44 protein-coding genes (1 of these 44 cut by a window edge) are annotated in these 57,671 nt (G+C 46.1%); 27 read left to right on the top strand and 17 right to left on the bottom strand.

The window, feature by feature from the left end; translation table 11 throughout:
- From FHS57_RS13630 to FHS57_RS13610, 5 genes are all read right to left on the bottom strand, one after another.
- On the bottom strand, nucleotides 1-761 hold the 5' portion of the coding sequence (locus FHS57_RS13630; RefSeq protein WP_183974480.1) for an HNH endonuclease. It extends 220 nt beyond the left edge of the window; 761 of the gene's 981 nt are visible here — the first part of the coding sequence; it begins with the start codon at nucleotides 759-761; its stop codon lies beyond the left edge, outside the window.
- Nucleotides 762-831: 70 nt separating this feature from the next.
- Nucleotides 832-1,293, bottom strand: a complete 462-nt coding sequence (locus FHS57_RS13625; protein WP_028525936.1) for a thioredoxin family protein — start codon at nucleotides 1,291-1,293, stop codon at nucleotides 832-834.
- A gap of 81 nt (nucleotides 1,294-1,374) precedes the next feature.
- On the bottom strand, nucleotides 1,375-3,114 hold the full coding sequence (locus FHS57_RS13620) for a 3-keto-alpha-glucoside-1,2-lyase-like domain-containing protein (protein WP_183974477.1): 1,740 nt from the start codon (nucleotides 3,112-3,114) through the stop codon (nucleotides 1,375-1,377).
- An 82-nt stretch (nucleotides 3,115-3,196) separates the two neighbouring features.
- Nucleotides 3,197-8,062 carry a PKD-like domain-containing protein gene (locus FHS57_RS13615; protein WP_183974476.1) on the bottom strand — a complete coding sequence of 1,622 codons (4,866 nt, stop codon included), beginning with the start codon at nucleotides 8,060-8,062 and terminating at the stop codon, nucleotides 3,197-3,199.
- An 82-nt stretch (nucleotides 8,063-8,144) separates the two neighbouring features.
- Nucleotides 8,145-11,150 carry a serine hydrolase domain-containing protein gene (locus tag FHS57_RS13610; protein WP_229601342.1) on the bottom strand — a complete coding sequence of 1,002 codons (3,006 nt, stop codon included), beginning with the start codon at nucleotides 11,148-11,150 and terminating at the stop codon, nucleotides 8,145-8,147.
- A 311-nt stretch (nucleotides 11,151-11,461) separates the two neighbouring features.
- Between FHS57_RS13610 and FHS57_RS13605 the strand changes: the two genes are divergently transcribed.
- The 6 genes from FHS57_RS13605 to FHS57_RS13580 all read left to right on the top strand — a co-directional run bounded on the left by FHS57_RS13605 (nucleotide 11,462) and on the right by FHS57_RS13580 (nucleotide 19,298).
- Entirely contained in the window at nucleotides 11,462-14,260 is a 2,799-nt protein-coding gene (locus tag FHS57_RS13605) for a TonB-dependent receptor (RefSeq protein ID WP_229601341.1), read from the top strand.
- 41 nt (nucleotides 14,261-14,301) lie between these two features.
- On the top strand, nucleotides 14,302-16,059 hold the full coding sequence (locus FHS57_RS13600; RefSeq protein ID WP_183974474.1) for a beta-helix domain-containing protein: 1,758 nt from the start codon (nucleotides 14,302-14,304) through the stop codon (nucleotides 16,057-16,059).
- Nucleotides 16,060-16,110: 51 nt separating this feature from the next.
- A complete protein-coding gene (locus tag FHS57_RS13595) occupies nucleotides 16,111-16,692 on the top strand; it encodes a hypothetical protein (protein WP_183974472.1) in 582 nt (193 codons plus the stop codon).
- A 141-nt stretch (nucleotides 16,693-16,833) separates the two neighbouring features.
- Nucleotides 16,834-17,874, top strand: coding sequence for a DUF3500 domain-containing protein (locus tag FHS57_RS13590; protein ID WP_183974470.1), 1,041 nt, complete (start codon nucleotides 16,834-16,836; stop codon nucleotides 17,872-17,874).
- Nucleotides 17,875-17,965: 91 nt separating this feature from the next.
- Nucleotides 17,966-18,379, top strand: coding sequence for a DUF6088 family protein (locus FHS57_RS13585; protein ID WP_183974468.1), 414 nt, complete (start codon nucleotides 17,966-17,968; stop codon nucleotides 18,377-18,379).
- Nucleotides 18,363-19,298: a nucleotidyl transferase AbiEii/AbiGii toxin family protein gene (locus tag FHS57_RS13580; RefSeq protein WP_183974466.1), complete on the top strand. Its 936-nt coding sequence runs from the start codon at nucleotides 18,363-18,365 to the stop codon at nucleotides 19,296-19,298. The genes FHS57_RS13585 and FHS57_RS13580 overlap by 17 nt, the downstream gene beginning before the upstream one ends.
- On the opposite strand, the gene FHS57_RS13575 is transcribed toward FHS57_RS13580, so the two are convergent.
- Nucleotides 19,291-20,709, bottom strand: a complete 1,419-nt coding sequence (locus tag FHS57_RS13575; protein WP_183974464.1) for a S8 family peptidase — start codon at nucleotides 20,707-20,709, stop codon at nucleotides 19,291-19,293. The genes FHS57_RS13580 and FHS57_RS13575 overlap by 8 nt on opposite strands.
- A 163-nt stretch (nucleotides 20,710-20,872) precedes the next feature.
- On the opposite strand from FHS57_RS13575, the gene ribH reads away from it, so the two are divergent.
- The 5 genes from ribH to FHS57_RS13550 all read left to right on the top strand — a co-directional run bounded on the left by ribH (nucleotide 20,873) and on the right by FHS57_RS13550 (nucleotide 23,953).
- On the top strand, nucleotides 20,873-21,352 hold the full coding sequence (gene ribH, locus FHS57_RS13570; RefSeq protein WP_183974462.1) for a 6,7-dimethyl-8-ribityllumazine synthase: 480 nt from the start codon (nucleotides 20,873-20,875) through the stop codon (nucleotides 21,350-21,352).
- A gap of 62 nt (nucleotides 21,353-21,414) precedes the next feature.
- Complete coding sequence (gene hisH / locus FHS57_RS13565) at nucleotides 21,415-22,002, top strand: imidazole glycerol phosphate synthase subunit HisH (RefSeq protein WP_183974460.1); 588 nt, start codon at nucleotides 21,415-21,417, stop codon at nucleotides 22,000-22,002.
- Between the two features lie 70 nt (nucleotides 22,003-22,072).
- Nucleotides 22,073-22,810: a DUF2490 domain-containing protein gene (locus FHS57_RS13560; RefSeq protein WP_183974458.1), complete on the top strand. Its 738-nt coding sequence runs from the start codon at nucleotides 22,073-22,075 to the stop codon at nucleotides 22,808-22,810.
- Nucleotides 22,810-23,307, top strand: a complete 498-nt coding sequence (locus FHS57_RS13555) for a rhodanese-like domain-containing protein (RefSeq protein ID WP_183974456.1) — start codon at nucleotides 22,810-22,812, stop codon at nucleotides 23,305-23,307. The genes FHS57_RS13560 and FHS57_RS13555 overlap by 1 nt, the downstream gene beginning before the upstream one ends.
- Before the next feature lie 67 nt (nucleotides 23,308-23,374).
- Entirely contained in the window at nucleotides 23,375-23,953 is a 579-nt protein-coding gene (locus FHS57_RS13550) for a methyltransferase domain-containing protein (RefSeq protein ID WP_183974454.1), read from the top strand.
- Between the two features lie 73 nt (nucleotides 23,954-24,026).
- Here FHS57_RS13550 and FHS57_RS13545 read toward each other — a convergent pair whose 3' ends face one another.
- The 3 genes from FHS57_RS13545 to FHS57_RS13535 all read right to left on the bottom strand — a co-directional run bounded on the left by FHS57_RS13545 (nucleotide 24,027) and on the right by FHS57_RS13535 (nucleotide 26,861).
- Nucleotides 24,027-24,278 carry a hypothetical protein gene (locus tag FHS57_RS13545; protein ID WP_183974453.1) on the bottom strand — a complete coding sequence of 84 codons (252 nt, stop codon included), beginning with the start codon at nucleotides 24,276-24,278 and terminating at the stop codon, nucleotides 24,027-24,029.
- 347 nt (nucleotides 24,279-24,625) lie between these two features.
- On the bottom strand, nucleotides 24,626-25,339 hold the full coding sequence (locus FHS57_RS13540; protein ID WP_183974452.1) for a hypothetical protein: 714 nt from the start codon (nucleotides 25,337-25,339) through the stop codon (nucleotides 24,626-24,628).
- A gap of 157 nt (nucleotides 25,340-25,496) precedes the next feature.
- Nucleotides 25,497-26,861, bottom strand: coding sequence for a dihydroorotase (locus tag FHS57_RS13535; protein ID WP_183974451.1), 1,365 nt, complete (start codon nucleotides 26,859-26,861; stop codon nucleotides 25,497-25,499).
- Between the two features lie 74 nt (nucleotides 26,862-26,935).
- Between FHS57_RS13535 and FHS57_RS13530 the strand changes: the two genes are divergently transcribed.
- From FHS57_RS13530 to FHS57_RS13485, 10 genes are all read left to right on the top strand, one after another.
- Nucleotides 26,936-29,377 carry a TonB-dependent receptor gene (locus tag FHS57_RS13530; protein WP_183974450.1) on the top strand — a complete coding sequence of 814 codons (2,442 nt, stop codon included), beginning with the start codon at nucleotides 26,936-26,938 and terminating at the stop codon, nucleotides 29,375-29,377.
- 206 nt (nucleotides 29,378-29,583) lie between these two features.
- Nucleotides 29,584-30,516: a DUF4249 domain-containing protein gene (locus FHS57_RS13525; RefSeq protein WP_183974449.1), complete on the top strand. Its 933-nt coding sequence runs from the start codon at nucleotides 29,584-29,586 to the stop codon at nucleotides 30,514-30,516.
- A gap of 137 nt (nucleotides 30,517-30,653) precedes the next feature.
- A complete protein-coding gene (locus FHS57_RS13520; protein ID WP_183974448.1) occupies nucleotides 30,654-31,382 on the top strand; it encodes a hypothetical protein in 729 nt (242 codons plus the stop codon).
- Complete coding sequence (locus FHS57_RS13515) at nucleotides 31,379-34,141, top strand: TonB-dependent receptor (RefSeq protein ID WP_183974447.1); 2,763 nt, start codon at nucleotides 31,379-31,381, stop codon at nucleotides 34,139-34,141. The genes FHS57_RS13520 and FHS57_RS13515 overlap by 4 nt, the downstream gene beginning before the upstream one ends.
- 24 nt (nucleotides 34,142-34,165) lie before the next feature.
- Complete coding sequence (locus FHS57_RS13510) at nucleotides 34,166-35,281, top strand: DUF4249 domain-containing protein (RefSeq protein ID WP_221225628.1); 1,116 nt, start codon at nucleotides 34,166-34,168, stop codon at nucleotides 35,279-35,281.
- 16 nt (nucleotides 35,282-35,297) lie between these two features.
- Nucleotides 35,298-37,664 carry a hypothetical protein gene (locus tag FHS57_RS13505; RefSeq protein ID WP_183974446.1) on the top strand — a complete coding sequence of 789 codons (2,367 nt, stop codon included), beginning with the start codon at nucleotides 35,298-35,300 and terminating at the stop codon, nucleotides 37,662-37,664.
- A 325-nt stretch (nucleotides 37,665-37,989) separates the two neighbouring features.
- Nucleotides 37,990-38,673 carry an RNA polymerase sigma-70 factor gene (locus FHS57_RS13500; protein ID WP_221225627.1) on the top strand — a complete coding sequence of 228 codons (684 nt, stop codon included), beginning with the start codon at nucleotides 37,990-37,992 and terminating at the stop codon, nucleotides 38,671-38,673.
- A gap of 37 nt (nucleotides 38,674-38,710) precedes the next feature.
- The gene (locus tag FHS57_RS13495) at nucleotides 38,711-39,715 is read left to right on the top strand and encodes a FecR domain-containing protein (protein WP_183974444.1); all 1,005 of its coding nucleotides are present in this window, start codon (nucleotides 38,711-38,713) and stop codon (nucleotides 39,713-39,715) included.
- A gap of 36 nt (nucleotides 39,716-39,751) precedes the next feature.
- Nucleotides 39,752-41,659 (top strand): STN and carboxypeptidase regulatory-like domain-containing protein, encoded by a 1,908-nt coding sequence (locus FHS57_RS13490; protein ID WP_183974442.1) that lies wholly within the window; start codon nucleotides 39,752-39,754, stop codon nucleotides 41,657-41,659.
- A gap of 96 nt (nucleotides 41,660-41,755) precedes the next feature.
- Nucleotides 41,756-42,466 carry a porin family protein gene (locus FHS57_RS13485; protein WP_183974440.1) on the top strand — a complete coding sequence of 237 codons (711 nt, stop codon included), beginning with the start codon at nucleotides 41,756-41,758 and terminating at the stop codon, nucleotides 42,464-42,466.
- A 78-nt stretch (nucleotides 42,467-42,544) separates the two neighbouring features.
- On the opposite strand, the gene FHS57_RS13480 is transcribed toward FHS57_RS13485, so the two are convergent.
- Nucleotides 42,545-44,188 (bottom strand): amino acid permease, encoded by a 1,644-nt coding sequence (locus FHS57_RS13480; RefSeq protein ID WP_183974438.1) that lies wholly within the window; start codon nucleotides 44,186-44,188, stop codon nucleotides 42,545-42,547.
- Nucleotides 44,189-44,435: 247 nt separating this feature from the next.
- Between FHS57_RS13480 and FHS57_RS13475 the strand changes: the two genes are divergently transcribed.
- Both FHS57_RS13475 and FHS57_RS13470 read left to right on the top strand, forming a co-directional pair.
- Nucleotides 44,436-44,837 carry a group III truncated hemoglobin gene (locus FHS57_RS13475; protein WP_183974436.1) on the top strand — a complete coding sequence of 134 codons (402 nt, stop codon included), beginning with the start codon at nucleotides 44,436-44,438 and terminating at the stop codon, nucleotides 44,835-44,837.
- 220 nt (nucleotides 44,838-45,057) lie between these two features.
- Nucleotides 45,058-45,369, top strand: coding sequence for an isoamylase early set domain-containing protein (locus FHS57_RS13470; RefSeq protein ID WP_028525962.1), 312 nt, complete (start codon nucleotides 45,058-45,060; stop codon nucleotides 45,367-45,369).
- A 57-nt stretch (nucleotides 45,370-45,426) separates the two neighbouring features.
- Here FHS57_RS13470 and FHS57_RS13465 read toward each other — a convergent pair whose 3' ends face one another.
- Nucleotides 45,427-45,849 (bottom strand): hotdog fold thioesterase, encoded by a 423-nt coding sequence (locus FHS57_RS13465; RefSeq protein ID WP_221225626.1) that lies wholly within the window; start codon nucleotides 45,847-45,849, stop codon nucleotides 45,427-45,429.
- A gap of 80 nt (nucleotides 45,850-45,929) precedes the next feature.
- Here FHS57_RS13465 and FHS57_RS13460 point away from each other — a divergent pair, with 80 nt between their 5' ends.
- Genes FHS57_RS13460 through FHS57_RS13450 form a run of 3 tightly spaced genes read left to right on the top strand, consistent with a single transcriptional unit; the run spans nucleotide 45,930 to nucleotide 48,462 of the window.
- The gene (locus tag FHS57_RS13460) at nucleotides 45,930-46,574 is read left to right on the top strand and encodes a histidine phosphatase family protein (protein WP_183974434.1); all 645 of its coding nucleotides are present in this window, start codon (nucleotides 45,930-45,932) and stop codon (nucleotides 46,572-46,574) included.
- Between the two features lie 7 nt (nucleotides 46,575-46,581).
- A complete protein-coding gene (gene pyrF / locus FHS57_RS13455) occupies nucleotides 46,582-47,481 on the top strand; it encodes an orotidine-5'-phosphate decarboxylase (RefSeq protein ID WP_183974432.1) in 900 nt (299 codons plus the stop codon).
- Nucleotides 47,482-47,484: 3 nt separating this feature from the next.
- The gene (locus FHS57_RS13450) at nucleotides 47,485-48,462 is read left to right on the top strand and encodes a bile acid:sodium symporter family protein (RefSeq protein ID WP_183974430.1); all 978 of its coding nucleotides are present in this window, start codon (nucleotides 47,485-47,487) and stop codon (nucleotides 48,460-48,462) included.
- A gap of 156 nt (nucleotides 48,463-48,618) precedes the next feature.
- Here FHS57_RS13450 and FHS57_RS13445 read toward each other — a convergent pair whose 3' ends face one another.
- The 5 genes from FHS57_RS13445 to cysS form a co-directional block, all read right to left on the bottom strand.
- A complete protein-coding gene (locus FHS57_RS13445; protein ID WP_183974428.1) occupies nucleotides 48,619-50,892 on the bottom strand; it encodes a GH92 family glycosyl hydrolase in 2,274 nt (757 codons plus the stop codon).
- Nucleotides 50,893-50,929: 37 nt separating this feature from the next.
- On the bottom strand, nucleotides 50,930-53,314 hold the full coding sequence (locus FHS57_RS13440) for a T9SS type B sorting domain-containing protein (protein WP_183974426.1): 2,385 nt from the start codon (nucleotides 53,312-53,314) through the stop codon (nucleotides 50,930-50,932).
- 121 nt (nucleotides 53,315-53,435) lie between these two features.
- Nucleotides 53,436-54,209: a Fic family protein gene (locus FHS57_RS13435; RefSeq protein ID WP_183974424.1), complete on the bottom strand. Its 774-nt coding sequence runs from the start codon at nucleotides 54,207-54,209 to the stop codon at nucleotides 53,436-53,438.
- 58 nt (nucleotides 54,210-54,267) lie between these two features.
- Nucleotides 54,268-54,831: a DUF192 domain-containing protein gene (locus tag FHS57_RS13430; protein WP_183974423.1), complete on the bottom strand. Its 564-nt coding sequence runs from the start codon at nucleotides 54,829-54,831 to the stop codon at nucleotides 54,268-54,270.
- A gap of 20 nt (nucleotides 54,832-54,851) precedes the next feature.
- A complete protein-coding gene (gene cysS, locus FHS57_RS13425; RefSeq protein ID WP_183974422.1) occupies nucleotides 54,852-56,387 on the bottom strand; it encodes a cysteine--tRNA ligase in 1,536 nt (511 codons plus the stop codon).
- A 207-nt stretch (nucleotides 56,388-56,594) separates the two neighbouring features.
- Between cysS and udk the strand changes: the two genes are divergently transcribed.
- A complete protein-coding gene (gene udk, locus FHS57_RS13420) occupies nucleotides 56,595-57,212 on the top strand; it encodes a uridine kinase (RefSeq protein WP_122933400.1) in 618 nt (205 codons plus the stop codon).
- 8 nt (nucleotides 57,213-57,220) lie between these two features.
- Here the strand turns inward: udk and FHS57_RS13415 are convergent, their stop codons facing one another.
- Complete coding sequence (locus tag FHS57_RS13415) at nucleotides 57,221-57,442, bottom strand: PspC domain-containing protein (protein ID WP_028525989.1); 222 nt, start codon at nucleotides 57,440-57,442, stop codon at nucleotides 57,221-57,223.
- Between the last annotated feature and the right edge of the window lie 229 nt (nucleotides 57,443-57,671).

The following is a 57,671-nucleotide window of genomic DNA, read 5'->3' as shown; positions in this document are numbered from 1 at the left end:
ATTCCATTGCTCAGGCTGTTGTCAAAACTTTTGGCAAATGGTACAATGTGACAAGCATCTACCATTGTAATCGTAAATAAAGCCGAAACCCGAAGCCCTGATAAACAGCATGATTCGTTGTAAATTTTCACCACTTCTCGCCTAAAAATTGTGCCTCGGTTATACACTTCTACTTGGTAAGTTTCGGCATCAAGCTGTTTTTTAAGGTTCAATAACTTGGTTTTGTAAGAAAACGATGGCTCGTAAACTTCATTTCGCAAATCGTTAAAGTAATTATCTTGTTGATTGTCAATACTTTGAGGATGTTGATTAGAGAAGTACGTTCTTAGAATTGTCTGTTTCAAAATGGAACGACTTTCTGGATTCAGTAGCAAAGCAGCCAGCCTTGGGTCTATTTCAGCATACGCGACAGCCGCGCTCAAATTGCCAAAACTTCGCATTGAACCTGCATTTTCAATCCAAATTTCACAGCCTGCATTTGGTACGAGTTGCCACCATTTGCCTTTTTCTCCCGTCAAATGATAAAAAGGTAAAGCAAAACGTTGGTCATGTTCTGTTGTTACAAGCTGATTCCAGAATACTGAAAAAGAGTGTGTTAACTCAGGAGTAATCAAAATACGATTATCCGTGATTCGCCCTGATTCATATTCGTGGATGATGGCAAGAAGTAAAATGGGCTTGTGTGGTGCTCCTCCTTTTTTTGAGTCACGATGGAGGTGCTCCAAAGCATTTATGAAATAATTTAGGTGCTGATTATCCATGATTTTACCCTAATTACCCACAAAAAAAGCCGTGAAACTCACGGCTTTTTTTGTGGGGCTGAGCCTCAAATTATTTTTTGCCAGTTACTGCTTTGGCAAATTTAATAAGCTCAGGGCCGTCCATGATGGCGCCTAAGTGCGTGGTAACTAATTTGCCGTTGCCATCCACAAAGAAAAGGGTAGGATAGCCTTCGATGGGGTAGCGGTTGGCCAATTGTGGCCCTTCGCCTATTTCCATGTCTTTTTTCACATTGATGAACGTCGCGTTGAAATAATCGCCGACGTCTTTGCGCGTAAACACATTTTTTTGCATCATTTTACAAGGACCACACCAGCTTGCATAGGCATCAAAAAAGATGATTTTCTTCTCTTTTTTAGCCTTTTCGAGCACTTTGGCCCAAGGCAAATCCACAAATTGAATACCATCTGCCTTAGGGGCAGTGGTAGAAGGTGCAGGCGCAGATGGAGTGGTCGCTGCCATGCCTGTAAACAAAACAGCCGCGATGGCGAGAACAAAAATGAAACGTTGCATCGGTTTAGATAATTAGATTGTCAATTCGTTTGAGCATAAAACGCAAATTTCGTGCAAAATGGTTTGGTCAACCCATAAAACTTACCAAATCAATGAATAACGCACGGTACCGTTGAGCGGTAAAAGCAATTCTTGTTGTCCACCCACATTGCGAACCACGGGCTTACTCTTAGGGTCGATTCGTACAAAATAACTTTGTCCGTTTACTTCATAAAGTCCTTTTTCGAGCTGTGAAATGCTATTGCCACTCACCAATCGTACGTAGCCGTTGGGGAGATTTCCGTTGATAGTACGCGTTAAACCGCCATTATCGGGTGTAATTTCGTCGGTAATATCGGCATTGTTGAGGCGATAAGTGGTGGTTGGGACACCGTCGGGCGATAAGCGGTATCCTTTGTAGGTGAGCTGCGAGAGAGAGTCGGGCCAAGCCGCATTCATATCGGTCAGCACGGCCCAATCTACCTGTCCTTTGGTCGTTGTTGTGGTGCCCATTGGGGATAAAATTTGCGGTTCGCCGCGTTCGTACCACATTTCGGTCACGTTGGCAAAAGGCCCTTTCCAGAACTGCAACAAAGAACCCCAATTGAGGTCTAACGTATAATGTACACCTTCGGGCGTGCCTACCGAAAGGCAGTGGGTGCGTTTGTTTTTTTCGCCTTGGCGTTGGATAAACGAACGTACCAACTCAGCCTTGCCTCCCGTTGTGGTTACTTCGATGGTTGGTATGGGCTGTGGTTCGGGCACCGACGACAATACGTGAAGTGGGTATGGACGGACGCCTTGGGTCGAAACCATCATGCCAAGCGCAGGGCGCCGCCAGGTGAATTTGTGGAAATCTAAGCGGAACGGATGCGAACCTTTGGTCAAATGTACGGTTGCGGGGACGTAGTTTTGCTGAAAATCATTCCATTGGTAAGGAAGTACTTGTTTTCCATCTATCGCCAACGACGCATTCGACATATAGACAAGCTGAATCAGGTAGTCGCCTTCTTGGGCTACGTCCATGTTTCCTTCATAAACCAAATAAAAGCTATTGTTGCCCATCCCCCATTCTCTGGTCAGGATAGAGGTTGTGTCTTTTTTGAGAATATTTTCACTTAACAATGCCTTTGGGCGGTCGTTTCCTGCTTTGTAAAGGGTGTAAGTGAGGTTTTTTAGGGTCAACGGGTGTGTATCGTTCAACAATTGATAGTACACATTTTTAAACGCCACATTGCCAGAGGTTACTTCTAACGCAATGCTAGATTGGGCAGAAGGGGCTGCACTCAAAAAAGTATTTTCTTGAATCACTGACCCGTTGAGGGTTAGTTTTTCTATTTGGGCTGCCGACGTTTTGGTCGGTCGTTTAAATTGAACCAATAATTGTTGCCAAAGTCCAGGCGCTTTACTGGCATTTTGAAGCGGCATTAGTCCTGCTATCGACCCACTTGCGCTACCATCCAGTTTGGCATTTTTCCAACTATCGCTCAGCTGGATGTCATAGCCACCTGGAAGTTTCACGACGGCACTTCCTGCGGGTGACAACATAAAATCAAGTTGTAGAACCACATCTCCTGTGCCTAATTCGGTGGTGGCTTTGGCCGAAGAACTGCCGACCAAAATCCCCGTCGCTTTGTCAGCAAGAGCGGTTGTTTTTACAAAATCTTTTTTGTCGGGGTGCATCGTCACCGCCTGTGCCGACTTCCAGCTTCCTGTTAGTTGGAACGCTCCTCCTTCGTGGGTGGGGAGCTGGGTCATGCCATTTTTTTGGGCATGTACTGAAAAAGCAAAACCGACTGCCAAAAGAAGACAGCCGGCTTGATATGCAATGCGTATTTTCATAGTCAAAAGTGCTTCGGCTTACTTGTTTACCTTTTGCAAAGGTACGTTTGTTTCGACAAACAAACTCCGAAGTACTTAAATTCTACTGCACTTTTACGATTTTTCGTCGCGCTATGCGCCCATTTTGTTCTGCATTTAGGAAATAAACCCCTGGGGTAAGCGTCGTAAAGTCAACTTCGTCTCTGCTGGTGGCGGTTTGTTGACGTAACAAAACGCGCCCGTAGCCATCGGTGACGGTAATCGACGCAGGTGCACCTCCTTGGATTTCGATGGTACAACGCGTTTGAACTGGCACAGGATAGACGCTCAACCAATCGTTTGATTGGTTTGGATTGACCGACAACAACGGGTTGACCGTCAAGGTAAGGCGTGAGGTCGCTGGGCCGTTTCCGCAACCGTTGCTAATAGAAACGATGCGATAAAGGTTTGTTTTGGCAGGACGTACGGTAAACTCAAAAGGCGACACAGTGGTTGAAAACGTGGTGTCTTTCTGAGCCAAGCTGTCGCGGTATGTCACGCGCCAAGGATTTTCACCCGTGAAGGCAATCGAAAGTTTGGCGCTTTCATTTTCGTAAATGTTCGATGGTCCCGAGATGGTCGCCGTTGGCAATTCTCGCACTACAATTTGAACAGGGCTTACTTTTCCTTTTACCGTAAAGTTAGAGGCAACTCCAATCACCCGTACAAAGTATGTCCCAGCGGTAGCAGTGGCAGGTACTGTGGCGGTGAGCGGTGTGCTAGAGCCTTCCGTCGAAATCGTTTGGAAGCTTGCGTCGTCGTTTGTCTTCGAGATTTGGACGCGGAATTGGGTATTTGACGGGAAGAAATCCGATGAAAAATACGGTATAGCGAACGTTTGACCCGCACAAACGGTGGTGGCGCTTGGATTACCAACGTCGATGGTAGCTACCCGTACATTGATAGTAGCACTTCCTGCTGGACTACCTTCACCGCAATTGTTGGTGATTTTTGTTACCGTAAAAATGGTAGATTCCAACGGGCTCACGGTGATGTTTGTTGGGTTTTGAGACGACGTAAAGGTTAATCCGTTGGACAATGTGTAAGTCCAAGGGCCTTGGCCCGTAAATGCAATCGACAACGGTGCCGACTGGCCTTGGGTGATGGTGCCTTCGCCGCTAATGGTGGCACTTGGGAGTGGCTGAATGACCACTACAATTTCGGCACGTGGACTCTCACAACCGTTGGTGCCTGTTTGGGTCACATAAAAATTGTAAGTACCTGGCGTTTGTGTCGGTGGAATATTGGGGGTGCTTTGAGGCGTGCCGCCTGTTTTGTTGGTATTGTACCATTTTAAGGCTGTTCCTGTGGCAGACAATGCCTGAGGTGTTGCGTTTTGGCAAGTTACAATCGGTACTTGACTCACCGCTGGCAATGGCGTCGTGCGTACGTTTACCCGAATGTCGGTACGAGGGCCTCGACAGCCATCGCGTAGTTGTAGCACAGAATACGTTCCTTCAAAGCCCGTGTCGGTCGTAATGGTAGGAATAACCCCCGTTTCGCTGCTGTTAGGATAAATCCAAAGCAACGACTCGCCCGTTCCTTGCACTTTAGCATCCAACTGAATGGCTGGGTCAAACTGACAAAGAAGGTATTCTTGCTTTGCCACTTGTGCAATAGTAGGAAGAGGCTTTACGACTACTTGGACTTGGCTACGCTGGCTTTCGCAGGTATATTGATTGGTCTGCGTAACGTAATAGCTTGTTGTGATGGAGTTATCGGTTGAGTTGTTGGTCGATGGGGTAGGGGCTACGCCGCTTCCACTGCCACCCGATGCTTCGGTGTACCATTTGATGTTGCTGCCATTCGCGACCAAAGCAGTGGCGTTGGCGGTTGCACAATACACAACTGGTGACGCAGCGGTGGGATTGGCAGGAGTTGGGTTGACAACGAAAGCGAAAGTGGTTGTTTTTCCAGTACAAAGTGATGTTGCAGGAACAACACTAATGGTGGTTGAAACCACATTCTGCGAGTTATTTAAAGCACTAAATCCAGCGGCGATATTGCCCGTTCCTGCCACGCCAAAACCAACGTTGGTAGGAGTTGACCAAGCAAATGTTGTACTTGGAGTGGCGCTTGTAAACGAGATAGCGTTTCCTTTTTCTCCCGCACAAAGGGTAATATCAGCAATGTTACTAACAACTGGGCTTGGGTTTACTGTAATGATAAACGTCTTGGCCGTTCCTTCGCAGGTATTGGCGGTTGGGATGACGCTTACCGTAGCCGTTGTGGCAGCAGCGATAGGGTTTGCTACTGTATAACTTGTGATAGCGCCCGTGCCTGTTGTTCCAAAACCTACGTTAGCCGTGCTTGTCCAGGCGTAGGTAGTGCCTGAGGTAAGGCTTGTAAAAGAAATAGCGGGGGCTGTTATTGCACCGCAATAGGTCAAATTACTAAGTGTCGTGACAACTGGTGTTGGGTTGGCAGTGACGGTGAAAGTTTTTACTGGGCCCGTACAGGTAGCGGTTTTTGCCGTAACACTCACGGTCGAAATGATAGGTGCTACGCCCGCATTGGCTACCGTAAAAGCGGCAATGTTTCCCGAACCCGACGTTCCAAAACCAACATTGGCCGATGATGTCCACGTGTAGGTACTTCCCGAAGTAGGACTCGTAAAAGCAATGGCGGCGCCTGGGGCAGTGTTACAGTAGGCCACATTGTTTACGGTCGTCACTTTAGGCGACGGGTTTACGGTAATGGTAAATGTTTTAGAGGCTCCTACGCAGGTATTGGCTGTAGGCGTAACGGTGATGGTGCCCAAAACGACAGAGGCGCTATCCAACGTTGTAAAAGCCGCAATATTTCCCGTGCCCGCCGTCCCGAAACCTACGTTGGAGCTACTTGACCAAGCGTACGTAGTTCCCGATGTGGAACTGGTAAATGAAATCGCACTGGCACTTGCATTGCCACAATAAACGGCATTCGCAACTGTACCAACAACGGGCGTAGGGTTGACAGTGATGGTAAAAGTTGACGCTGGGCCAGTACATGTTCCTGTACTTGGGGTGACAGTGATGGTACTGATAACGGGGTTTGAGGTAGCGTTGGTAGCGGTATAAGCAGGAATATTGCCCGTTCCCGAAACCCCAAAACCAATGTTTACTGAACTTGACCAAGTGTAGGTCGTTCCTGCAACAGGGCTAGAAAACGTGATGGCTGAAGCCGAAGCCGCATTACAATAGACGGCGTTGGAAATGGCGTTGACCGTTGGGGCAGGATTGACAGTAACAGTAAATGTTTTGGATGCCCCTGGACAGTTTCCAATGCTAGGCGTAACCGTAACGGTTGCAACGACGGGAGTAGTGCTAGAATTGGTGGTTGTGTAAGAAGGGATGTTGCCTGTTCCTGACGTGCCAAAGCCCACGTTTGCCGTGCTTGTCCAACTGTACGTAGTACCTGCCACGGGGCTAGAAAAGTTAATTCCTGCTACTGGAATTCCACCGCAAAAAGCGGCATTAGCAACGGTATTGACGCTGGTCGTAGGATTGACAGTCACGCTAAAAGACGTACTGTTTCCTGTGCATCCTCCCACCGAAGGTGTTACCGTAACGGTAGCAACTTGAATACCTGCTCCCGCATTGATTGCCGTAAAAGCGGGGATATTTCCAGTGCCTGAGGTGCCAAAACCGACGTTTACTGAGCTGGTCCATGCAAATGTCGTACCCGCCGAGAAGCTTGTCAATGCGATGGCAGGGTTGCTGGTACCATTGCAAGTAACCACATTTGAAAGGGTGTTGGCTGTAGGCTTATGTTTAACGGTGACAGAAAACGTCGTTGGATTGCCCGCACAACCGCCCACGCGCGGCGTAACTGTAATGGTTGCGGTTACGTCAGCATTGCTATTGTTGTTGGCAATAAACGCAGGGATGTTCCCCGTGCCTGAAGTACCAAAGCCAATGTTAGCCGAAGATGTCCATTCAAACGTCGCCCCTGCTGACGAACTGGTAAAGTTGATGGAAGGGGCTGAGGTATCGTCGCAATAAGAAAGATTGGAAACGGAATTGACGGTGGCATTGGTTGGGTTGACGGTCACGTTAAATGACTGCGCTGGGCCTGGGCATCCGTTGAGATTGGGCGTGACGGTGACGGTCGAAGTCACCGAAGAAGTGCCTGGGTTGGTAGCCGTGAAAGCAGGGATAGAACCCGAACCTGAGTTTCCAAATCCTACGTTTGCCGAACTGGTCCAGGTGAAGGTAGTACCAGCCGTTGGGCTGCTAAAATTAATCGCTGCATTGGCCGTGCCATTACAAACATTGACGTTTCCCACGGCGTTGACCGTTGCGACGGGGCGAATGGTCACATCAAAACTAGAAGCAAGTCCTACGCAGCCATTAACCGACGGGACAACGGTCACATTGGCAGTGACGTTTGACGTTCCATTGTTGACGGCGGTAAAGTTAGGGATATTTCCCGAACCAGATGTGCCAAAGCCAATGTTGGTGGAACTCGTCCAAAAGAACGTTGCACCAGCACTAGAGCTGCTAAAAGAAATACCACTTACACCTGCTCCACTACAAGCAGTTACATTGCTGACGGGATTGACAGTGGCAACGGGGTTGACCGTAAATGACGCACTACCTGCCGAAACAGTCAGCCCTGAAGTGACGCGTATTTTGTAGCCTGAGCCTGCACTTGTACCCACGGGGATATTGGCCGAAATTGGGCTAGCGTTGCCCGAGCCAATGACGTTGGGAGTAGCAGGGAAGACCCCCGCAGCGTCCGATAGCTGTACCGAAAAAGTAGGAGTTCCTGCAAAGCCTGTTGCACTAAACGACACCCGTACTCCTTGGCCAGCGCAATAGCCACCCGCAGGGATGACACCCGACGTACTGGTGACTATAACGGAGCTAATACTTTGAGCTGCACTCTCAAAAATTACCCCACAAACCAGCAAAGCGGCGCAGCTTAGAAAAAGTAGTTTTTTGAACATAATCCGTTAATGTATTGATTTTGATAAAAACGCTTAAAATTACCTCTTTATTGATACATCATCACTTTTCAAAGAATGAGATTTATTTTCCGTCTTTGAGAATGGCCTGATAAACGATTTCGTGGACTCTTCGACGGATTCGTTTTCGGTTGATTTCATTGTTTTCGGCATTGGGATGCACGCGGTTTGACAACATCACAAACACCAGTTCTTCTTTAGGGTCAACCCACACCATGGTGCCCGTAAAACCCGAATGCCCAAACGAATTGGAGGAAGCAGTCGCCGCTACAAAATTGCTCTCCCCGTTGGTGGGAGCTTTGTCCCAGCCCAACCCACGGTGATGGGCCGAGTCATACATTTTTGAAAACAAGGGTAGGGTTTCTTCTTGAAAATACCGACGGTCGCCGTAGTGCCCTTTTTGTAGGTTCATCTGCATCAAAATGGCTAAGTCGTAGGCTGTGCTGAACAAACCCGCATGGCCCGCAACTCCGCCATAAACTGCGGCCATTTGGTCATGAACTGTGCCCCGAAGCAACTGATTTCGGTACGAAAAGTCGTTTTCAGTAGGTGCAATCTGACTTTCTGGAAAACGCCCCAAAGGCAAATAGGTCGTCGTCATCATTCCGAGTGGTTCGTAGAAATTTTGACTCAAAAACTCATCTAACGGCTGATTGGTGATTCGTTCTACCACTTTTTGTAGCACCAAAATTCCCAAATCACTATACACAAACGAATGCTTCCCATTGACTTCTTTGCGCATCGGTGACTGGATGATGCCTTTCCAAACCGAATCGCGTAGGGCGGGTTTGGCAAAAAGCTTGGGGGCAATTTGCATCGAATACACGCTGTCTCGAATTGAGCTGTAATACTCGGTCATCAGCCCACCGCCGCCTGTTTTGGTACGCTCCCAAAGTTTGGGATAAAATGACACCAAGCCCGAACGGTGCAGTAGTAAGTCCTCGATGGTAATTGCTGCTTTGTTTGTTCCTACGAGTTCAGGCAAATAGTGTGCCGCTTTTTGTTTTAAGTCCAAAACACCTTCTTCGTGTAGGTACATCACGGCTTGGAGCGTTGCGGCTACCTTGGTCACCGACGCCACGTCGTAGAGGGTTTCGTTGGTGACTTTTTCGGTGAGGTTATCGTAAGTCAAGGTGCCGTAGCTCCGCTGAAACACCACGCGTCCTTTGCGCGCCACTACTACTTCGCAGCCAGGGAAAATGCGCGCCTGAATCGAGCGCTCGACGAGGGTGTCGATTTTGTTCAAAACCTCAGCACTCATACCGACTTGTTCGGGATAGCCGATTTGTAGGCGGTTGAGTGGCTTGGTGATGATACCCGTTCCTAACTCATACGTGTTTTCAATGGAAACAGGCAATTTGCCTTTGAATGGCAACGCCCCAAAAATTTGCTCCGCAGCCACTACTTCAAGGTCAGGGAGGTTTTCGTAAGCACATACTACTGCAGACGTAGCGGGCAGTTGCTTCAAGGCGTAAGGGGTGGCAAAAATGCTCACAATCACCTTGGCTTTTTGTTGCAAGCGGTTGAGGAGTTCAATCGTAGCGGGAGTAATGGTAAAAGGACGATTAAAATTGCGTCGGGTATCGTGCAAACTAACCATCACCACGTTGGCATTGGCCGCTTGCGCCACCAAACCTTCTATCTCTTGGTTGGTGGTAGGTTTGTCGGCATACACAATATGCTTGAACGGGGCATATTTGCTCAAGGTTTGTTGGAACAGATTGATACCCCCGCCGCCGATGGCAATCGAGGCAAAACTACATGTATCGAGCGATGAAAGTGGCAGGAGTTGGTTATCGTTTCGTACCAAAGTGACGGCTTGTTCGCACAAATCACGCGTGAGGGCTTTTACTTCGGGGGCCTGTAGCGATGCGTTGAGAGCGACAACAGGAATTGGCTTGGTGAGGTGCAAGCCTGTCCAATACTTTGCCCGTAATATTTTTCGTACTTTTTCGTCGATGACGTCCATCGGAATCGTCCCTCGCGATACACTTTCTTTGATACGCCGCACCGACTCAATCACGCTTTCGGGATATAGTAGTACATCATTTCCTGCTACCAATGCTTTTATGTTAGCTTCAACGGGCGTTCGGCCACGCACTACACCTTTCATGTTCATGGCATCAGTGAAGACCAATCCCTGAAAGCCCATTTGTTTTTTGAGCAAATCGGTTACTATTTTTTCGGAAAGAGAAGAGGCAAGGTGAGGACGATTGTCAAGAACGGGGACGTATAAATGCCCCGTGATAATTCCCGTAAGGCTGTCGGCAATCAGTTTTTGAAAAGGATATAAGTCGGTTTGGGTCAGGTGGTCGGTCGAGTGTGAAAGCACAGGTAAGGTAAAGTGGGAGTCGGTGCCCGTATCGCCATGGCCAGGGAAGTGTTTGGCAGTGGCGATCACCCGTTGGTGTTGAAGCCCTTTCATATACGCAGCCGCTTTGGCGGTTACATTGTCACGGTCTTCTCCAAACGAGCGTAGTCCAATCACAGGGTTCCGAGGGTTTGAGTTGATGTCGGCCACGGGTGCAAAATTGACTTGGATACCCGCCAATTGGCACTGATGCCCAATCATCCGCCCCATTTTATAAATGTATTGATTGTCCTGAATGGCGCCGAGGGTCATTTGTTTGGGGAAATCGTCGATGCTGTCAAGGCGCATTCCCAGTCCCCATTCGCCGTCGATGCCTACCATCAAGGGTACTTTTGAAAGCGCCTGATAACGGTTTACGAGTTTTGCTTGCCGCGAAGGGCCTCCTTTAAAAAAAATGAGCCCGCCGATATGATGATTTTTGATGAGGTTGTCCACGTGCCGATAGTAGGTTTCATTACGGTCTGAGTAAGTGGCAATCATAAAAACCTGCCCGATTTTTTCTTCGAGGGTCATTTTGCTAAAGACACTATCTGCCCAGCGATTTGCTTCAAAAACCGCTTTAGAGGGAGCATTGTCTTCTTTTAGCGCCCATTGCGTAGGCTTTCCATCTGCCTCTTTGTGATAAGAGCCCACCAGCCCCATCGCAACGCCCACACTTATGATAACTCCTGCAATAGAATTCGTCCAAAAAATCTTCATTTCACTGATTTAAAAATAGCGACAAAGTTACTAAAACCTCTCCACAAAAATTGTACAAAACCGATATTCTGGTACAATTTAACCTGAACTGTTTATTATTTATAAACTAAATTTAACTAACGAGTCATTTCTTGAAACAGGGTGAATTATAGGTACTTATCCGTTTATTTTTCAAATATAACCTAGCCGTAATACTGGGTTAACATTGACTTAATATTGCACTTCTACCTTTGCAGCGCAATCCTGATAAAGGATTTATGACACCAAATTGAATCAAATATTACAACTCCCAAATGTTGACCATTCAAAAAATGTTACGACAATTTACTGCCTTATTGGCGATGCTTCTGCTGAGTTTTGCCACTTTTGCCCAAACAGGAACACTTCGCGGAACAATCACCGATGCCAAAACAAAAGAAACGCTTATTGGTGCAACCGTCAGAATCGTAGGTACCCAACTAGGGTCAACTACCGACGTTAATGGGTTTTTCTCAATGGCCAAAGTTCCTGTAGGCGCTTACACGGTAGAAGTTACGTATGTTTCATACCGCACCGAAAATATTCCAAACGTAAAAGTAGAAGCCGAAAAAATCACTGAAATCAACACGGCGCTTTTGGAAGCAGCTGCTACCCTTGCCGAAGTAAAAGTAGTAGCGACCCGCCAAACCAACACCGAAGTGTCGGTCATTAGCGAAATTAAAGCTTCTCAAAACATCGTTAGCGGGATTTCTTCACAGCAAATCACCCGCTCCCTCGACCGCGACGCTGCGCAAGTAGTAAAACGCGTGCCAGGGATTACGATTGTAGGTGATCGTTTCATCACCATTCGTGGTCTTAACTCTCGTTATAACAACGTGATGCTGCACAATGCCTTCACGCCTTCCATGGAAACCGACGTGAAAGCATTCTCTTTTGACGTTATTCCTAGTGGTCAAATCGACCGCCTGCTTATTTATAAGACACCTTCGGCGGATCTTCCTGGCGAATTTGCGGGTGGAATTGTTAAAATTTATACCAAAAGCATTCCTGATCAAAATAGCGTTACCCTTGATTACAGCTTAGGTATTCGTCAAGGAACAACTTTTGGAGATTTTAAAGAATCGAAGCAAGGGGCTAATTACTGGACAAGCTTTAACAATGGGTATTTAGATCTCCCCAGCAACTTCCCGAAAGACATTCGTGCCGTGAGCAACAACCCTGCACTTGTTGAGTTAGCGGGTCGCTCGTTGCGCAATGAGTGGGTTCCTGTTGCTTCTACCGCGACTCCTGACCAACGTGTTTCTCTCACTGGAAACTTCAAAATGAAACTTGGCAAGGTTCAAATTGGCAACATTACGACTGTTAATTACAGCGAAACGCGCCTTTTGACGACCAACCAACGTAATGATTATAACATCGGCGCCAACGATGTGACTGAAACATTGTTTGAGTATAACGATAAAGCTTACGCTCGTAACAACCGCGTGGGCGTATTACACAACTGGGCGTTTCGTTTCAACAACAACCACAGTATTGAGTTTAAGAACTTGTTCAACCAAATCAGCAACGGCCGTTATGTGTTTCGTTCTGGACAAGATATTGCACAAAACTATCGCCCTAACAACCATTCGTTTGACCAAGTATATCGTGGTATTTACTCAGGTCAGTTGACAGGTAAGCACAAATTTAACAACGACAAAACAGTCATTGATTGGGTGGCAGGTTACAACAATTCCTACCGCGACCAGCCCGACTATAAGCGCTATCGTTCGGACGTAGTGGATGCTGCGACCAACAAGACCGAAATCTACATTCCAATCGGACAAGCACAGGCTTATTTTTTGGGACGTTTTAGTTCTAAAATGAACGAGAGCGGAATCACAGGCGCTGCCAACCTTACCCAAAAGGTAAGTGCTGGTGAAAAAGAAATCGAACTTAAATTTGGTGGATTTTACGAAATTAAAGACCGTACTTTCAAAGCCCGTAACCTTGGCTATGTACGTGGTGGAAACTTCAATCCTGCTTTAGCAAGTAGTGATATCAACACCTTGTTCCAAAATGTTCGTAACGACGGCGGTATTCGCATCGACGAACAAACCAACCCCAACGACTCCTACACGTCTAACAATACACTTATTGCAGGATATGGCTTGGTCAACATTCCATTTACGAAAAAATTCAATGCCATCGTAGGAGTCCGAATCGAAAATAACCGCCAGCAAATGAACAGTGCGTATTTGGGAGGAGCAGCGGCAAAGGTGGATAACAAAATCACGAGCGTATTGCCTTCTGCAAACCTTACGTACAACTTCACAGAAAAGACCCTTTTAAGAGCGGCATACGGGGTAACCGTAAACCGTCCTGAGTTCCGCGAATTGGCGCCATTCTCGTTCTTTGATTTTGATTTCAACGTGGTATATGAAGGAAATCCAAACCTTAAAATCGCGACTATTCAAAACATGGATTTGCGCTGGGAACATTATCCTACGCCTTCTGAATTAGTGAGTGTGGCGGCCTTCTACAAGTATTTTGACACGCCTATTGAATCAACAGTTGATTTGGGTTCAACAGGATTAGGTTCAAAAACTTTTATCACCAACAATGCCGCAAGTGCCTACAGCACGGGTATTGAAATCGAAATCAAAAAGGGGTTAGGAAATGTTCTTCCAGGCTCACGTATTTTTGAAAAAACAAGCCTATTGTTTAATACTGCCTTGATTCACAGCCGTGTTAGCCTTGGCGATCGTGGTATCGGGCAATCGGACAACCGCCCGCTTCAAGGACAATCGCCTTATATCATCAACGTTGGTATCAACTACAACGATACCAAGAAAGACCTCCAAATCAACTTGCTCTACAACGTGATTGGCCGTCGTATCATAGCGGTTGGTTTTGAAGCGTATCCAGACTTGTACGAGATGCCTCGTAACATTGTTGACCTCACTTTCTCAAAAGGACTTGGTCAGCGTTGGACACTCAAAGGAGGCGTGCAAGATTTGTTGAATCAGCCTTGGCGCATCATGCAAGACTCTAACAAAGACAACAAATTTGAGTCTAGCAAAGACTTCTTCGTTCAAAAATACCGCACCGGCCAGTTGGTAAGCCTCGGCTTTTCATACCGCCTTTTGTAATTCATAAATCAATTAGTTAGTAACACAAAACAAACAAACCGATGAACTTTCGTCGTCTAGCTCACACAGTCCTCACACTTGGAGTGCTGTCAATGGCATTGATTTTCAATGCTTGTAAAAAAGAAGAAGAGATCGGCCCAGCACCAGTAATTACTCCTGGTAGCGTTCTCACTGGAGTAGCAGGTTCGGTTGCCAAAATCACTGCTACCATCAACGCCCCTGAAGGTCTTCAGACCCTAACAGTGTTGAAAAACGGTCAAGCATTTGATAGTAAGGTATATACAGCAGGACAAACAGCTGAGAGCTATACCAAAGATTATACAATAGAAAATTTGCCAGTAGGCGCAAGTGTTGTATTTACATTCCAAGCGACAGATACTAAAAACCAAACTTCTACAGTAGCCACTCAGGTAGTAACTGTTTCGGCGGTGCCTGCCAAAACAGTAGTAGAAGTAAGAGGAGTACTTACGGGTAATGTATCTTGGACAAAAGATAAGGTTTATAAACTTATCGGTTTTGTACGGGTAGGTGCTGATACAACAGAAACATTCTCTTCAACAGCTGCCACTGGTACATTGACGATTGAGGCGGGAACAACCATCATTGGCGACCGTGCTTCAAAAGCAACGTTGATTATCCAACGCGGAAGCAAAATTATTGCTAATGGTACTGCTGATGCTCCAATCGTTTTCACCTCTGAGCGTGCCGCAGGTCAGCGCGAGTCGGGTGACTGGGGTGGTTTGGTAATTTGCGGAAGAGCCGTAAACAACCAATCAACGGGCGATAAAGGTATTCAATTGGAAGGTAGCTACAAAGGCTGGCATGGTGGTTCAAACGACGCTGATAATTCAGGTTCTTTGAAGTACGTTCGTGTAGAATACGCTGGGGTACCTATCAACCCTAACCAAGAAGTAAACTCTTTCACTTTTGGTTCGGTAGGTAACGGAACTACTATGGAGTATTTACAGGCTTCTTACGGTTTGGACGATTCATTTGAGTGGTTTGGTGGAACTGTAAACGGAAAATATTTGGTCGCTTACCGTGGTCTTGATGATGATTTCGATATGGACTTCGGATACCGTGGTAACCTTCAGTTTATCATTGGTATGCGTGGTGCAACTTTGGCTGACCAATCTGGTTCAAATGGTTTTGAAGTTGACAACGACGGTCAAGGAACTGCTGCCACTCCGTTTACTTCTGCGACTATCTCAAACGCATCATTGATTGGGCCAAAAGAAACCAATGCGACGTCTATCAGTCCTCAGTTCCAAAATGGTATGCACTTGCGTCGTAACAACAAGCTTAAAATATACAACACGGTTGTGACAGGTTATCCTAACGGTATTTATATTGATGGAACAAACACGCAAGCTAATGCGAATGCAGGCGAGTTAATACTTAACCGCGTCATTGTAGCAGGTGTTGCAGGTTGGGGAACAGGTGGTTTCGGAGAAGGAACAACAGTAGCTCCAAACGGTTTTGCAGTACGTGATGTAAACACAGCATCTCCTGTGGCAGCTATTACCATTGGTTCGTCAAAACCATCTGAGTGGTTTGCTGCTCAGTCTGGTAACAAAATTCTTGCTACTTACGCAGGTCTTGGTCTTAGCCAATCAGTATTCCAAGCCGTAACGCCAACGTTTACTTTGAGCAACGGTGGTACACTTGCTACGGGTGGTACTGTGCCATCAGGTTCATTCTTTACGGCAGCTAGCTTCATTGGGGCATTTGGCTCAGAAGATTGGACTGCGAAGTGGTCAAATTTTAGCCCAAACACAACTGACTATTCTAAACAGTAATAATTGCTGATTATCTTTCGGGGAGTCTTTAAAAGCAGACTCTCCGAAACTATGAAAACACATTTTTCAACCGCGTTCTTTCTCTTTTTTGTTGCTTTAAGCGCCCCGTTTTTTGGGGGTTGTAAAAAAGACCCGTACCAAGCCAAAACGTACTTTTCGCAGGCCGAACAAGATACTTTATTGGCCAATATCATTACTTACACGAGTCAGTACGCCCGTGGAGCGACCAATGCCACCCGCTTCGATGCCAAGTTTCGTAAGGAGTATGTCGGTCGGTTGCCGCAGTATAAGCTGGTCAATTATTTCGTTGCGCCCGACTCCACGCACTATTTCTTTATCACTCGCCCCGTAGGCAGTGGGATGTTTCGGCGAGGCATAGGAGGGAAGTTTAAATTAGGGGCAAAGTTGATGCCTACCGAGTACGAAGAGCTTTGGTGTACACCTCATTTTAAGGAGGAAAAAGTGGTACTTGAACGAGGCGGATTTTTGTTCAAAGCAATGACAAAAGAAGGAAATATCGACAAATACTTGACCATGAAAATGTACGTTGAGTGGCCCGACTCCACCCTCAAGTACGATAAAGATAGTCACGAATGGGTACCTAGAAACAGTCTAGCCATTCCGTTGAAATAAATTCATATTGGTGTCAGATTATAAGAAAAGCCAGAGGCAAATGCTTCTGGTTTTTTTATGTGGTCGCTCTTTGCAGAGTCAATGATATTCATGAATAGAGTAGAAAATTTTAACAAATTGATTTTCAGTCTAAAAAAAACTATGAAATCTGTTTTTGTTTTTCTCTTTTTACTCGTTGGCGGGATTCATTCCTATGTTTTCGGTCAGCCGTCGCTTGGCCAGCAGATGCGTACCTCCGCTGAGGCGTTTCTTAACAGTTTGTCGGACGAGCAGAAGAACGAAGCGAATCTGGCGTTTGATTCGGACTGGCGTTATGACTGGAACTATACCCCGCGCTCGCGTAAGGGGCTTCCCCTCAAAAAGATGAACGAAGTTCAGCGAAAAGCCGCCATGCAATTGCTGGAAGTGGCTTTGAGCGACGTGGGAAAAGCAAAAGTAAACGACATCATCGCATTGGAATACGTACTGCGTCAAGTAGAAAAACGCCCCGAAAACGACACCTACCGCGATCCTGAAAATTACGCCTTTTTGGTATTTGGTACGCCCTCAACCAAACAGCCTTGGGGATGGAGTGTAGAAGGACACCATATCTCGCTGCATGTTACCCTCGTGGGGGAGGCCATTGAGTTTTTACCCAGCTTTTTTGGGAGCAACCCTGCTCTTGTATTGCCTGGTTTTATCCAAGAAGGAAAACAAGTACTGAAAGAAGAAGCCGACGCTGCGTTTGCCCTTTTACATTCGTTGACCCCCGCACAACTTGCCAAAGTGGTGTTGTCCGACAAAGCACCGAGCGATATTGTCTCGACCAACACAAGGCGAGTCATGCTCGAAAAACGCGAAGGGTTAGTTTGGGGTGACATGACCGCCGCCCAGCAGGACCTTTTTAAGAAGTTACTTCAAGTATATTTTCAACGTTACCACGTCACGCTCAAAAACCAAGCCCTCAAGAAACTCAACCAAGCTGATTTAACGTCCATTTCCTTTTGTTGGATGGGCGACCAAGAGCCCGTCAGAGGGACAGGGCGAGGGCATTATTACCGCATTCACGGGCCTACGTTTTTGATAGAATACGACAACACCCAAAACAACGCCAACCACGTTCATACTGTGGTTCGCGATTTAACCAACGACTGGGGCGAAGACCTCCTCAAAGCCCACTACGAAGCAGGCCATCGGAAGTGAGGAGGAGTGTGAATTGGAAGGAACAAAAAATGTCGTATTTTTGTATCAAAAAAGTGTCGTATTTTTGTTTATATAAAGCACTAGTATTCAAATGAATAAGCGAGATTCACTAGAATCTAAAATCTCTAAAAGAATTGCACGAAAGAAGTTGAATGTTTTCTTGCGTGACGATTTTTTGGATTTGGGTGGATATGACCAAATAGGACGAGTGTTAAAGCATCTAGTTACGAAAGGAAAACTCATTAGGCTTGGGTATGGATTATATGCCAAAGCAAAAATTTCCGCTCTTAACGGTGAAACCGTTCCTACCGCTCCTTTGTCTAAATTGGGAAAAGAAGCACTGAGCCGATTAAATGTTCAAACAACGCCTACCAAAGCTGAAATTGCCTATCAGGAAGGACGCTCAACTCAAGTGCCTACAGGAAGGATGATAGGAGTGAAAGGAAGAGTTAGCCGTAAAATAGGCTATAAAGGAGCCTATATAGCCTATGAACGCACCACTTGATAAGTTTTTACTTGAGGAAGTTGCCCTTTTAAAGTCAGGTATCGACGAGGCTTTTATTGAAAAAGACTGGTTTGTAACTAAAGTCATCAAAACCATTGCAGAAAACCCCTATTTCGATTTTTTGATTGTTTTTACAGGAGGAACGGCTCTCTCCAAAGCCCATAAATTAATTGAACGTTTTTCGGAAGACATTGACTTTAGAGTCATTGCTCCTGACATGGTTAACCAGGGCGTTTCTGTAATTAGAAAATCATTGTCAGGATTTAAACACTACCTAGCCGAATTACTTCAACAAGAATTTGAAGTTTTACAAATAAATGCGCGAGATAACAATAGGTATATAAAAATCCACCTAGCTTACCCGACGGTCTGTCAGCCTTCTGCTGCACTGCGACCTCATATCAAACTTGAATTTGTCCTTTCTGAGCTTCTACTTCCATCCGTAAATTTACCCGTTTCCTCGATTATTCATGAAGTAGCTGGAAGACCTCCAGAAGTTAGCAAAATTGCTTGTATCAACCCCGTAGAAAATGCGGCAGACAAATTAAGTGCACTTGTTTGGCGCGTATCGTCAAGAGTTAGAGGAGAAAACGATAAACAGCCTGAAATTGTGAGGCATTTGCATGACTTAGCCAAGCTAAAAAAGCCTATTTTAGCTCACAATCAATTTTCAGAATTAGCCAAAATAACCATAGAGCGTGACACCAATCGCGCAGCAGAAATACAAGGGTTGACGATGTCGGAAAAGTTATACTTAATGATACGAATCATAGAAACAGATGCACAGTACTTTCGAGAATACGAGACTTACGTTAAGGCAATGGTTTACGGTGATAGTGTTACAGTCCCGACATTTACGGAAGCCGTAGCTAGTTTAAAAGCAATTTTAAGCAAAATTGTTGGCTTTTCACCTATTTAACAATCCTAGCCGTAACAGGCACACATTTTTGAGTAGTGCATTCGCTCGCAAGCGCGTCGGCTTTTTTGAAATTAGGAATACCATATCCCAACAAATAGTCGGGTGACTGGGCTTGCGTACCCGATTGTTTGAGGTAGTTCATTACCTGAACGTTGGTCAGGTTGGGATGCGCTTGCCAAAAACCCGCGGCCATCCCTGCCAATAAAGGTGCCGCAAACGATGTGCCTTGACTGTACGCATAACTACCGCTAGGCGTAGCCACGACCACAAAACTCCCCTGTGCGGCTACATCGGGCTTGACTCGCCCATCGGCGGAGGGCCCAATGGAGCTAAAACTCGTCCGAATCCCCGCAGGATTGACCGCGCCTACTGCCAGCACTGAATCACCGTCGGCGGGAGCAGTGATGTATTGCCAAGGCGAATTGCCCGAGTTTCCTGCCGAAACAACCACCAAAATGCCCGCTTGCGCGGCCAAATCAGCACCACGGGTAGAGAGCGCCACGTCGCCGTTCATTTGGGAATAGGTGTAATTTTGGGCAGGGTTGTCAAACTCACTGTAGCCCAACGAAGAATTGATGACGTCCACCCCAAGGCTGTCGGCATACTCTGCGCCAAACACCCAATAGGCTTCTTCTATCTTAGTTTCGGTGGCATCGTCTTCGGTGCGGAGAAGTACGTACGATGCTTTGTAGGCCGTTCCAATGAGCGTATCGGGCATGTAGCTTGCCATGCACGAAAGCACGTTGGTGCCGTGGCTGTGGTCGTCATAGACATCGGTTTCGTTATCCACAAAATCAAAAGTCGAAAGCACCCGATTTTCGTTAAACAACGGTTGCAAACTTGGGTGTAGGTTGGCATTCTGAAACCCACCATCGAGCACGCCAATGAGCATTCCTTCGCCCCGATACCCCGCCGAGTGCATACTATCGGCACACAGCATTTTTACTTGATTTTCCGAAAAACCGTATCCTTCGGTCGTGGTCGTCCCCCATTTGTCCGTTTTATTGTTAGAACGATTTTCGGCTGATACCCGCGCGTTGCGAATGTCGCCGTTGCCTTCTATGCCTTTGACAAAAGGCAATGCCAAAATTTGCGAAAGTGTGGTGCTGTTGGTTTCAACAAGTACCCCATTGAGCCAACGCGTTTTGTACAATACTGTTGCTCCTAAATTTTTGATGGATTGAATGTACGAAGCATTTGGAGGAAAATCGCGTTCGGAAACGGCAATGTGTTGCCGCTGACGGCGAGCAATGGCCCGCGCCGATAAGTAGTGCTGTGGATTGGCCGTGGAATACGACGTTCCTGCTTTGTCTTTGAAATAAACCAAGTAACGATTTTGGCTTTGGCCTATTTCCAATGCCATCATCCATACACCGACTACTAATAAAACTTTGCTGAAAAGGTTGCTCATCGTTTATCGTTATTCACCTTTTAGCTCTGAGCAAAGATGATGCTAAACTATACAAATCTTGGAGGCGGGCCTGATAAAAAATGGAATGTTGACGCTAATACCCTAATTTTGCGGAGGGATCGGTTTTTCTTTCCCCCAAACATCGTAAACGACCAACTCACCCATGTCATCTGCTGATAAAAATCTGAGCGTTTTTACCACCGACGGTCTGCCTGACATCACCCACAAAAAATTTGTGATTGTAGTAGCCGAGTGGAATTCGGACGTAACCGAAGCTTTGTTTCAAGGAGCCTACAAAACGCTTGTTGACCACGGAGCGCAAACGCAAAATATCCTTCGTGCCAACGTTCCAGGAAGTTTTGAGCTTAGTTTTGGCTCACAAGTATATGCCCAAAAAGCCGACGTGGACGCCGTGATTGCCATTGGCTGCGTGATTCAGGGAGAAACCAAGCACAACGACTACATCAACCACGCTGTAGCGCATGGCCTCACCGATGTGGCCTTGAAGTACAACAAGCCCGTTATTTTTGGCGTCCTTACACCCAATACCCTCCAGCAAGCCCTCGACCGCGCGGGAGGTATCCACGGCAACAAAGGCGACGAAGCAGCCATTACAGCCATCAAAATGCTGAGTTTACAATAAATAAAAAGTTATACGCATAAAGTAAGCCCTCTAACTCCCAGGGGCTAGGGGTGAGGTTAACCATGAAAACTGTCATTATCAAATATAACGCGGGCAATGTGCAGTCGGTGATGTATGCCCTCGACCGCATCGGGGCCGCTTACGAGTGGACCGACGACCCCGAAACCATTTTGGCGGCTGATAAAGTGATTTTTCCAGGTGTAGGTGAAGCCAGTACGGCCATGGCCTATTTGAGAGAACACCAACTCGATCAGCTCATCCCGACCCTGCGCCAACCCGTTTTGGGTACTTGCGTGGGGATGCAACTCATGTGTCGCTATTCGGAAGAAAACGACACCACTTGCATGGGGATTTTTGACGTGGACGTGCTGCGTTTTCCGCGCGTATCGGGTTTTAAAGTGCCCCAAACGGGCTGGAACGATATTTATGAGTTGAATAACCCACTTTGTGCAGGACTCAACGAACACGACTACGTGTATTACAACCACGGGTACTATGCCCCGCTTTGTGACCAAACGGCCGCCAAAACCAATTACATTTTGGAGTATTCGGCCATGTTGCAAAAAGACAATTTCTTCGCCGCTCAGTTTCACTCCGAAATCAGCGGAAATGTAGGGCAACGGATTTTTGAAAATTTCCTGAAATTATAATTAGAGATGTGTCGCTTGTTGCTTATCAGAGCGACACATTTCCCTACGACTCAAACTCACTTTTATTTCCTTGCGCTCTTTTCTACTGCTTTTAGTTGGCATTAGCCTCTCTCTCGATGGGCTTTCGCAAGAGGCTCATTACCCGCACTTTACCCTGTGGTCGCGGATTCAGTTAGCCAAAGAACCTAGTCCCAACTGGAAATTCTCGGGGACGTTGCTTTGGCGGCGACAAAACAATTACTCCGTTAGTCCTCATAATCCGCTCGCGAACCCGCTCATGGTGGGCGGACAAGCACTGGTCACGTACCGCAATACGCCTAATACCTTCTGGATACACCTTGCCCAAATCAGTTACATGAAAACCAATCAATTGTTGGGCAAAACCGAAGACTTCAATGCACCTGCTGGGCAAGAAATTAGGTATGCTGGTGGAATTGAATTTAACCAAGAAAAAGAGGGCTCTAAGTTTACGTTCAGGGAGCGATTCATGCAGGAAATCCGCTTTTTTAAAGCCAACGACTACCGCCCAGTAGGCAGGGTACGAGCCCGCGCCACTGCTCGGTACGAACTGACCCCTTTTGTGAGCCTGAATGGCGTCACTGAAATTCTTTTCCACGACCCGCCATTGCTTCCCAATCAGAAACCTTTACGTTTTCATCAGTTTTGGTTGGGAGGAAGCTTTTTGTGGAGCTTGAGCGAACGAGTTAGCCTCGAAACAGGTTATACCTTCATTCATGCTCGTCGGGCTACCATCATTGAGTTTGACGAACAAAATATTCTGAATCTTCACTTAGCCGTTGATATTTGATGCGTGCTTTTGCCTTCTTTTTGCTCATGTTTTCGTGGTTGAAACCCAACGCCCAAACCAATAGCCGTGCCTATAAAGTAATGCTCGAAGGCATGTATAAACATACGGTGCCTACGGTGAGTTGTACCGATTTAAAAAAGGAACTCAAAAACGTTGTGTTGCTTGATACCCGCGCCAAAAACGAATACGACGTAAGCCACCTTCCTGAAGCGCGTTGGGTGGGCTACGATGAATTTAACTCAAAATCCGTGGCTGATTTGCCGAAAAATACGCCGATTGTGGTCTATTGTACGGTGGGTGTTCGTAGTGAGCGGGTAGGCGAAAAACTCAAAGCCGCAGGTTTTCAGAACGTTCGTAACTTGTACGGGAGCATTTTTGAGTGGGTAAACCAGGGCAATACCGTCGTGGATAACCAAGGAAAACCTACCCAAAAAGTACATGCCTATTCTCGGACGTGGGGAATTTGGCTCAACAAAGGAGAGAAGGTGTATGAGTGAGTTTTAGAACGATGAGACATTAGTTATAAGAGATGAGTTATGAGATATAAGACCGATTGAAAATACGATGGGCGATTTTTTGGACAAAAACTACTGGGACGAACGCTATTTGCAGCACCAAACGGGCTGGGACATTGGCTACGTGTCGCCACCTTTGAAACAGTTTTTTGATACTCTTACCGACAAACACCTCCGTATTCTTATTCCTGGGGGTGGAAATAGCTACGAGGCAGCGTACTTGCTCGAACAAGGATTTGACAATGTAACGGTGGTGGATATTTCGGAAGTGGTATGCCAACGTTTGGTAGATGACTACCAGAAAAAAGGGCTACAAGTCGTTTGTGCCGATTTTTTTGAACATTCGGGTGTGTATGACCTCATTGTGGAGCAAACCTTTTTCTGCGCCATTTCTCCTTCATTGCGAAGTAAGTATGTCCAAAAAATGATGGAATTGTTGTCGGAAGATGGACTACTTGCGGGACTTTTGTTCAACCGCGCCTTTGAAGGCGGGCCACCTTTTGGCGGAAATGTGGCAGAGTATCAAGCCCTTTTCGATAAGGCTGGTTTTAAGGTTACCTTCGATTTGGCTCCTGCTTCTATTCCACCGCGGGCAGGAAGTGAAGTGTTTTTTATAGCAAAAAGATAGACGCCACCCACAAAGAGCAGCGTCTATCCGCTATCCTAAACCCTAACTACATTAAAAAATTGGATACAAATGATTAATCGGCAAGAGTCGTTAAGAAACGAACGATTTTAGTAACCGTCGAAACTGCTTGACGAGTGCCTTCGGCACCGTTCTGCGCTTGCTGCGTCACTTCTTTCAAAAGCGAACGCTGTGGTACCACGTCCTTCTTTACTTGACTTGCCTCTTGCATGGCTTTGCGGGTAGCAAAAACATTGTGTGGGCGGCCAATTGAAAAGGCTGAAGAACTTAACAAACACAGAACGGCGGCGAAGGTAATGGCTTTCATGACTGTATGAGTTTTGATGGTGATTTTAATGGTTGATTTGTCTTCTGGCTGAATGTTGAAACAAAGATATATGTTTTGTCTGGTATTATGCAATACAAAGTACCTTGTTTTTTGTTTGATTCGTGTTAAGCGGCAAATTTTAAGGACGAATGGCAAGTCATTTTTCTTGTACTGAAATAATTCCTTTCATCCAATAACCGTTGCCCTTAGCGGCGTCGATTATATGATGCAAAGGTGGTACGAAAGGTTGCATCACACCAAAAAAAATTGACAAACTGGCTCTTCTGCCCGATGAATCGGGTAAAATGCTGGGTGAAACGAAAAAGGGAATTGTTGAGGCGAATAGATTAGGGTTCTCTTAGGTACATGGTTTTTCTTTCCCCCAGCACCGTCAATATATCGTTGTTGATGTTGTAACGTCCTTCTTTTGATTCAAGGACAAATGCTCCCGATATAAAAATGGCAGAATAGAGACACTCATTTACGATGTACCACCTAAGTTCGAGGGGAAAAGAATCCTTTTCTGAACCTAGATTCATACCTTCTATTCGCATCTCTCCCTCTTTAAAGAAGTGTTTTTTAGTGTGGCTACGCGGCAGTTCATTTTTATAATCAGTTTCAGAGATAACCTTCCATGTTCCCACCAAATCGGTATCTAGTTTGGGTTTTTCAAAATACGCCTCTAAATGGAAGGTAGTATCGTTGTTTTTACGTTCTAACCTGAGCGAGACAGTTGTTTCTTGAAAAGGGGGTGTGTTGTTTAAAAAAACGATAGTTGCGTCCAATTTATCGCTCTTCAGTGTTCCTGTCAGAGGGGAGGTGCCTAGCGTTTTATGGTGTAAACGTGCTTTTAACTCCCCGTTTATTAACGTCCCCTCTAAACCATGATTGCTGTAATAACTGGTGTAAAACGTACCTGTGACTTTCTCCTTAAAAACGTTGAGTGACAACACACATGGCTGTTCCATGAATGTACCTTCATATAAGCCTACTAGATTCTGTTGGGCGTAGGCAGAGGTAAACAACGAGAAATAGCCAAGAATGAAATGGAATAATCGCATTGTGGGAGGTTGATAACTGCTGAATAATCAGTAGCGTACTATAATTATAAAAACCAGATAAGTCATATAAGAGATTATAAGATGGTTTAAAACGGTCAACTTATATGCCCTTATATGTCTTATATGGTTGCAATATGTTTGATGTAGTTGCAAAAAACTACCGCTCAAACCGCAAGCGCTTTCCCTTTGCTGATTCGTCAAAAACGCCATTGGCATACACCAAATGCCCCGATACGAGTGTGTGCGTTACGCGGGAGTGAAGCGTTGTCCCTTCCAAAGGCGACCAACCGCACTTGAAAAGAATATTTTCTTTAGAAACTGTCGTCGTGTCGTTCAAGTCCACCAACACCAAATCGGCCCAATACCCTTCGCGGATGTACCCACGGCGGTCTATGGCAAACACGTCGGCTACGGCATGGCTCATTTTCTCAACTACGCGCTCGATTGAAATTTTACCCTGCTGGACAAACTCCAACATCATGTTGAGCGAATGTTGTACCAACGGCAAGCCCGACGGTGCCTCCCAGTAGCCTTTCGATTTTTCGTCCCAGGTGTGCGGTGCATGGTCAGTGGCGATGACGTCGATGCGGTTGTCGAGGACTGCTTGTAAAATCTGAGCTTTGTGATGCGCTGCCTTAATCGCGGGGTTACATTTTATCTGCGTTCCCAAACGGCGGTAATCCTCCGAGTCGAACCAAAGATGGTGCACACAGGCCTCCGACGTAATCCGTTTTTTGCGTTTTTCGGACATCGCCACGGTCGAGTCACCATAGGCACCTACCTCAAACAAGATCGTTTCGTCGCCCGTCGAAATGTGAAGTATATGGAGGCGCGTTCCGTGTTTTTTGGCCAATTCTACCGCCATCGACGATGATTTGTAGCAGGCTTCTTCGTTGCGTACCAGTGCGTGAATGTCGTACGGAACGTCGTTGCCGTACTGTTCTCTAAACATCGCCGTGCGTTGTTTTACCGTAGGCTCATCTTCGCAGTGGGTCGCAATCAAGCAAGGGGCATTGGCAAATAGCTTTTCGAGTACTTCGGGCGCATCTACGAGCATGTTGCCCGTGGAGGAGCCCATGAAAATTTTTATCCCACACACATCGGGACAAATGGTCTTCATTACTTCGTCGTAGTTGTCGTTGGAAGCCCCCATAAAAAACGAATAGTTGGCCAACGACGTGTTTGACGCAATTTGGTATTTGTCTTCTAACAGCCCTTGTGTCAGTGCATTAGGAACGGTGTTAGGCATTTCCATAAAAGAAGTTGTTCCGCCTGCTACCGCTGCTTTGGCCTCGGTATAAATCGATGCCTTGTGCGTAAGGCCAGGCTCTCTGAAATGCACTTGGTCGTCGATAACCCCTGGAAGCAAGTACTTTCCTTGGGCATCAATCAGTTGCGAGGCAGACAAATGGCTCAGATTTGCCCCGATTTGTTCGATAAAACCGTCTTTGATAAAGACATCTTGTGTGGTGATTTTACCCTCGTTGACGAGACGTGCATTGGTAATTAGAAGAGTAGTCATACTATATAACAAAAAAGCTCGTTAAATAAATTGAAGTCAAACTTAGCACTCATTCACTAAACAGCCATCACCTTATGCGTTTATTTTTATGGGCTTGCCTGCTCTCTCTATCTACGTATGCGCAACAACGTTACACCATCAGCGGCTACGTCCGCGAAAGTGGCAGTCAAGAACAACTCATCGGCGTTAATGTCTATCTGCCTGGAACGATCACAGGAACGACCTCCAACACCTACGGTTTCTACTCGCTTACGCTACCCGCAGCCGATTCTGTTACTTTGGCATTTTCATTTGTGGGCTACGGCACCGAAATCCGTACTGTTAAGCTGCAAAAAAACCTTGAACTCAACATTTCGCTCGAAGCCCTTGGAAGGCAGCTCAACGAAGTGGTGGTTTCGGGCAAACGCGAAGCAGACAAAGTAAGCCAAACACCCCAAATGAGCCGTATCGACATTCCTGTCCAGCAAATCAAAAAAATCCCTGCTTTTCTGGGCGAAAAAGACGTGTTGCGGGTTATTCAACTGATGCCAGGGGTTCAAAAAGGGTCGGAGGGACAAACGGGCATTTACGTGCGCGGCGGTGGGCCTGACCAAAACTTGATTATTCTGGACGACGCGCCCGTTTACAACGTCAGCCACTTATTTGGGTTCTTTTCGGTCTTTAACGGCGATGCCCTCAAAAGTGTCGAACTGACCAAAGGCGGATTTCCTGCCCGTTTTGGCGGACGACTTTCGTCGGTATTGGAACTGAACATGAAAGAGGGGAACAAAGAAAAACTCCACGGCGAAGGAGGAGGAGGTCTGATTGCTAGCCGTTTGACGCTCGAAGGGCCACTCAAGTTTCGAAAATCAAGCCCTGCCAAATCTTCTTTTTTAATCTCTGGACGGCGCACCTACCTTGATTTATTAGCCCGACCGCTCATTGCTGCTCAAAGCAATGGCACTAGCACAGGAGGTTATTATTTCTATGACCTCAATGCCAAGTTGAATTATGATTTTGGACAAAAGAATAAACTCTACGCCAGCGGGTATTTTGGGAAGGATCGTTTTTTCTTCCGCGATAAAGGTACTTCTTCGACCAGCGAAGGTGGGCTCAACTGGGGAAATGCCACGGGAACGTTGCGTTGGAATCACCTTTTCAACGAAAAACTATTCTCCAACGCCTCGTTGATTTTTAGTAATTATCAGTTTCAAATTTATGCCAAAGACAGCCAAACCAACGCTACTACGACCAACCAGTACGAACTTCGTTATACGTCGGGGGTAAGAGATTGGGGGTTAAAATACGACGTTGATTATTTCCCAAATCCGCAACATGCCCTTCGATTTGGAGCCTCGACCACCTTGCACCGTTTTACTCCTAGTGCGGTGGTGGTAAAAGATTCAGACATCGACCGTTTTTCAAAAGAAATAGAGGCCATCGACAACGTAGAATCGGGCGTGTATGTCGAAGATACCTGGAAACCTACCCCGTGGTTCAAGATGAATGCGGGCTTGCGGTTGAGTTATTTTAAGGCCGAAAACCAGCACTACCTCCGCCCTGAACCACGCATTTCAACGGCTTTTATGCTGCGTCCCGATCTATCGTTTAAGGCATCGTATGCGCGCATGAATCAATATATCCATTTATTGTCAAACACAGGCATCGGCCTTCCTACTGATTTGTGGGTGCCTTCGACGGATAAAATTGCCCCGCAGCAGTCGAGCCAAGTTGCCGCAGGTTTTGCCAAAGATTTTGAAAAGCAAGGGCTCGCGCTGACCATAGAAGGGTACTACAAAAACATGAACAACATTGTCAATTACAAGGAAGGCTCTAGCTTTTTGCTGATTGACGACCCCTCGAGTGCTGACAAAGTGCGCTGGGACGAAAACATTACCAGCGGACGCGGCTGGTCGTACGGAGCTGAAGTGTTGTTACAGAAAAAAACAGGAAAGTTTTCGGGCTGGATTGGCTATACTTTGTCGTGGACCCAATGGCAATTTGCAGAACTTAATTTTGGACAAAAATTCTTCCCACGTTACGACCGCCGCCACGATTTATCAGTGGTAGGGATTTACGAAATCAGTCCTCGCATTACGCTTTCAGGAACGTGGGTCTATGGTACAGGCAATGCCCTTACGTTGCCGCAGAGCAATTATACGGCCTACCACCATAACACCACCCCTCAAGTTCAATACACACAAACGGGTAGTGGTACCTTCGCTCCCGTTATCTCCAATCCGCCTTTTAGCTACGGGCGCACCGTCAATGACTATGGTCCTAAGAATAGTTTCCGAGCTGAGCCTTACCATCGTTTTGATTTGAGTTTGCAGTTTCATAAGAAGAAAAAATACCACGAACGTACTTGGGAGTTGAGCATATATAACCTGTATAATCGACGAAATCCGTTTTTTTACAACCTCACGTCGCGGCCTGTCTTTGATGCCAACGGGCGTCCTGTAGGTACCCAAACCGCCCTCCAACGCATTTCGATTTTCCCGATTGTGCCGACGTTGAGTTATAACTTTAAATTTTAAACCTAGGTCAGACGACAGTCAGACCGTAAAAATTCCAGACGACAAAAATCAGGTTGTATATCATTTGAGGTCTGACTATCGTCTGACCTCGTAATAACTAAACTCAGGTCAGACGACAGTCAGACCGTAAAAATTCGAGACGACAAAAATCAGGTTGTATATCATTTGAGGTCTGACTATCGTCTGACCTCGTAACAACAAAAAACATGAAACATATACATATTTTCGGACTCATCCTTTTTGCGCTTGGTTTCTATTCGTGCGAAACCCTTGTGAATGACGTGGACCCCGACCGTTTGCCGCGTACTGACAGAAAATTGGTGGTACACGGGTACTTGTCACCTCAAGATACACTCATTGCCATAAAAGTTTATTACAGTACCCAAGTCGTCGGAAACGACCCTTACCTTACTGGTAACGGGCTTCCGATTCCTTTGGCCAATGCCAGTGTCACCCTTTCGACCCAAGGAAAGAGTGCCAAACTTTCGTTTAACAGCGAATTAAATGCCTATACCATTAAACCCAGCGAATTTCCAATTTTAGAAGGGCAAACCTACACGCTGAAGGTGGAACGAGACGACCAAGTGGCGGAGTCTTCGTGTACCGTCCCTCGGGCGGTGGCTATTCAGCAAGTACTGCAAGATTCGGTAGAGCGTAGCACTTCCAACCCTGCTATTACTCCTCCAAAAGATTACTTATATACGTTGGTTTGGAAAGACCTTGTAGGACAAAAAAACTACTATCGCGTAGCGGGCTATGTCTATCTAACCCAGCGCACCCAAACAAGTCAAGGTAAGTTTATCGACAATCCCAATTTTAGCAACCTAAGTTTTCGAGACAATAATCGTTCCCGTGAGTTTCTCGACGACCAAGACGCAGATGGTGCACAGATTACCTCTGGTTCGGGTCGGTTTTTTAATTATTATTCTTCGATAAACACTAATTCGCCTTTTACCCTTCATTTTGTGGAAGTATCGCTCATTCATTGCGAAAAAACGTACTACGATTACCACCAAGCCATTCAGAATTTTGACCGTGACAACCCTTTTGCCGAGCCGTCGCTGATTCCTTCCAACATCAAAAATGGTTTGGGGTGTTTTGCGGCGTATAATCGTAGTTCCGTTGTCATAAAGAAATAAGTATTGAGAAGTTGCAACACCCACACAAGCGGCTGCGTAAAAGTAGCTGATATTGTGGGTGTTTGCTTTACAGTAATTATCCCATAAAATCGTCTTTTAAGTTCGGTATTATTTTGCACTTCTTTTATTCACACTACATGAGCAAACTTTTCCTTTCGTTTTTCTTGGTTTCTCAATTAGCGCTTACAGTACTGGGGCAAACTGCCAAAGTCGCCGATACTTCTCCGCAAAAGCCTATTACAGAGACTCTTTATCAAAATGCAACGGAGCTTTCGCAGCACCTCTACAATGGTCAGCGGTACCATATTTACGATAGTCGTTCAAAAGATCACCAGTTTTTTCAGGTAGAAGATTGGCGGCCAGGAAGCTTTGACTACGATGGGCAGCATTTTGAAAATATCCCAATCATGTATGACATCGTCAAAGATTTGGTGGTTATTTATTACCAAGGGCGCTCAGGCTTGATTCAGCTACAGAGCGAACGGGTCAGTCGGTTTTCATATATTGATCACCACTTTGTGCGAATCGAGCAGAATAAAGCGCTTGGGACGACCGTACCAACGGGTTTTTATGACTTTCTGTACGATGGCAAAACCAAGGTAGTAGCCCGCTGGACTAAGCAACGGCAAGAGCAAATTGAGAGCAACAGAGTGAATGTCTATTTTTTGCCAAAAACCTTTTTTTACATTCAAAAAGAAGGGGAATTTCATCTTGTTACGTCAAAAAAATCGGCATTGGCCTTGTTTGGAGAACATAAAAAAGAACTTAAAAAACACCTCCGCGACAAGCGTATTAAGTTCCGCAAAAACCGCGAAGAAGCCCTCATTACAATTGCTAAACACTATGACCAACTTGTCCACCCATGAAAAAACAGCTACTTATTTTCTTCTTGCTCAGTGTCTTTAGTAGTGTGACATGGGCGCAAAACAAAACCGAAAAACGAATCAGTATTACGCTCACCGAAGGTACTTTTGAGCAGTTTGTGAAAGAGGCGGAAAGCCAAACAGGCTGCTTTTTTTACTACGAAAAAGGGCTAATTGATAGCCTAAAAATTACCATTAAAGCTCAAAATCAGTCGCTGACGAGTGCGTTGTTGCAGGTGTTCAATGGCACCGATTTTAAGTTTTCTATTGACGAGCAGCAACGTGTTTTTGTTACCTCCGATCAGGCCATCATCACGGCGCTTCCTTCCAACCTCTTTGAAGGTGACGACACTCCTGCTGATCAGAATCAATACGTGGCTCCTACCACCGACGAGTCGGACAAACTGCTATCGACTGCGGAAAGTAAGACGTATAACATTGGTCCTCAACGTCAGCGTATTATGGAAGGCAAGTCGGCTATTTCGGGGTATGTGCGAAATGCAGTCACGGGAGAGCCCGTCATCGGTGCAGCCGTCTATATTGAGTCGCCGTCGATTGGAGTTACGACCGATGCCCTTGGCTTCTTTGCGCTCAAGATTCCGAATGGCAAACATACCCTCAAAATCAAGAGCGTTGGGATGCGTGACACCTACCGCCGTATTGTACTTTATGGAGATGGAAAACTGGACATTCAAACCCAAGAGAGCGTAACAGCTTTGAAGGAAGTATCGGTCGTAGCAGGAAAAGATGTCAACATTGCAGGGACACAAATGGGGCAAATGAAACTGAGCATCAAAACGATGAAACAAGTCCCTACGGCGTTTGGCGAAACGGATTTGCTTCGGGCTGTATTGACGCTTCCAGGGGTGAAGTCGGCCAGTGAAAGTAGCGTTGGGCTCAACGTACGGGGAGGTTCTACCGACCAAAACTTGATTTTGCTCAACGATGCAGTGATTTATAACCCGTCGCACTTATTTGGATTTTTCTCCGCTTTTAACCCCGATGCCATCAAAGAAATTGAGCTTTACAAAAGCACGATTCCTGCACGATATGGCGGGCGTTTGTCGTCGGTACTCGAAATCAATGGCCGAGATGGCAACAAGAAAAAGTTTGTTGGTTCGGGTGGAATTGGGCTTTTGACGGGGCGCTTGTCCGTCGAAGGGCCTATTATCAAAGACAAAACGTCGTTTTTGGTGGGTGGTCGTTCGACTTATTCTAATTGGCTTTTTAGACGTTTGGATAACAATGCTTTCAACAAAAGTACCGCCAATTTTTATGACGTAAACCTCCAATTGAGCCACGAAGTCAACCAGAAAAACAGCTTGACGCTTTCGGGCTATTTTAGCAATGATAAATTTAAACTCTTTGGTGATACCGCCTACGCTTACCGAAATCAAGTCGGGTCGTTTAAATGGAAACATACCTTCAACTCCAAGCTGTACGGCACTTTTACGGGTGCATTGAGCAAGTATAATTATTCGGTGGGCACCTCGCGCGTTCCTATCAATGCGTTTGACCTTACCTTCGACATTCAGCAAAGCAATGCCAAGCTTGACTTTACGTATTTTCTCCACCCAAAACACACGCTTGATTTTGGGGTAAGTAGCATTTTGTACAAACTTTCGCCTGGGACTATCACGCCTGCGGGAGAAAAATCACTCATTCTTCCTGATGTTTTAGAACAAGAACAAGGGGTAGAAAGTGCCATTTACATTGAAGATCGTTATGACGTTAACTCGCGACTTTCGTTGAGTGCGGGTCTGCGTTTTTCTACCTATTCGTTTTTGGGCCCTAAGACAATCAATAATTATACGGCAGGGTTTCCCATTGAAAAAATCTACCTAGATGGCACTACCGAATACGGAAAAGGCAAAAATATTCGTAGCTATCAAGGACCCGAATACCGCATTTCGGGTCGCTATCGGCTAACAGATAATACGTCGGTTAAAGCAAGTTATAACACGACTCGCCAGTATATTCACTTGTTGAGCAATACAATGGTCATGTCACCAACCGATATTTGGAAACTCAGCGATCCCTACATTAAGCCGCAGTTGGGCAGTCAGTGGGCGGTAGGGGTTTATCGAAATCTTCGTGGCAATAAGCTAGAGTTGTCGGTTGAAGCATACTACAAAACCATCCAACATTTCTTGGATTACAAAGGCGGAGACTCGTTAATTATGAACCACCACATCGAAGCGGCGGTCATTTCGACAACGGGGAAAGCGTATGGAGTGGAGTTGATGGCCAAAAAATTGACGGGAAAACTGAACGGCTGGGTGAGCTACACCTACGCCCGTACTCTACTGCGGGCCGACGACCGTACGTCGCCAGAAGCACCTAACAACGGAGATTATTATCCAAGTAACTACGATAAGCCCCACGATTTTACGCTTGTCAGCAACTACAAGTTTTCGCACCGTTTTAGTTTGTCGTTCAATTTTACCTACAGCAGCGGACGACCTTACACGCCGCCTATTGGAAAATACATATTGGAAGGAGTGCAGCGTATTTATTATGCCGAACGAAACCAATACCGAATCCCTGATTATTATCGGGTGGATTTTTCGATGAACGTAGAAGGGAACCACAAAGTCAAAAAGTTAGCGCATAGTTCGTGGACATTTGCGGTGTACAACTTGCTTGGTCGGAAGAATCCTTCGTCGGTGTATTTCCGTTCGCAAAATGGCATCATTCAGGGTTATATGCTGTCGATTTTTGGGCGACCTATTCCTACCGTTACGTACAACTTTAGGTTCTAACCTCTTCATTTTCACACTAATTACATGAAAAAAATACTTTTGTTTATCGTTATAATGGCGGGACTTTGGGCGCTTGAGGGGTGCGTGGTGCCTTTCTCACCTCCTGAGGTCTCAACGCCTGGCCGCTTTTTGGTTATAGATGGTTTTCTAAACACCAACGGAATCGACAGCAGTAGCATTATGTTAACTTATACCCAAGTAGTTTCTAATAAAAATACTTTTGGAACGGAGCTAAGAGCACGGGTGACTGTGGAGGGGAATAAAGGAACTACTTATACTTTTACCGAAATCGGGAAGGGGTTGTATCGGCTTCCAGCCCAAAAAGTTAATCCTTCAGAGCAGTTTCGGATTCGTATCAAAACCACTGCCAACAAAGAGTACCTATCGGAGTATGTAGAGGTGAAACAAACGCCCCCGATTGATAGCATAACCTATAAAGTTGCTTCTGATAGGAGCTCAGTTCAGGTGTTGGTCAATACCCACGACCCCCTCAATAAAACCCGCTATTACCGTTGGCGTTTTGAAGAAACTTGGGAGTATCACGCTCCTTTGATATCGGTCTATGAAATCAAGAATAAAGCCATTGTAGATCGTACTTCGCTGATCAATGTTTGTTGGCAAACGGCTCGTCCTTCGACGATTTTGTTGGCATCAACCGCCAAACTATCGCAGGACGTTATCAGTGATTTTCCTGTAACAACCATCACGGCTGCTTCCAACAAACTCCGAGTGAGGTATAGCATTTTGGTAAAACAAATCGGGTTGACAGAAGACGGGTTTGCGTACTGGAATTCACTTTCAAAGACGACCGAAAAAACAGGAAGCCTTTTTGACCCACAGCCGTCGCAAGTGACAGGAAATATCAAAAATACGAGCAATCCTCAGGAATTGGTATTTGGGCATTTTAGTGCCGTTTCGCCCCAAGAAAAACGCTTCTTTGTCCCTGTGACGCTCGGCTTCCCCGTTTTCTGTCCACCGTCGGATACCCTGAGCGCTGCTGATGCCCTCAAATGGACAGATATTATTGTGAGTCAATACTACCCCGAAGGTGCCCGCTTTCCTGATTATATTGTTGGTACTTCCGAATGTGCCGATTGTCGAACCCAAGGTGGTACGCTCGTTCGTCCTAGTTTTTGGTAATAACCCTCCTTATGCTATGAAATCCCGTTTTCTACTAACGCTATATTCTACTTTTTTGCTTGGGGTAGCCGCAGGAGTGGCCCAAAACCCGACGCAGCAACTGACCAATTACCGTCAGCAAGTACCGCAAGAAAAACTCTTCATTCACCTCGACCGACCGTTGTATTTGGTGGGTGAAATGATTTGGTTTAAGGCGCATTGTGTCGATGCGGCCTTGCATACACCATTGGACATGAGCAAAGTGGCTTATTTGGAGGTGTTGGACAAAGACCAAAATCCTGTGTTACAAACCAAAATCACCCTCGACGGTGGCAAAGGCGTGGGTTCGGTGTTTATTCCGCCGTTTTTGGCCAGCGGCAACTACCTAGTGCGTGGCTATACGCAATGGATGAAAAATTTTAGCTCGGAATTTTATTTCCAAAGCCCCATCACCATCGCAAATCCGTTTAGCAAACCAGCCGCCGCCACCACAGCAAAAACAACAACGTCTTACGATTTGCAGTTGTTTCCCGAAGGTGGTCATTTGGTGCAAGGACTCGAAAGCAAAGTGGCGTTTAGGGCTGTGGGCGAAGATGGAAAAGGAATCGCATTTCGGGGACGGGTTGTCAATCAACAAAACGATACCGTCGCTCGTTTTGAGCCGCATAAATTTGGCATGGGCACTTTTGGATTTGCTCCCCAAACAGGGCAGTCGTACCGTGTTTTGTTGCAAGATGCTCAAAAACAATGGTTCGTTTATAAATTTCCTGATGTGTTGGCACAAGGCTATGCCATGCAAGTGAGCGAGTCAACGGCCAATACGCTTGATGTCATTGTTCGAGCCCAAGGGAAAGAAGGTGCGGTATCTTTGCTGGCACATACCAAAGGAATCGCTAAACATGCCGCTCAGGCTACTTTCCAGAACGGTCAGGCGCGTTTTAGCCTCAATAAAAACGTGCTTGGTGATGGCACTTCGACTTTGACAATTTTTGATAATAATCAAACGCCAGTTGCTGAACGCTTGTACTTTAAGCGTCCAAAAGAGTCGTTGACGGTTGCGGCCCAAGCGAGCAAAAGCCAGTACAACGTTCGCGAAAAAGTAGAACTAGACCTTGGAACGCAGATAGGCGCTGCCGCGACCGCCGCCGATTTGTCGGTATCGGTATTTTTGGTGGATTCGCTGCCCGCACCTTCGCCTGTGTTTATCGACAGTTATTTAGGGTTAAGCTCCGACCTCAAAGGGAATGTTGAATCGCCCCATTATTATTTTCAAAACGATGATGAGGTGGCGTTGGATAACCTGATGCTGACCCACGGTTGGCGACGTTTTACTTGGGATGACGTTAGGCAGACCAAACCAAAATTTGCCTTTCCTCCCGAAATGACGGGGCATTTTATTACGGGAAAAGTGGTGGATGCCAAAACGGGCGCGGCTGTTCCCGACATTGATACGTATTTGGCCGCTCCAAGCAAACGTCCTCAATTGTTTGTTTCGACGAGCGATTCTTTGGGGCGTATTTTGTTTGAATTAAAACACTTTTTGGGGGCAAAAGAGGTCATTGTTCAGACCAATACCCGCAAAGACAGCACCTATCGCATCGAAATCAATAGCCCGTACTCCGACAAAACATCTTCGTATGTGTTGCCTAAATTCCATTTTGATGCTTCGTGGAAAAACGATTTGCTAACCCGCAGTATCAACATGCAAACCCGTAATTCGTTTTTGCCCAAATCGGCCCAACAAATGATGACTACCGAGGCTGATACGTTGGCCTTTTTTGGAAAACCTGATGAAAGATACCAATTGGATGCCTACACGCGCTTTCCTACGCTGGAAGAGGTTATGCGGGAATACGTGCCAGGGGTGGCTGTTCGCCGCCGACAAGGGAAGTTTATTTATCGAGTGTATGACAAACTGCAATCAAATGTCCCATTTGAGGAAGAGCCGCTTGTGATGGTGGACGGCGTTCCGATGTTTGATACCGACAAAGTGCTGACGTTTGATCCGCTCAAAATCAAAACGTTACAGGTGATTGACGGCCTTTATTACCTTGGCCCGGTTTCGTTTCCTGGCATTGTGAGTTATTCTACTTACAAAGGTGATTTGGCGGGTTTCCCTATTGATCCACGCGCGTTGGTGCTTTCGTACGAAGGTGTGCAGGGAAAGCGGGAGTTTTATGCACCGCGTTACGATGCGGCCGAGCAGCTTAAAAGTCGTGTTCCCGATTTTCGTAACCACCTGTACTGGAATCCGCAGGTAATGACGACAAGCAACAAACAAACCCTCAATTTTTATACCTCAGACCAAGTAGGTACGTACCGAGTTGTGGTACAGGGCCTGACCGACAAAGGCGTTGCAGGTAGCAAAACATTTACGTTTGAGGTCAAAAAATCGTCTTTGTAAAATATGTTGCATTATCCTACCTTATTTTATACATGTAAGACCAATTTTATTGAACCCGAAGATTTTTTATCCGTGTGAATCAGTTCAATCTGTGTCATCAGTGTGCTAAAATCGTCGATAATAGAACACGGATGTTCATAGATTTGACACGGCTTTTATGGATTTAAAAAATCTTCGGGTGTAGTAAGACCAATTTTAGCTTCTATAGAATATTCTTGTATTATACATAGTTCTACACTTATTGTTAAGCTTTCTAAACCTTCTTTTTAAAAATATTTCTTCGACTCATAGGGGGAAGGCAATCACTGAGTTGTCATAGGAGCAAATGAGTGCTTTATCCGTCGTTTTCGACAACTTGTCACAAAAAGAAACGGTACGTTGGCCGCAAAATCGTACTTTTGCGACAAAACGAAGGGAATCCTATTACGTGCAATTGTCGGACACACAAATACTTATAGCCATCAGGGAAGGCGACGAACGGGTTTTCGAACAAGTGTTTCGGAAATACTACGGAGGGCTATGCACCTACGGGCGGTCGATTTTGCGTGATGAGGAAGAAGCGGAGGAGATTGTTCAAAACGTGTTTGTGGGTATTTGGGAAAAACGGGCGGAATTGGAAATTACACAGTCGCTCAAGTCGTATTTGTATCGGGCAGTGCATAACCATTGCCTCAACCGCATCAAACACCAAAAAGTGCGCGACGAACACCAGCAATACACGCTTTATTCGCAAGAAGAAGCGTACGAATCGGTGAGTCAGACGGTGTATAAAAACGAACTCGAAAGCGAACTTGCCAAGGCGATTGGGAAGTTGCCCGAACAATGCCGGGTGATTTTTAAGTTAAGTCGTTTTGAAGAATTGCGTTACCAAGAAATCGCGGATCAATTAGGCTTGTCGGTTAAGACCGTTGAAAATCAGATTGGAAAAGCGCTCAAAATATTACGCGCCGAATTGGCAGACTTCCTGCCCGTGGTAGCGATTATCTATTGGTTGACCAAAAACCTTTGAGGTTTACGAAAATTTAGTGCATGACAAAAATTTACCCATGAGTGCAAACGAATCCATTTCGGACGATTTACTGGCGCGGTACGTGGCGGGAACTACCACCCCCGACGAACAAGCGCAGGTAAAAGCATGGCTGGCCCAATCGACCGACCATGCGCAGGAATTGGCGCGTTTTGAGCGGGTGTGGGAGGCTTCGACGCAGGTAGGCCCTCCTGCCATGGAGGTGGACGTAGAGGCTGCTTGGAGTAAGGTAAATAAGCGAATAGCTGCTAAGAATGAGCAAGTTGAGCCGAAAGTGTTGCCGTTGCGAAAGTCCTCTTTTGCTGCATGGCGCGTAGCAGCAAGTGTGCTGGTCGTGCTCGGTTTAGGCTGGCTGGGGTATCGTTGGATGACCCCGATAGAAAAAGCCGAAATCGCTGTGGTGAAGACCCAAAAAAATACGTTAGAGCAAACCCTGCCCGACGGAACAAAGGTGTTTTTAAACGAAAATTCAACCCTGACTGCCGCCGCTGATTTTAACGAAGAAACGCGCACGGTCACGTTGAAAGGGGAAGCGTATTTTGACGTCAAACGCGATGAAACGCGGCCTTTTATCATCAATGCCAACGGTACTGAAGTACGGGTGTTGGGGACATCGTTCAACGTAAAAGCGTACGATAACCACGTTCGAGTGGCGGTCACGAGCGGGAAAGTGCAGTTTTCGACCCCAAAACAGAAAGTAGTGTTGGTGAAAGACGAAGCCGCCGCTACTTCCGAAGCCGATACCATCATCAAACTACCTGCGTTGAATTTCAACGAAATGGCCTATCGAACGCGGGTGTTTGTGTTTGAAAAAACCAATTTGAGCGACGTCGTTGCGTCGCTGCGCGAAGGCTACCACGCCGATATTCGCCTCGGCAGTCGTCGGTTAGAAAACTGCCTGTTGACGGCGCGTTTTGAAAAAGAAAGTTTAGATACCACGCTTTCCGTCATTGCCGAAACCCTGAACCTACGGGTCGTTCGGCGCGGAAATTCCATCTTATTGGATGGAAGCGGATGTGAATAATGTGCTTCACAATCAACTGTTTACCAACTAACAGCCATGAAAATTTGCTTACAAACCATTGGGTTTTGTCTCGTTACTCTTTTCTGTTTTGCCCAAAAATCGGTATTAGATAAACCCGTTACGGTACGCGTTGCCAACGAACGACTGGAAGAAACGCTCAAACTAATTGGGGACAAAAACGGGTTTAGTTTTTCGTACAATCCCAGCGATTTTGACGTCAATCGCCGCGTATCCTTAAACGCCTCGGGCAAGGCCGTTCGCCAAGTACTCGACGAGATTTTTAAAGGAACAGCTACCTACAAAGAGCGCCGCAACCACGTCATTCTTCAGAAAGTTACCCCCACCAACGAGCCTCCGAAAGAGGTATTTATTAACGGGTATATTTTTGACCAAGAAACGGGTGAACGCATTGCCCAAGCGAGTATTTACGAAAAACGAACGCTGGTTTCTGCCGTGTCTAATTCGATGGGCTATTATCGGTTAAAATTGCCAGCGGCTCTGCCCAACCCTCGCTTGGAAGTGCGGAAAGAGAAATACCTCGGAACGAGTATGCCCATCAACAATCAATTTTCGTTGGACATTGGCTTGATTCACACGAAGATAGATGGGAAAACGGAGCCCATTCGTCCGCAAACACTTCCCTCGACAACAGTAGCGCGGAAAGATACCTTCAAAGTAAAAGTACCCGTGGCACCGCTGCCTGTGTTTGTGGCTTCGGCAGATACCAACGATGTCCCCGCCAAAAAACGAGAGTTGAGATTAGATAAAGTACAAGAAACGTTTGTGGACGCTTTTACCACGGCCAAGCAAGCCGTTCACATCAAAAACGTGGACGATACGCTTTATCGCCCCTTTCAAGTGTCGTTTTTGCCGTTTATTGGAACCAACCACGTGTTGAGCGGGCACGTTATTAATGCGCTGTCTTTCAATGTGATAGCGGGTTATTCGCTGGGAGTTAATGCCTTGGAGTTTGGTGGACTGGCCAATTTGGTGCGTTGGGATGTGCACGGAGCACAATTCTCAGGTTTTGTCAACCTCGTTGGGCGCAACGTTTATGGCTTACAAGTGTCGGGTTTTGGCAATGCTGCGTTTAGAAATGTGGAAGGGATGCAGTTTTCTGGTTTTGCTAACCTGACGGGCGGGCACCACAGTGGGATTCAGGTGGCAGGTTTTGCCAACTTAACGGGACGTAGTTTTAGCAACGGCCTCCAAACGGCGGGCTTTGCCAGCGTGACGCTGGGGAGTTTACAGGGGGCTCAAGTAAGTGGTTTTGCCAACGTAGTGCTTGGAAACACGCGCGGGATGCAACTCAGCGGCTTTGGAAACGTCGCACTTCGCCGCTTGAGAGGAGCACAAATCAGTCCGTATTTCAACTATGCAGGTATTCACGAAAAAGGACTCCAATTAGGCTTATTCAACTATGCCGATTCCTCGGGAGCGATTCCGATTGGACTTTTTAGCTACGTTCGCCGCAATGGCTACCGTCGTTTTGAAATCAGCAGCGACGAACTCAACTATGCTAACCTAACTTTCAAAACGGGCGTACGCGGTTTTTACAACATCGTGACGCTAGGAGGTAGTTTTGGGATGGCCAACAAACCCCTCTATACTTTTGGCTACGGCATCGGAAGTTCGGTGTATTTTGGCCGTGGTTGGGCAGGAAACTTGGACCTAACCGCCAACAAAATCATGGAAGCGACGAACCGATTTGATTCTTCAAACGGAATGTTTTATCGGCTGAGTCTGGGATTGGAAAAAAAACTCTCACGACAGCTGGCGTTGTTTGCGGCAGGTACCTGGACGGCACTCACGGCGGAGCCTGGTTACATCAAGGCTGACTTATCGCGTCTGTATCAGCCACTTCCAGCGACCACACTTCGTACGGGACTTGACCTGACCAATTGGCTCGGTTTTCAGGCGGGAATTCGGATTTGTAATCGTTAACAATCATTAACGACGCGCGCCGTTACTTGCCAAAATACGGAGCGTCAAAAGGTCGTTAATCAAGAAATAATCGTTGACAAAACCATCTTCAGTGCCATGAAAAATTTCGCTTTTATTCGTTCAAATGTTGCTTTTATAGTAGGATTGATGTTCCTCGCCGTGACTACCCAAGCGCAAGTGTCTATTGGGGCGCGTGGCGGAGCATCATTGGCCAAAACCACAGGAAACGGTGGTTTCGTTGAAAACTTTACAGGGAATCTTAATTACATCGTGAGCGGAAACGGCGGGGTATTTTTGCAAGTGCCCATCTCAGGCGGTTTGTCGTTCCGTCCCGAAATTGCCTATACCCAAAGCGGCGCAGGTATTTCTTCCAACGATTTATTGGATTTGGTAGGCGTGAACCTTCCTTTGGGTGGGTCGCTCAAACAGCGCCTTACGTACATTCAAGCGCCGTTGTTGTTGCAGTACGAGTTTGGAGATGCAGGTAATCGGGTAAAGCCCTATGTGGTAGCGGGGCCTACGTTTAGCTATCTTGCCGACGGTAAAATCGTAAGCCGCGCCGATTTGATTCTTTTCCGTACGCAGCCCAACCGCACAAGCATCGGCTTGGGAGGTTTCAACCGCTTTGAAGTAGGCGGGGCAGGAGGCGTAGGACTGAGCTTCGACTTGGGAGGTGCCAAACTTTTTGTAGAAGGTCGTTACCAACGTGGTTTTACGCGGGTATATGATACTCCGATAGTACAAGTGCCCGTTCACAATCAAAGCTTTACAGCCTTGGCAGGATTTTCAATTCCGTTGGGAAGATAGTCATTGGTTTTAAGAAGCTATATAACAAAAAGACCGCTCATCAAGAGCGGTCTTTTTGTTATATAGTAAAGCAAAAGTTTATTTCTTAAACGCGTTTGCTATGTATAAAAGCCCATGTATGAGCGCAAAACCCAAAGAGAAATAGAACAAGCCAGTATCTTCGCCGTTTGTTTGTCCGTGGTGAACAAACGCAATGATACCCAAAGCGGCTGCCAAAACCAATCCAGAAATACTGACAACTTTTAAATCATCGGTTAATTTATTTTTACCAGGAGATAGTTTACTGTTGCTAATGCCGTACCACAAATAGACATCGAATCCGATAATCATCCACACAATCAAACGAATCCATGTATCTAAAGGTAGAAACGCCATCATAAAGAAGCAAGTAGCTACTCCCAAAATAGGGATAAGCGGTACAAGTGGTGTTTTAAAAGCCCGAGGTGCATCTGGCATTTGCTTACGCATAACGATGATACCGATACATACCAAAATGAATGCAAAGAGTGTTCCGATACTTGTCATTTCTCCAACTACACGGGCAGGGATGAAAGCCGCAAATAAGCTCACAAAAAGCATGAACATCAAGTTGCTTTTTACAGGAGTTTGGAATTTAGGGTGAACTGCTGAGAACACTCTAGGCAACAAACCGTCTTTGCTCATGCTAAAGAAAACGCGGGTTTGCCCCATAAGCATCACCAAAATAACAGAGGCATAACCTGCCAAAATAGCGACGATAATGGCACGGTTTAACCAAGGATAATCAGGAACAAGCACCCCAGCGGCGTTGGGAGTACCCATGCTTTCAATCGCGACAGCAACGGGAGCAATTCCGTCTTGTCCTTTGAATGAAGTATAGCTAGTTACGCCCGTCATAACGTGGGCAAACAAAATATACAAAATCGTACAAATGGCCAAAGACGCAAGAATACCAATTGGCATGTCTCTTTTTGGGTTTTTGGCTTCTTGGGCAGCTGTACTTACGGCATCAAAACCAATGTAAGCAAAAAATACGATGGCCGCTGCTCGGATGATACCACTAAAACCGTATTCGCCGAAAGTTCCTGTATTGTCAGGAATGTAAGGTGTGTAGTTCGATTCGTTGATGTACTTCCATCCTAAAATGATAAAGACAATAACAACCGCTACTTTTAAGGCTACAATAATACCATTGACAAGGGCACTTTCTTGCGTACCTTTCATGAGCAAAAGACTCATCAGTACAACGATAAAAACCGCAGGTAGGTTAATCATTCCACCATCCCAAGGGCCTACCGTAAGGGCAACGGGTAAGTGGACATCAAAGCCTTCCAGAAACTTTATTAGATAACGACTCCAGCTAATACTAACCGTAGCAGCACCGACGGCATATTCTAACACCAAGTCCCAGCCGATGATCCAAGCAACAAATTCACCTAGCGTGGCATAGGAGTAAGTGTAAGCACTACCAGCTACGGGAATCATGGAAGCAAATTCGGCGTAGCACAAGCCTGCAAAAGCACAGCCAAGTGCGGCTACAATAAATGAAATGGTGATGGCTGGACCTGCTTGGTTGGCGGCAGCGCCCCCAGTAATTGAAAATAATCCAGCTCCAATGATGGCACCTATACCTAAGGCTACCAAGCTACCAGCTCCCAAGGTTCGTTTTAGCTGATTGCCCTCACCCGAGGACTCTGAGAGGAGTTGGTCTAAGGGTTTTTTAATCCAAAGTTGCTTCGCCATTCTGTCTGTAGTTAGAAGTTTTTTAATACTAAGATTAGGTTTGTTATTGAAATGTGGTTGAAAAATACGCCCTTATTGGTTTGTTACCAAATAAAGAGGTTGAAAACTTATTTTTATACCAAATAATCATCTACTCAAAAGGATTGATAATGAAATAGTTACTATCAATAATACAAGCAATATCTGACTTCAGTCATTCTCTACTACATATAGTGCACCTATCTTGATGCAATTTTGTTTAAAACGTATGCGAAAACAACTTGAAAACCGAGCTGATGTAGAACTGTTAGTGAATAGTTTCTACCAAAAAATACGAGAAGATGCCGAGCTTGGCCCTATCTTCGATGAGGTTGCACAGGTGTCGTGGGAATTGCATTTGCCCAAAATGTATGATTTTTGGGAAGGTATTCTCTTCGGAACACTCAATTACAACGGCCGACCTATGCCGCCACACTTCCGCCTGACGACCAAATACACCCTCACGCCTGAGCACTTTGACCGATGGCTGGCGATTTTTTTTCAAAATGTCGATGAGCTTTTTGAAGGAGAAAAAGCCGACGATGTCAAGTACCGAGCGTACAGTATTGCCACCATTATGAACACCCGCGTACAGCAGGTCAATGAGCAAGTTCGCGTCGAAAACCCGTGAAGCAACTTACCCCCAAGTCGTAAGGTTGAGTGTGAATAGTGTCCGATATACTAAATAGTTTATTCGTTTTTGGTAAATTATTTTTGGTGTTTTTTGTAATGATGAACTATTTTATTGTATTATATTAACAATATGTTAATGTAACTAACTGTATATCATTGACTTGATTTGGATTTATTTTATATCTTTGCCCCTGCGAACTAAATAACCAAATAACGCTATGGCAATTGCAAAACAAGTATTGAAAAGCAAACCTGTTTGTAAAGTAACGTTCTCTCTTTCAGCTGACGAAGTCGCTGGTGCAAAAGATGTTGCTCTATTGGGAGAGTTTAATGGTTGGGCTACCGAGGCCGCTACAAAATTGAAGAAACAAAAAGATGGTTCATATAAGGCTATTGTAGAGTTGGAAACTGGAAAAGAATATGCTTTCCGTTATTTGCTCGATGGCACTACATGGACCAACGATGAAACTGCCGACAAGTTCGTTCCAACGGGCGTATCTTACGACGAGAACTCAGTAGTGGTTCTTTAATCGGTACTACAATTTTGAACAAACCCCTCCAAGCGTCCGTTTGGAGGGGTTTGTTGTTTATGGAGTTGAAAGAATGGCCATTGTTAGGCGACTAATGCAGACGAGCTTGCCGTCTTCGGTTGTGATGCGGATTTCCCACACGTGGGTGGTACGGCCGATGTGAATCGGGGTGGCTTTGCCATACACCCAGCCGCTTTTGACGCCGCGTATGTGGTTGGCGTTGATGTCGAGCCCAACGGCATACTGATGGGCTGATTCGGGTAAGATAAGGTACGAGGCGATGCTGCCAACGGTTTCGGCCAATACCACCGACGCCCCGCCGTGAAGAATCCCAAAGGGTTGGTGCGTGCGGTGGTCAACGGGCATTCGAGCAATGACGTAATCGTCGCCTACTTCTACGTATTCGATGCCCAAATGCCCTGCAATTGTATTATTATCTAACTGTTTGATGCGTTCGAGCGCATTAAGTTTGTTGAACATAGCTAAAAGGGGTATTTTTGTCGTGTCGTCAAAACTAGGCGATTTCATTCGATTTTAAACGGATTTTACGTAGATTTTACATGTCTTCTAAAGTTATTTACCTCATCCGCCACGGTGAAACCGACTACAACCGACGAGGAGTTGTGCAGGGAAGCGGAATAGATGCTGAACTCAACGAACTCGGCCACGCCCAAGCCCACGCGTTTTACCAAACTTATCAAGACGTCACGTTTGATAAAATTTATACCTCTAACCTCATCCGCACCAAGCAAAGCGTCAAAGGTTTTTTGGAAAAAGGACTGCCCCACGAAGCCTACGAAGGACTCAACGAGATTAGTTGGGGAGTGAGAGAAGGGCGTACGCCCAACAGCATGGACAACGATTACTACCGTTGGCTGATTGAGAGTTGGCAAAAAGGTGAAGTAGAGCTGCAAGCCGAAGGGGGCGAAAGTCCCGTGGACGTGCAAAGTCGCCAATTGCCAGTTATCGACTTGATTCTCTCTCGCCCCGAAGAAAAAACGGTACTTGTTGCTATGCACGGTCGCGCCATGCGGGTGTTGTTGGCGACCATTTTTAAGCGCCCTTTGCACGAAATGGACGAATATTTGCATACCAACTTGGGCTTGTATCTCCTGCATTACGATTACGCTACGGGCTCGTTTTCGATTCAAAAACACAACGATATAGCTCATTTAGAGCAAGTTCCTCCGCATTTATTAGCCTAACCAAGCAATGACCAGAAACCAACTGATTGAACAGATAAAGCGAAAAAAGTCTTTTTTGTGTGTAGGACTCGACCCCGACCTCAAAAAGCTACCAAAGCATTTGTTGAAAGAACCAGATGCGATTTTTGAGTTTAACAAACGCCTTATCGACGCAACCGCACCGTATGCCGTGGCGTATAAACCCAACATTGCGTTTTACGAAGCCCTTGGCCCGCGCGGATGGAACAGTTTGCAGCGTACGTTGGCCTATATTCCCAAAGACTGCTTCACGATTGCCGATGCCAAACGCGGCGATATCGGAAACACGTCTTCGCTGTACGCCCAAGCTTTTTTTGATAAAAACTCATCGGGAATGTCCTTTGACAGCATCACGGTTGCGCCTTACATGGGCCGTGACTCAGTCATGCCTTTCTTGGAGTTTAAAGACAAATGGGTGATTTTGCTGGCCTTAACCTCCAACGAAGGAAGCGCCGATTTTCAAACCCACTTGCTCAACCCCCAATTGTCGCGCAACGATGACGATGAGTTGGGGTTGGCCAATAGTCAAATTGTCGTAGAAAATCAGAACGAGTACGTGTTTGAGCGTGTACTGCGCGTGTCGCAAGAGTGGGGAGGAGCCGATCGCCTTATGTACGTAGTAGGTGCTACCAAAGCCCCGATGCTCAAGCAAGTGCGAAAAATTGCGCCTGACCACTTTTTGTTGATTCCTGGCGTAGGTGCGCAAGGGGGAAGCATGGAAGAAGTGTGCAAGTATGGCATGAACAAAGACTGCGGATTGCTCGTTAACGCCGCACGAAGCATTATTTACGCCTCATCGGGGACGGATTTTGAGCAAAAAGCCGCCGAAGAAGCCCAGCGAATGCAGCAAGAAATGGAAGCACAACTGAAGGCGTTTGGGATTATTTAACCTATGATACAGTTACTCGCCAAAGTAGGCATCAACGGTTTTTTCTTTTGCCTGCTGGCAATGATTGGACTGGCCTACGTTTTTCCTAGTTTGGGGCTTGAACAAAGCCCCTTGCATTTACCACAAATCGCCGAATACGGAGTATCGGTGATTTTCTTTTTTTACGGCCTAAAACTAAGCCCCGAAAAACTAAAAAAAGGACTGAGTAACTGGAAACTGCACTTGCTGATACAGCTGACGACGTTCGTTTTTTTTCCGTTGGTCATTATCGGATTAGGCAAGGTGTTGCCGATTGATACCACGTCGCTGCTTTGGACGGGGGTATTTTACTTGGCGGCATTGCCATCGACTGTTTCGTCGTCGGTGGTGATGGTGGCGATTGCGGGCGGTAACCTTCCAGCAGCGATTTTCAACGCCAGTATTTCGAGCATCATTGGTATTTTTATTACACCTCTCTGGATGAGCAGGGTCCTGGAGCAACAAGACGCTAATTTCGACGTAACGCACGTGATTTTGCGGTTGTGTTTGGAAGTATTATTGCCCGTGGTTGTGGGTTATTTGCTCCACAAAAAACTAGGAAAATGGACCGAACGCTACAACAATGCCCTTCGTCTTTTTGATCAAAGCATCATTTTGCTGATTGTCTATACATCGTTTTGTGAATCGTTTGCGGGCAATATGTTTAGCAATCAGTCCGCGTCGGAGCTTTTTCAGTTGGGAGTGGGGATGCTGACGTTTTTCTTATTCATGTTTGGTGTGATGAACCTCATCAGTTATGCCCTCAACTTCAACCGACCCGACCGAATCACGGTCTTGTTTTGCGGTTCTAAGAAGTCGCTTGTACAAGGTGCTGTGATGGGAAAAGTTCTTTTTCCAACGCCCGAGTTGTTGGGAGTGGCTTTGCTACCTTTGATGATATACCACGCTTTGCAACTCATGGTGGGGAGTATGATAGCGCAGCGGATGGGGGAAGGGAAATAACTGTAGTGCCTAAATGACAGATGATTATGGCAGCCACTACAGGTTGAACTCATTAAAAGAAAAAGCCAGTCATTGAAATTAGCTTCGGAGAAGCATAACCTTTGTAGATCTACAAAGGTTATGCTTCTCCGAAGCTAATAATAAAATTTTTCTACCCTACTTCCTAGAAAACGAATACGGAAAACTGCTCACTTCTGTGCCACGGCTTTGATTAGGTGTGGGCGACATCGTAAAGTTCAAACTTCCGCCTTGTTGTAAGGCATGGTGCTCCACGAAGTTCTGCGTATGGGGTTTGCCATTAAAGACCAACTGCTTCACATAAACGTTTTTGTCGCTGTTTTCGGGGGCGTTAATGGTGAGTTTTTTGCCGTTTTCAAACGTCATCGTCGCGCGTTTGAACAATGGGCTTCCCACTACGTACTGCGTGGTGCCTGGGCATACAGGATAAAAACCTAAGGCACTGAATACGTACCAAGCCGAAGTTTGGCCGTTGTCTTCGTCGCCACAGTAGCCGTCGGGGGTAGGTTGGTAAAGTTTATCCATGATTTGGCGAATCCAATACTGCGATTTCCACGGTTGTCCTGCGTAGTTGTACAAATACGGCATGTGCTGAATCGGTTGGTTGCCGTGGGCGTACTGACCCATGTTCATGATTTGCATTTCGCGGATTTCGTGAATCACAAACCCATAGTACGACTCGTCAAAAACGGGTGGTAAGATAAATACACTGTCTAGTTTTTGGGCAAAAGCTTCGCGCCCTCCCATCAACGAGGCCAAGCCATCCACATCGTGGAAAACCGACCACGTATAATGCCAGCTATTGCCTTCGGTAAAAGCATCGCCCCATTTGAACGGATTGAACGGTTTTTGGAAATCACCTGCTTTGTTTTTGCCGCGCATCAATTTGGTTTCGGGGTCAAACAAATTGCGGAAGTTCTGGTTGCGTTTGGTAAAAAGGGCGATTTCGCTTTCGGGGCGCTTGAGCGATTTAGCCAATTGTAAAATACAAAAATCGGCGTAGGCGTATTCGAGCGTACGGGCGGCATTTTCGTTGATTTTGACGTCGTAAGGCACGTATCCAAGTTCGTTGTAATACTCGTGTCCAAAGCGTCCGACGGAACTTACCGCACCTGCGTGGTCGGTGTTTTTAAGAACGGCTTCGTAGAGGGTATTGATGTCGTATCCGCGAATCCCTTTGATGTACGAATCGGCAATCAACGAGGCCGAGTTAGAACCAATCATACAGTCGCGGTGGCCTGGGCTGGCCCATTCGGGTAAGAAGCCACTTTCTTTGTAGGCATTGACCAAACCTTCCATGATTTGGGCGTTGAGCGTCGGGTACATCAGCGTGAAAAACGGAATGGCCGAACGGAAAGTATCCCAAAAGCCATTGTCGGTAAACATATAGCCAGGCAAAACTTGGCCGTTGTAAGGGCTGTAGTGGACAACCTGATTTTGGGCGTTTAGCTCATAAAATTTTCGCGGGAAAAGCAAGGCGCGGTAAAGGCACGAGTAAAAGGTGCGGATTTGCGCGTCGGTGCCGCCTTCTACGGCCAAGCGGCCGAGTTCTTGATTCCAGATTTTCTGGCCTTTTTGCAGGGTGGCGTCGAAGGTATCGTTGCCCAATTCGCGGGTGAGGTTGAGCGCGGCTTGTTCGGCACTAATAAACGACGACGAAACTTTGATCGTCACTACTTCGCCTTTTTTGGTTTTAAACCCAATGACTCCACCTGCGTGGTCGGCTTTCATTTCGAGGGTGTTTTTTGACAACGTTTTGTCGGACCATGTGGCTGAGTAGGTAAACGGTTTGTCGAAACGCAATTCGAAGTAATTCTTAAAATTGGGAGGAACACCGCCGCTGTTTTGGGTGCTGTACCCAATGATTTTTTGTTGTTCAGGAATAATCTTGATGTACGAACCCTTGGCAAAGGCATCAATAACAACAAAAGCGCTGTCGGTTTTGGGGAACGTCAACCGAAACTGCGACGCGCGTTCCGTGGGCGTGATTTCTACCTGCGTGTCGTGGTCGGCCAGATAGACGCTGTAATAATGAGGTTTTACTACTTCCGCTTTGTGCGAAAACCAGCTTTGGCGGGCTTCTTCGGTAAATTTGAGTTTTCCCGTCACGGGCATGATAGAAAACATTCCGTAGTCGTTGATCCACGGGCTGGGTTGGTGGGTTTGCTTAAAACCCCGAATTTTATTGGCGGTGTACATGTACATCCAGCCGTCGCCGTTTTTGCCCGTTTGGGGGCACCAAAAATTCATTCCCCACGGCAATGCAACAGCAGGATAGGTATTTCCAGTAGAAAGCTCGTGGCGGGAGTCGGTACCCATAAGTGGGTTAACCCATTGAGTGTAGTCGATTTGGGCGTACGAAAATGTAGCCCCCAATAGGAGAAGGAGGGTGGTACGGAAAAATGTTTGCATGAATAACGAGTAAATTTGATGCGATTTTACGATAAAATTACCGAATCACGCTCAAACTTCCCGTGAATTTGTGTTCTACTTCCCGAAGATAAATCTGGTAATAGTACATTCCGACGGGCACCAATTCGCCATTCCAGCGGCCATCCCATGGGCTGGTGTAACCTTTGCTGCTAAAAACCACATTTCCCCAACGATTAAGTACTTCGATGGTACAGTTGGGATAATCGGCAATTCCCCCAATTTCCCATGTATCGTTGCTGCCGTCATCGTTGGGCGTAAAGCCGTTTGGAATGTTCAAATCAATGACGAGAACGGTGATTTTTTTCTCCGAAACACAGCCTTCGGGGGTACTTACGGTGAGGGTGTAGGTGGTGGTTCGGTCGGGGCTGGCGTAGGGACGTGCCACAGCGGGATTGCTCAAACCGATGCTCGGAAACCACGAAACGGTCGAATTGAGCGGGGGAAGCATTCGTAGTTCGATGCTGTCGCCTTTCACCATAATCCATCGGTCAGTACCATCGACGCGGGGCGGGGGCGATAACCTGGCCAACCGAGTGGCTTTACCCGAACACCCTTCGGGATTGGTATAAGTGTAGGTGATGGGGTACGAACCTGCCGCTAAGTTTTGGGATACAAAGCGATTTCCTGTTACTCCATTGCCGCTAAACACGCCCCCTGCGGGCGTTCCTCTGAGGGTGATTGCTTGTAGAGCAGTGGTACAAAGCGGAGCAATAGAGTCTAACGCAACTTTGGGGGAAGGTTTGACGACAATCTCTAACACCAGCGAACGCGTGGCACAGCGCGTAGCCGTATCGACCACGGCCACGCTGTATTTTCCTGATTTTTGCGGGTATAATTCGTTGGTAATGACCGAAAAAATAGGAACCCTGTCTTGGTACCAAACGTACTCGTAGGTTTTGACGTTGGGCGTGGCGAGCTTGACCGAATCGTTGGCACAAAAAATGGGAGGCCCCGAAATAGAAATGGGAGCAGGTGGCCCCGCTATCAATTTGACAATAACGCTGTCTTTGGCTTGGCATTGGGAAACGCCGTCGGTGGCGGTTACTTGGTACGTACCTGCTTGCTTGACATAATACAAGGTGGAGGCATTACTTCCGACGGCTTGCCCGTTGTATTTCCAAGCCACGGTAGAGCCTGCCGCCGTTTCGATGCTCAAATTAGTGCTATCGCTATCACAAAAGGGCAGCGGGCGGCTTGAGGTAATCTTGACCGAAGGCGTACTTTTGAGGCTTACGGTGGTGGTGTTGATAACAACCTCTTCGGCGCTGCAACTTTGGGCAAAACGTTTGAGAAGTGTATAAACGCCTGCTTGTTTCACAGCCAAAGATGCCGATGTATTCCCTTCTATTGTTTTTCCGTCGCGCTGCCATTCGTAAGCCCATTGTGGATCTTCGTCGTCTGGTTTTAGCACTGCGCTGTCGATTCCACACATGGTTAATGCCGATACGTGGCCGTTGGACTGAATCGAAGGAACAACGCCCGAAGTTGCTGATTTTACGTTGACAAAAACAGCCGAAGGAGGCGTGGAAATGCAGTCAACGACTTGGAAAACAAACTCTCGTCGCACTTCGCCGATTTTTGTTCCGTTGCGGTATTCTTCACAACGAACGGCAAAGGCAAACGAACCTAGTTGCGAAGCGTTAACGGTAATTTTGCCCGTTTTAGGGTCAATTTTTAAGGGTGTTTTGCCCGAAATCGCTTTTGTACTGTCAAAACCAGTGGCCCAGGTAGCGCGTTTGTACGGGCCTGACTGCGCTTTGGTAGGGAAAGTCCCGCCGCCATCGGTAGAACCAATAAATGGCGTGACGATGCTGTACGTAAGTTCGTCTTTGTCGGTATCGGTATCGGTGGCACTAAAATCGGCTTCTACGTCTTTTCCTGCGCAGATGTATTTTATTTCGGGTGCTTTAAAAACGGGGGAGCTGTTGACGGTGGCAAGCGGAGGTAGTTCGGCGTAAAATACAAGTCCAACGCGGCTGGGCGTTTGGATATTGAGCAGACTACCGTTGCGGCAGCATTCTTCCCATGCCAGATAAAAACCTCCTGCGGCATTGTAAGCCGCTGCCGAAAAACGAGCGTTGACTGTGTAGCGAATCAAGGTGTTTTTAGCATCTGACGGACTGCCAACGCAACGAACATTGGTGTAGGGGAGTTCTTGTTTTTCAACGCGAGAGAGCGTTAAATCTTCGATTCGACTGTTGTCGCTTTTACGAAAAACCGACACAAAGGCGTTGTCTTCGGTGCTGCGGAGGTTTGCATCGTAAATGAGTGTGAGTGTGATGGTGAAATCGTTAGAAGAAGTGCTACGGCGGGCCACGGAAATGTCGCCACCAATGATGTGATTGGCCCAACTGCTTACACTACACACCACCAAAACCACCGCTGTTAACCAACTTCTCATCACTGTAGGAATTTATTTTGCCCAAAATTCGTCGAAGACGCAATCTCGCGCCTGCTTAAAACATTAGCTTCACGTCCTCTTTATAGTTCTGCAAGGTACCGTTGAGGCTGGATTTTGATAATTATAAACTACTGGGTAGCATTAATAGGAAAGGAAGTGCTTTTGTGTAATCTAATTGCTCATAAAATATACCCAGTTGATTCAAATTGTGGTAATAGCTGTTTACATTTCTGTAATAATTTAATTCACTTTGCATAAACCACGCTTTTTTGCCTAATTTTTGCGCAATAAACCATTTTTCGAGTAATCTTCCAGCCCTGCCGTTTCCATCTTCAAATGGATGAATATTTACAAAAGCAAGATGAATAAAAGACGCAAAATAAAATACTTCTGGTGTTGATAGTTTTGCTTTCTTGAGTTTTTCAATATCGTTCCAAAGTTTATCAACTAACGTTTCGACTTCATTCCACAAGGCCGCCTCGTATTGAATGCGAAAGGTTTTGTGTTCCATAACCACCATATTATGCTTACGGCATACACCTCTTTGGCGGGCTTCTAAAAGATGAGCTGCAAGGAGTTTGTGGGCTTCTAAAAAGTTTTTTTGAGTGAGTCGTTTTTTTTGAGCAAATAAATAAGCGTTGTATAAGTCGTTGGGTTTCTCTACTAAATCTTGTAAATACGCTATATTCAGCATTTTATGTTTAATATAACTATCAATTTCCATTGGCTCGCCCTCAATTTTGCTTGAAGCTATCGCAGAGACAGAAGTATGAAAGCTAAACGTATCGGTTGAAATGTCGGCATCTTTCAGGGCATCAAAACGTTGTGCTAAATCTTTGGGAACTAGCGTTAGGTAATCCTCCAATAATTCTATTTTGATTACTTCCAGATTCATCGCCTTGTGCGGTGGTTATCAATACCGACAATTGGGTCTTTTAAAGTGATTTTTAGTATTAGAAAGCAATCGTATCACCGACCTTCACACCGTATTTGTCGCAGTAGCCGCCGATTACTTCCACTACGTATTGTGCTTCACCGTAGGAAGGCAAACTTTCTTCCGAATAAGGCTTTGCATTTTTCTGAATAGAAACGATTTTTTTGCCAGAGTCAACGTAAATAATATCCAGCGAAATCATCGTGTTTTTCATCCAAAACGATTGAGGAGTAGCATATTCAAACACAAAAAGCATTCCTACCGAATCTGAAAGATACGGACGAAACATCAGCCCTTTGGCGCGTTCTGCATCGTTTTCAGCAATTTCAACGTCGATTTTGCGGAGCAGTTGACCTCCACGCAAAAAAGCAACTTCGCCCTCCTTTGTAATGCCGCTGCTCGTAGCGGCGGGAGCCGTGGCAGGGGCTGAGCTTTCGGGGATCGCCGATGGCGCAGGGGCGTCGGCGACTGGTGCAGCCTCGTGATGGTCTGCTACTAGCAGAGGTCTTGCGATGTACAAAACCCCTGCCAGTACAAAAATGGCTAACAAAATATAACTGAAGTAAGTGCTTCTCTTTTGCATGAATGTGTTTGGATTATGACCTACTCTTCGTACGCCCAGTCGATGCGGTGTTTCATGTCGCGGATGACCAAGCTTTGCGTTTTGAAATACGAACGAATTTGGTCCACTTTCTCGTATTGTTGGGCGGCTTTGTATTCGCGGTATAGGTCGAGCATCCCGTTCAAGACCGCATCGTTTTCGCTGCGTTCTTCTACCAAACCCAGAATTTCTTCCGTAAAAGTGATAAAGTTGTTTTTGAGCGCTGCAAATCCGTCTTCTCCCAAAGCTGCAGGAACAAGCTGATTCAAATAAAGCATATTGATGTATTTCAACATGTTAAATAGCTGCGCGATAGCCACGGCTGTATTCAAATCGTCGTTCATCGCATCGTAAAATCCTTGAACCGATTTCTGGATGTCAGCGACTTTTTTCTCGTCCACCTGAACGCAAGGCGTCGATACTTTCAAGCCTACTTCATCGCTGCTAGTGGTTACTTCGGCAGGGATATACGCCATTTCTTTGATGGCTTTCAAGCCGTTCATCAGACGTTTGTAGGCTTTGTGTGAACCTTTTAAGGCGTCGTTGGAGAAGTCAAGTGTACTTCTGTATTGCGACTGTAGCATGAAGAAACGGCTCGTCATTGGGCTGTACGCTTGGTCGAGCAGCGGGTGGTCGCCCGCAAACAGCTCACGTGGTAAAAACGAGTTTCCGAGCGACTTTGACATCTTCTGCCCGTTGACGGTGAGCATGTTGGAGTGCATCCAATAGCGCACGGGGTCGGTGCCGTTGATGCCCGTTCCTTGGGCAATTTCGCATTCGTGGTGTGGGAATTTAAGGTCCATACCACCACCGTGAATGTCAAATTGTTTTCCTAAGTATTTGGTACTCATGCAAGTACATTCGAGGTGCCAGCCTGGGAATCCTTTGCCCCAAGGTGATTCCCACTGCATGATGTGCTCGGGAGCGGCTTTTTTCCAAATGGCAAAGTCGAGCGGGTTGCGCTTTTCGCTGGTTCCTTCGAGCTCGCGGGTTTCGGTCAATAGCTCGTCCAATACCCTGCCCGACAGCTTTCCGTAGCTGTGGCCTTGGCCGTTGTATTTATTGATGTCAAAATAGACCGAACCGTTTGATTCGTACGCCAACCCTTTTGAGATTAAGTCTTTGACGGCCTCAATCTGCTCAATCAAGTGGCCTGTAGCGGTAGGCTCGATGCTCGGTGGACGGAAATTGAGTTGGTCCAACACTTGGTGAAAATCGTTGGTATAGCGCTGAACGATTTCCATGGGCTCCAACTGCTCCAATTTTGCCATGCGACCGATTTTGTCTTCGCCCTCGTCGCCATCGCCCACAAGGTGACCCACATCGGTAATGTTGCGAACATAGCGTACTTTATAACCGATGTGCGAAAGGTAACGAAACAGCGTGTCGAACGTCAAAAAAGTACGTACGTTCCCAAGGTGTACGTAGTTATAAACCGTCGGCCCACACACGTACATTCCTACGTACGGAGCGTTGATGGGTTCAAAAAGTTCTTTCTGTCGAGTGAGGGAGTTATAAATTTTGAGTGGTTGGTTCATGAGATATATAAGTTACTACTATTCAGGTTTTAGACTAAAATTCAAAACAGGTTAGCAGCAACATCGGAAGTAGGCGATAGTAAATTTTGTGATGGGCATAGTTAAAAATAGAATAAATGAATGCAAAACTAACAATTTGTTGTGGCATCGTGTACAAAATCCGTGCTGGAAGTTCAGTATTTGCGGATGGAACTGTAACTTTACCGGATGAAAAAACCTTTTATCGTTGGTATCACGGGCGGGAGTGCATCGGGAAAAACGTATTTTTTGAATAGTTTGATGGGCGCATTTTCAGATGATGAAATTTGTCTCATTTCACAAGACCACTATTACCGTCCTCGGCACGAAGTCCCAGTGGATGAAAATGGGGTTCATAATTTTGATTTGCCTATTGCCATCAACCATCGTTCGTATGCCGAACATATCATTCAACTTCGAGAAGGTAAACCAGTTGAAAAACTAGAATATACCTTTAATAATCCCAATATTATTCCACAAATGCTAACTTTTCGGCCTACCCCCATTATCGTGGTCGAAGGTATATTTGTGTTTTATTTCAAAGAAATTTCTGAGTTGCTCGACCTGAAAATATACATTGACGCCAAAGAGCACATTAAACTCAAGCGACGTATCATTCGTGATCAAGTGGAGCGTGGATACGATTTGACCGACGTGCTTTACCGCTGGGAAAACCACGTTTTTCCTACTTACGAACAATTCATCAAACCTTCCAAAGCAGATGCAGACTTGATTATTCCTAATAATCGTCATTTTCACCGTGGCTTGGAAGTCGTAAAATCGTTCTTAAAAACAAAAATATCCTAATTAGTAGCTTACCATTCCCAAATGGTAGGATTTTTGTGACGGCGCAAATGTTTGCCAATTTCCATCCAAAAAGCCATGGCTAAGTAAATGATGATGGGAGAGCCAAACGTCAGGAACGAGGCGTAAATGAAGTAGAGGCGAATGCTGCTGACCGAAATGTTGAGAACTTCGCCCAACCTCGAACAAACGCCAAAGATTTGGTTTTCAATAAAATATCGGAAACGGTACATAGCGTTTTAGAAGAGTTTAGAAGCGAAATTACAGAACGAAAATGTGAATGTCAAGCCTTTTAATAACAAGTTAGATAACTTGACATGTAACATTTATTTTATAATTTTGTTTCAAGGTTGCATCAAAACTTCATTGTGAATGCAATGCAAAGGTAGTCAAGGCATTTTTCTGATAGTGAGCTTGTTACTTTTTATCTCACTGATTAGCGCTTGTCGGGCCTTTGTAATG

Origin of the sequence: Runella defluvii, from assembly GCF_014195535.1 — a bacterium.
GTDB classification, from domain to species: Bacteria; Bacteroidota; Bacteroidia; order Cytophagales; family Spirosomataceae; genus Runella; species Runella defluvii.
This window is presented reverse-complemented; position numbering and strand designations above follow the sequence as displayed.

Coding starts and splice junctions, on each gene's coding strand:
- FHS57_RS13475 (WP_183974436.1), top strand. CDS start 44,436: ATGCGAAAACAACTTGAAAACCGAGCTGATGTAGAACTGTTAGTGAAT.
- pyrF (WP_183974432.1), top strand. CDS start 46,582: ATGACCAGAAACCAACTGATTGAACAGATAAAGCGAAAAAAGTCTTTT.
- FHS57_RS13520 (WP_183974448.1), top strand. CDS start 30,654: ATGAGCAAACTTTTCCTTTCGTTTTTCTTGGTTTCTCAATTAGCGCTT.
- udk (WP_122933400.1), top strand. CDS start 56,595: ATGAAAAAACCTTTTATCGTTGGTATCACGGGCGGGAGTGCATCGGGA.
- FHS57_RS13505 (WP_183974446.1), top strand. CDS start 35,298: ATGAAATCCCGTTTTCTACTAACGCTATATTCTACTTTTTTGCTTGGG.
- FHS57_RS13415 (WP_028525989.1), bottom strand. CDS start 57,442: ATGTACCGTTTCCGATATTTTATTGAAAACCAAATCTTTGGCGTTTGT.
- FHS57_RS13445 (WP_183974428.1), bottom strand. CDS start 50,892: ATGCAAACATTTTTCCGTACCACCCTCCTTCTCCTATTGGGGGCTACA.
- FHS57_RS13480 (WP_183974438.1), bottom strand. CDS start 44,188: ATGGCGAAGCAACTTTGGATTAAAAAACCCTTAGACCAACTCCTCTCA.
- FHS57_RS13535 (WP_183974451.1), bottom strand. CDS start 26,861: ATGACTACTCTTCTAATTACCAATGCACGTCTCGTCAACGAGGGTAAA.
- FHS57_RS13615 (WP_183974476.1), bottom strand. CDS start 8,062: ATGTTCAAAAAACTACTTTTTCTAAGCTGCGCCGCTTTGCTGGTTTGT.
- FHS57_RS13495 (WP_183974444.1), top strand. CDS start 38,711: ATGAGTGCAAACGAATCCATTTCGGACGATTTACTGGCGCGGTACGTG.
- FHS57_RS13540 (WP_183974452.1), bottom strand. CDS start 25,339: ATGCGATTATTCCATTTCATTCTTGGCTATTTCTCGTTGTTTACCTCT.
- FHS57_RS13530 (WP_183974450.1), top strand. CDS start 26,936: ATGCGTTTATTTTTATGGGCTTGCCTGCTCTCTCTATCTACGTATGCG.
- FHS57_RS13515 (WP_183974447.1), top strand. CDS start 31,379: ATGAAAAAACAGCTACTTATTTTCTTCTTGCTCAGTGTCTTTAGTAGT.
- cysS (WP_183974422.1), bottom strand. CDS start 56,387: ATGAACCAACCACTCAAAATTTATAACTCCCTCACTCGACAGAAAGAA.
- FHS57_RS13510 (WP_221225628.1), top strand. CDS start 34,166: ATGAAAAAAATACTTTTGTTTATCGTTATAATGGCGGGACTTTGGGCG.
- FHS57_RS13595 (WP_183974472.1), top strand. CDS start 16,111: ATGAAAACACATTTTTCAACCGCGTTCTTTCTCTTTTTTGTTGCTTTA.
- FHS57_RS13490 (WP_183974442.1), top strand. CDS start 39,752: ATGAAAATTTGCTTACAAACCATTGGGTTTTGTCTCGTTACTCTTTTC.
- FHS57_RS13500 (WP_221225627.1), top strand. CDS start 37,990: ATGAGTGCTTTATCCGTCGTTTTCGACAACTTGTCACAAAAAGAAACG.
- FHS57_RS13450 (WP_183974430.1), top strand. CDS start 47,485: ATGATACAGTTACTCGCCAAAGTAGGCATCAACGGTTTTTTCTTTTGC.
- FHS57_RS13585 (WP_183974468.1), top strand. CDS start 17,966: ATGAATAAGCGAGATTCACTAGAATCTAAAATCTCTAAAAGAATTGCA.
- FHS57_RS13550 (WP_183974454.1), top strand. CDS start 23,375: ATGGGCGATTTTTTGGACAAAAACTACTGGGACGAACGCTATTTGCAG.
- FHS57_RS13600 (WP_183974474.1), top strand. CDS start 14,302: ATGAACTTTCGTCGTCTAGCTCACACAGTCCTCACACTTGGAGTGCTG.
- FHS57_RS13610 (WP_229601342.1), bottom strand. CDS start 11,150: ATGAAGATTTTTTGGACGAATTCTATTGCAGGAGTTATCATAAGTGTG.
- FHS57_RS13620 (WP_183974477.1), bottom strand. CDS start 3,114: ATGAAAATACGCATTGCATATCAAGCCGGCTGTCTTCTTTTGGCAGTC.
- ribH (WP_183974462.1), top strand. CDS start 20,873: ATGTCATCTGCTGATAAAAATCTGAGCGTTTTTACCACCGACGGTCTG.
- FHS57_RS13460 (WP_183974434.1), top strand. CDS start 45,930: ATGTCTTCTAAAGTTATTTACCTCATCCGCCACGGTGAAACCGACTAC.
- FHS57_RS13605 (WP_229601341.1), top strand. CDS start 11,462: ATGTTACGACAATTTACTGCCTTATTGGCGATGCTTCTGCTGAGTTTT.
- FHS57_RS13580 (WP_183974466.1), top strand. CDS start 18,363: ATGAACGCACCACTTGATAAGTTTTTACTTGAGGAAGTTGCCCTTTTA.
- FHS57_RS13545 (WP_183974453.1), bottom strand. CDS start 24,278: ATGAAAGCCATTACCTTCGCCGCCGTTCTGTGTTTGTTAAGTTCTTCA.
- FHS57_RS13625 (WP_028525936.1), bottom strand. CDS start 1,293: ATGCAACGTTTCATTTTTGTTCTCGCCATCGCGGCTGTTTTGTTTACA.
- FHS57_RS13485 (WP_183974440.1), top strand. CDS start 41,756: ATGAAAAATTTCGCTTTTATTCGTTCAAATGTTGCTTTTATAGTAGGA.
- FHS57_RS13525 (WP_183974449.1), top strand. CDS start 29,584: ATGAAACATATACATATTTTCGGACTCATCCTTTTTGCGCTTGGTTTC.
- FHS57_RS13555 (WP_183974456.1), top strand. CDS start 22,810: ATGCGTGCTTTTGCCTTCTTTTTGCTCATGTTTTCGTGGTTGAAACCC.
- FHS57_RS13440 (WP_183974426.1), bottom strand. CDS start 53,314: ATGAGAAGTTGGTTAACAGCGGTGGTTTTGGTGGTGTGTAGTGTAAGC.
- FHS57_RS13590 (WP_183974470.1), top strand. CDS start 16,834: ATGAAATCTGTTTTTGTTTTTCTCTTTTTACTCGTTGGCGGGATTCAT.
- FHS57_RS13575 (WP_183974464.1), bottom strand. CDS start 20,709: ATGAGCAACCTTTTCAGCAAAGTTTTATTAGTAGTCGGTGTATGGATG.
- FHS57_RS13465 (WP_221225626.1), bottom strand. CDS start 45,849: ATGTTCAACAAACTTAATGCGCTCGAACGCATCAAACAGTTAGATAAT.
- FHS57_RS13470 (WP_028525962.1), top strand. CDS start 45,058: ATGGCAATTGCAAAACAAGTATTGAAAAGCAAACCTGTTTGTAAAGTA.
- FHS57_RS13430 (WP_183974423.1), bottom strand. CDS start 54,831: ATGCAAAAGAGAAGCACTTACTTCAGTTATATTTTGTTAGCCATTTTT.
- hisH (WP_183974460.1), top strand. CDS start 21,415: ATGAAAACTGTCATTATCAAATATAACGCGGGCAATGTGCAGTCGGTG.
- FHS57_RS13435 (WP_183974424.1), bottom strand. CDS start 54,209: ATGAATCTGGAAGTAATCAAAATAGAATTATTGGAGGATTACCTAACG.